The 57,671-nt window shown below is 70.4% G+C and carries 47 protein-coding genes (2 of these 47 running past the window's edge); 28 read left to right on the top strand and 19 right to left on the bottom strand.

Features of this window, described 5'->3' with window-relative positions; genetic code table 11:
- Window positions 1–706 carry the 3' portion of a carbon-nitrogen hydrolase family protein gene (locus D456_RS0105160; protein WP_017575094.1) on the top strand. 104 nt of this gene lie to the left of the window's left edge, so only the last 706 of its 810 coding nucleotides appear in the window; the start codon falls outside the window, past its left edge; it ends in the stop codon at window positions 704–706.
- Between the two features lie 33 nt (window positions 707–739).
- On the top strand, window positions 740–2,458 hold the full coding sequence (locus D456_RS0105155) for a flavin monoamine oxidase family protein (protein WP_017575093.1): 1,719 nt from the start codon (window positions 740–742) through the stop codon (window positions 2,456–2,458).
- 22 nt (window positions 2,459–2,480) lie between these two features.
- Here the strand turns inward: D456_RS0105155 and D456_RS0105150 are convergent, their stop codons facing one another.
- Together D456_RS0105150 and D456_RS0105145 are read right to left on the bottom strand one after the other, a co-directional pair.
- Window positions 2,481–3,194, bottom strand: a complete 714-nt coding sequence (locus D456_RS0105150; protein WP_017575092.1) for a haloacid dehalogenase type II — start codon at window positions 3,192–3,194, stop codon at window positions 2,481–2,483.
- Between the two features lie 96 nt (window positions 3,195–3,290).
- Entirely contained in the window at window positions 3,291–3,749 is a 459-nt protein-coding gene (locus D456_RS0105145; RefSeq protein ID WP_017575091.1) for an Lrp/AsnC family transcriptional regulator, read from the bottom strand.
- Window positions 3,750–3,888: 139 nt separating this feature from the next.
- Here D456_RS0105145 and D456_RS0105140 point away from each other — a divergent pair, with 139 nt between their 5' ends.
- Both D456_RS0105140 and D456_RS0105135 read left to right on the top strand, forming a co-directional pair.
- Window positions 3,889–5,508, top strand: a complete 1,620-nt coding sequence (locus D456_RS0105140) for an alpha/beta fold hydrolase (RefSeq protein WP_017575090.1) — start codon at window positions 3,889–3,891, stop codon at window positions 5,506–5,508.
- 93 nt (window positions 5,509–5,601) lie between these two features.
- A complete protein-coding gene (locus D456_RS0105135; RefSeq protein WP_017575089.1) occupies window positions 5,602–6,444 on the top strand; it encodes a GNAT family N-acetyltransferase in 843 nt (280 codons plus the stop codon).
- 767 nt (window positions 6,445–7,211) lie between these two features.
- On the opposite strand, the gene D456_RS0105125 is transcribed toward D456_RS0105135, so the two are convergent.
- A complete protein-coding gene (locus D456_RS0105125) occupies window positions 7,212–8,180 on the bottom strand; it encodes an ATP-binding protein (RefSeq protein ID WP_017575087.1) in 969 nt (322 codons plus the stop codon).
- A 292-nt stretch (window positions 8,181–8,472) separates the two neighbouring features.
- Here D456_RS0105125 and D456_RS0105120 point away from each other — a divergent pair, with 292 nt between their 5' ends.
- Window positions 8,473–8,970: an ATP-binding protein gene (locus tag D456_RS0105120; RefSeq protein ID WP_026115587.1), complete on the top strand. Its 498-nt coding sequence runs from the start codon at window positions 8,473–8,475 to the stop codon at window positions 8,968–8,970.
- A 48-nt stretch (window positions 8,971–9,018) separates the two neighbouring features.
- Here D456_RS0105120 and D456_RS0105115 read toward each other — a convergent pair whose 3' ends face one another.
- From D456_RS0105115 to hisS, 4 genes are all read right to left on the bottom strand, one after another.
- The gene (locus D456_RS0105115) at window positions 9,019–9,873 is read right to left on the bottom strand and encodes an AMP-binding protein (RefSeq protein ID WP_152442493.1); all 855 of its coding nucleotides are present in this window, start codon (window positions 9,871–9,873) and stop codon (window positions 9,019–9,021) included.
- Window positions 9,874–10,273: 400 nt separating this feature from the next.
- Complete coding sequence (locus D456_RS0105110; protein ID WP_193373806.1) at window positions 10,274–12,772, bottom strand: LuxR C-terminal-related transcriptional regulator; 2,499 nt, start codon at window positions 12,770–12,772, stop codon at window positions 10,274–10,276.
- A 152-nt stretch (window positions 12,773–12,924) separates the two neighbouring features.
- Window positions 12,925–15,384, bottom strand: a complete 2,460-nt coding sequence (locus D456_RS0105105; RefSeq protein WP_017575083.1) for an ATP-binding protein — start codon at window positions 15,382–15,384, stop codon at window positions 12,925–12,927.
- A 220-nt stretch (window positions 15,385–15,604) separates the two neighbouring features.
- Window positions 15,605–16,918 carry a histidine--tRNA ligase gene (gene hisS, locus D456_RS0105100; protein ID WP_017575082.1) on the bottom strand — a complete coding sequence of 438 codons (1,314 nt, stop codon included), beginning with the start codon at window positions 16,916–16,918 and terminating at the stop codon, window positions 15,605–15,607.
- 808 nt (window positions 16,919–17,726) lie between these two features.
- Here hisS and D456_RS0105095 point away from each other — a divergent pair.
- From D456_RS0105095 to D456_RS0105080, 4 genes are all read left to right on the top strand, one after another.
- On the top strand, window positions 17,727–18,344 hold the full coding sequence (locus D456_RS0105095; RefSeq protein ID WP_017575081.1) for a GTP-binding protein: 618 nt from the start codon (window positions 17,727–17,729) through the stop codon (window positions 18,342–18,344).
- A 117-nt stretch (window positions 18,345–18,461) separates the two neighbouring features.
- Complete coding sequence (gene secA2, locus D456_RS0105090; RefSeq protein WP_026115585.1) at window positions 18,462–20,891, top strand: accessory Sec system translocase SecA2; 2,430 nt, start codon at window positions 18,462–18,464, stop codon at window positions 20,889–20,891.
- 182 nt (window positions 20,892–21,073) lie between these two features.
- Window positions 21,074–21,343: a DUF6406 domain-containing protein gene (locus D456_RS0105085; RefSeq protein ID WP_017575079.1), complete on the top strand. Its 270-nt coding sequence runs from the start codon at window positions 21,074–21,076 to the stop codon at window positions 21,341–21,343.
- A gap of 417 nt (window positions 21,344–21,760) precedes the next feature.
- Complete coding sequence (locus D456_RS0105080) at window positions 21,761–22,060, top strand: Dabb family protein (protein WP_017575078.1); 300 nt, start codon at window positions 21,761–21,763, stop codon at window positions 22,058–22,060.
- 260 nt (window positions 22,061–22,320) lie between these two features.
- Here the strand turns inward: D456_RS0105080 and D456_RS0105075 are convergent, their stop codons facing one another.
- The 3 genes from D456_RS0105075 to D456_RS0105065 all read right to left on the bottom strand — a co-directional run bounded on the left by D456_RS0105075 (window position 22,321) and on the right by D456_RS0105065 (window position 25,424).
- Window positions 22,321–22,647 (bottom strand): hypothetical protein, encoded by a 327-nt coding sequence (locus tag D456_RS0105075; RefSeq protein ID WP_017575077.1) that lies wholly within the window; start codon window positions 22,645–22,647, stop codon window positions 22,321–22,323.
- Between the two features lie 926 nt (window positions 22,648–23,573).
- Complete coding sequence (locus D456_RS0105070; RefSeq protein ID WP_017575076.1) at window positions 23,574–24,431, bottom strand: spermidine synthase; 858 nt, start codon at window positions 24,429–24,431, stop codon at window positions 23,574–23,576.
- Window positions 24,432–24,545: 114 nt separating this feature from the next.
- Complete coding sequence (locus tag D456_RS0105065; RefSeq protein WP_017575075.1) at window positions 24,546–25,424, bottom strand: aldo/keto reductase; 879 nt, start codon at window positions 25,422–25,424, stop codon at window positions 24,546–24,548.
- A gap of 183 nt (window positions 25,425–25,607) precedes the next feature.
- Here D456_RS0105065 and D456_RS0105060 point away from each other — a divergent pair, with 183 nt between their 5' ends.
- Window positions 25,608–27,344 carry a proline--tRNA ligase gene (locus tag D456_RS0105060; protein WP_017575074.1) on the top strand — a complete coding sequence of 579 codons (1,737 nt, stop codon included), beginning with the start codon at window positions 25,608–25,610 and terminating at the stop codon, window positions 27,342–27,344.
- A 128-nt stretch (window positions 27,345–27,472) separates the two neighbouring features.
- On the opposite strand, the gene D456_RS0105055 is transcribed toward D456_RS0105060, so the two are convergent.
- Window positions 27,473–27,910 carry a ferritin-like domain-containing protein gene (locus D456_RS0105055; RefSeq protein WP_017575073.1) on the bottom strand — a complete coding sequence of 146 codons (438 nt, stop codon included), beginning with the start codon at window positions 27,908–27,910 and terminating at the stop codon, window positions 27,473–27,475.
- Window positions 27,911–27,947: 37 nt separating this feature from the next.
- Complete coding sequence (locus D456_RS0105050) at window positions 27,948–28,418, bottom strand: ferritin-like domain-containing protein (protein WP_017575072.1); 471 nt, start codon at window positions 28,416–28,418, stop codon at window positions 27,948–27,950.
- A 366-nt stretch (window positions 28,419–28,784) separates the two neighbouring features.
- Here D456_RS0105050 and rimP point away from each other — a divergent pair, with 366 nt between their 5' ends.
- The 7 genes from rimP (at window position 28,785) to truB (ending at window position 35,594) form a co-directional block, all read left to right on the top strand.
- Window positions 28,785–29,261 carry a ribosome maturation factor RimP gene (gene rimP / locus D456_RS0105045; RefSeq protein ID WP_017575071.1) on the top strand — a complete coding sequence of 159 codons (477 nt, stop codon included), beginning with the start codon at window positions 28,785–28,787 and terminating at the stop codon, window positions 29,259–29,261.
- A 24-nt stretch (window positions 29,262–29,285) separates the two neighbouring features.
- A complete protein-coding gene (gene nusA, locus D456_RS0105040) occupies window positions 29,286–30,299 on the top strand; it encodes a transcription termination factor NusA (protein WP_026115583.1) in 1,014 nt (337 codons plus the stop codon).
- A gap of 13 nt (window positions 30,300–30,312) precedes the next feature.
- A complete protein-coding gene (locus tag D456_RS23680; RefSeq protein ID WP_017575069.1) occupies window positions 30,313–30,615 on the top strand; it encodes a YlxR family protein in 303 nt (100 codons plus the stop codon).
- A gap of 240 nt (window positions 30,616–30,855) precedes the next feature.
- Window positions 30,856–33,813: a translation initiation factor IF-2 gene (infB, locus tag D456_RS25480; protein WP_026115581.1), complete on the top strand. Its 2,958-nt coding sequence runs from the start codon at window positions 30,856–30,858 to the stop codon at window positions 33,811–33,813.
- A gap of 112 nt (window positions 33,814–33,925) precedes the next feature.
- The gene (locus D456_RS0105025; protein WP_017575066.1) at window positions 33,926–34,231 is read left to right on the top strand and encodes a DUF503 domain-containing protein; all 306 of its coding nucleotides are present in this window, start codon (window positions 33,926–33,928) and stop codon (window positions 34,229–34,231) included.
- Window positions 34,224–34,658 carry a 30S ribosome-binding factor RbfA gene (gene rbfA / locus D456_RS0105020; protein WP_017575065.1) on the top strand — a complete coding sequence of 145 codons (435 nt, stop codon included), beginning with the start codon at window positions 34,224–34,226 and terminating at the stop codon, window positions 34,656–34,658. Before D456_RS0105025 ends, rbfA begins: the two co-directional genes overlap by 8 nt.
- Window positions 34,659–34,706: 48 nt before the next feature.
- Complete coding sequence (gene truB / locus D456_RS0105015) at window positions 34,707–35,594, top strand: tRNA pseudouridine(55) synthase TruB (protein ID WP_017575064.1); 888 nt, start codon at window positions 34,707–34,709, stop codon at window positions 35,592–35,594.
- Here truB and D456_RS0105010 read toward each other — a convergent pair whose 3' ends face one another.
- Window positions 35,595–36,008, bottom strand: a complete 414-nt coding sequence (locus tag D456_RS0105010; protein WP_017575063.1) for a type II toxin-antitoxin system VapC family toxin — start codon at window positions 36,006–36,008, stop codon at window positions 35,595–35,597.
- Window positions 36,005–36,301, bottom strand: coding sequence for a hypothetical protein (locus D456_RS0105005; RefSeq protein ID WP_017575062.1), 297 nt, complete (start codon window positions 36,299–36,301; stop codon window positions 36,005–36,007). The genes D456_RS0105010 and D456_RS0105005 overlap by 4 nt, the downstream gene beginning before the upstream one ends.
- 123 nt (window positions 36,302–36,424) lie before the next feature.
- Here D456_RS0105005 and D456_RS0105000 point away from each other — a divergent pair, with 123 nt between their 5' ends.
- From D456_RS0105000 to D456_RS0104985, 4 genes are all read left to right on the top strand, one after another.
- On the top strand, window positions 36,425–37,375 hold the full coding sequence (locus D456_RS0105000; RefSeq protein ID WP_017575061.1) for a bifunctional riboflavin kinase/FAD synthetase: 951 nt from the start codon (window positions 36,425–36,427) through the stop codon (window positions 37,373–37,375).
- Between the two features lie 231 nt (window positions 37,376–37,606).
- Window positions 37,607–37,876: a 30S ribosomal protein S15 gene (rpsO, locus tag D456_RS0104995; protein WP_017575060.1), complete on the top strand. Its 270-nt coding sequence runs from the start codon at window positions 37,607–37,609 to the stop codon at window positions 37,874–37,876.
- A gap of 331 nt (window positions 37,877–38,207) precedes the next feature.
- A complete protein-coding gene (locus D456_RS0104990) occupies window positions 38,208–40,520 on the top strand; it encodes a polyribonucleotide nucleotidyltransferase (RefSeq protein WP_017575059.1) in 2,313 nt (770 codons plus the stop codon).
- Window positions 40,521–40,689: 169 nt separating this feature from the next.
- The gene (locus D456_RS0104985) at window positions 40,690–42,024 is read left to right on the top strand and encodes a M16 family metallopeptidase (protein ID WP_017575058.1); all 1,335 of its coding nucleotides are present in this window, start codon (window positions 40,690–40,692) and stop codon (window positions 42,022–42,024) included.
- Between the two features lie 73 nt (window positions 42,025–42,097).
- Here D456_RS0104985 and D456_RS0104980 read toward each other — a convergent pair whose 3' ends face one another.
- Together D456_RS0104980 and D456_RS0104975 are read right to left on the bottom strand one after the other, a co-directional pair.
- On the bottom strand, window positions 42,098–42,583 hold the full coding sequence (locus D456_RS0104980; RefSeq protein ID WP_017575057.1) for an Hsp20/alpha crystallin family protein: 486 nt from the start codon (window positions 42,581–42,583) through the stop codon (window positions 42,098–42,100).
- 61 nt (window positions 42,584–42,644) lie between these two features.
- The gene (locus tag D456_RS0104975; protein WP_275040456.1) at window positions 42,645–44,231 is read right to left on the bottom strand and encodes a BCCT family transporter; all 1,587 of its coding nucleotides are present in this window, start codon (window positions 44,229–44,231) and stop codon (window positions 42,645–42,647) included.
- A gap of 524 nt (window positions 44,232–44,755) precedes the next feature.
- On the opposite strand from D456_RS0104975, the gene D456_RS0104970 reads away from it, so the two are divergent.
- The 4 genes from D456_RS0104970 (at window position 44,756) to D456_RS0104955 (ending at window position 49,384) form a co-directional block, all read left to right on the top strand.
- The gene (locus D456_RS0104970) at window positions 44,756–45,820 is read left to right on the top strand and encodes a polyprenyl synthetase family protein (protein ID WP_017575055.1); all 1,065 of its coding nucleotides are present in this window, start codon (window positions 44,756–44,758) and stop codon (window positions 45,818–45,820) included.
- Window positions 45,817–47,328 carry a phytoene desaturase family protein gene (gene crtI, locus D456_RS0104965; protein ID WP_017575054.1) on the top strand — a complete coding sequence of 504 codons (1,512 nt, stop codon included), beginning with the start codon at window positions 45,817–45,819 and terminating at the stop codon, window positions 47,326–47,328. The genes D456_RS0104970 and crtI overlap by 4 nt, the downstream gene beginning before the upstream one ends.
- On the top strand, window positions 47,325–48,272 hold the full coding sequence (locus D456_RS0104960; RefSeq protein WP_017575053.1) for a phytoene/squalene synthase family protein: 948 nt from the start codon (window positions 47,325–47,327) through the stop codon (window positions 48,270–48,272). Before crtI ends, D456_RS0104960 begins: the two co-directional genes overlap by 4 nt.
- Before the next feature lie 62 nt (window positions 48,273–48,334).
- Window positions 48,335–49,384 (top strand): DUF5914 domain-containing protein, encoded by a 1,050-nt coding sequence (locus D456_RS0104955; protein WP_017575052.1) that lies wholly within the window; start codon window positions 48,335–48,337, stop codon window positions 49,382–49,384.
- On the opposite strand, the gene D456_RS0104950 is transcribed toward D456_RS0104955, so the two are convergent.
- Window positions 49,306–50,802, bottom strand: coding sequence for an FAD-dependent oxidoreductase (locus D456_RS0104950; RefSeq protein WP_017575051.1), 1,497 nt, complete (start codon window positions 50,800–50,802; stop codon window positions 49,306–49,308). The two genes, D456_RS0104955 and D456_RS0104950, sit on opposite strands and share 79 nt — an antisense overlap.
- Window positions 50,803–50,885: 83 nt before the next feature.
- Complete coding sequence (locus D456_RS0104945) at window positions 50,886–51,674, bottom strand: class I SAM-dependent methyltransferase (protein ID WP_017575050.1); 789 nt, start codon at window positions 51,672–51,674, stop codon at window positions 50,886–50,888.
- A gap of 62 nt (window positions 51,675–51,736) precedes the next feature.
- On the opposite strand from D456_RS0104945, the gene D456_RS0104940 reads away from it, so the two are divergent.
- The 3 genes from D456_RS0104940 to D456_RS0104930 all read left to right on the top strand — a co-directional run bounded on the left by D456_RS0104940 (window position 51,737) and on the right by D456_RS0104930 (window position 56,950).
- Window positions 51,737–52,963 carry a lycopene cyclase family protein gene (locus tag D456_RS0104940; RefSeq protein ID WP_017575049.1) on the top strand — a complete coding sequence of 409 codons (1,227 nt, stop codon included), beginning with the start codon at window positions 51,737–51,739 and terminating at the stop codon, window positions 52,961–52,963.
- A 213-nt stretch (window positions 52,964–53,176) separates the two neighbouring features.
- Entirely contained in the window at window positions 53,177–54,784 is a 1,608-nt protein-coding gene (locus D456_RS0104935; RefSeq protein ID WP_040698691.1) for an SDR family oxidoreductase, read from the top strand.
- 48 nt (window positions 54,785–54,832) lie between these two features.
- Entirely contained in the window at window positions 54,833–56,950 is a 2,118-nt protein-coding gene (locus D456_RS0104930) for an MMPL family transporter (RefSeq protein ID WP_017575047.1), read from the top strand.
- On the opposite strand, the gene D456_RS0104925 is transcribed toward D456_RS0104930, so the two are convergent.
- On the bottom strand, window positions 56,920–57,671 hold the 3' portion of the coding sequence (locus tag D456_RS0104925; protein WP_017575046.1) for an aminotransferase class IV. The gene runs 40 nt beyond the window's last position; only the last 752 of its 792 coding nucleotides appear in the window; the start codon falls outside the window, past its right edge; it ends in the stop codon at window positions 56,920–56,922. The genes D456_RS0104930 and D456_RS0104925 overlap by 31 nt on opposite strands.

Below are 57,671 nucleotides of genomic sequence, written 5' to 3'. Positions count from 1 at the left end.
CGCCTCCGGGGCCCACCTGCTGATCACACCCGAGATGTCCATGACCGGCTACGCGCTCGCCCCCGACGCGATCGCCGACAGGGCCGAACCCGCCGACGGGCCCCTGAGCAGGGCGGTGGCCGGCATCGCCGCCCGCGCCGGGGTGGCGATCGTGCACGGTTTCCCCGAACGCGACGGGGAGCGCGTGTACAACAGCGTCCAACTCGTCGGCACCCACGGCACGGCCCTGGCCACCTACCGCAAGACCCACCTGTTCGGCGACCTCGACCACGGCGCCTTCGTGCCCGGTGAGGACCTGGTCGTCCAGACCGACCTGCACGGCCACCGCATCGGTCTCCTGATCTGTTACGACGTGGAGTTCCCCGAGACCGTGCGCGCCCATGCCCTGGCCGGGACCGAACTGCTCGTCGTGCCCACCGCGCTCATGGCGCCCGACACCGCCGTGGCGAGCGTGCTGGTCCCTGCCCGCGCCATGGAGAACCGGATCCATCTGGCCTACGTGAACCGGTGCGACGCCGAGTCCGGCCTCGACTACGTCGGCCTGAGCACCCTCGCAGGACCCGACGGCGCCGAACTCCTGCGTGCCGGGAGGCAGGAGGCGTTGCTGGTCGCCGACCTGGACGCAGGGGCGGCCCGCGCCCCCTCGGCGGAGCCGTCCTACCTGGACGACCGCCGCCCGGACCTGTACCAGTCGCTCAGCAGCTGAGCCCGCACCGCCCCTCACCCGGAGGAGGAGACCATGACCTCTGCCGTGCCCACGTCCGTCCCCGTCGGGAACGAGGCCGGGGGCAACGCCCCGCTCACCATGAACGGCCCCGACTTCCCGTTCGCCTACGACCGCTTCCTGTCCCACCCGGCCGGGCTCGGCCAGGTACCCGCGACCGAGCACGGCACCGAGATCGCCGTCATCGGCGGCGGGCTGGCCGGGATCGTCACCGCCTTCGAGCTCCTGCGGATGGGCCTGCGCCCCGTCGTGTACGAGGCCGACCGCATCGGCGGGCGCCTGCGCAGCGAGCACTTCCCGGGCGCCCCCGACGAGGTCGTCGCCGAGATGGGGGCGATGCGCTTCCCGCCGTCCTCGGCCGCCTTCCAGCACTACCTCGACACGGTCGGCCTGGAGACCGAGCCCTTCCCCAACCCCCTGTCGCCCGCAGCGCCCAGCACCGTGGTCGACCTCAAGGGGCGCTCGCACTACGCCACCGGCCTCGACGACCTGCCCGAGATCTACCGCGAGGTGGCCCGGGCCTGGGACGAGGCGCTGGAGGGCGTCGAGCACACCCGTATGCAGCAGGCCGTCCGGGACCGGGACACGGCCACCCAGAAGCAGATCTGGAACCGGGTCGTGGAACGCCTCGACGACCAGACCTTCTACGGTTTCCTCTGCCAGGCACCCGGATTCGCCTCCTCCTTCCGGCTGCGGGAGATCTTCGGCCAGGTCGGGTTCGGCACAGGCGGGTGGGACACCGACTTCCCGAACTCGATCCTGGAGATCCTGCGCATCACCTACACGGGCGCCGACGACGACCACCGCAGCGTCGTCGGCGGTGTCCAGCGCCTGCCCGAGCGGTTGTGGAGCCTGGCCCCCGACAAGACCGTGCACTGGGCCCCGGGCACCTCGCTCGAGACCCTGTACCCGGACGGCCCGCGCCCGGCGGTGACCGCGCTGCGCCGCACCCACGCCCAGGGGGACCCGTCCGGCAACATCACCGTCACCGACGCCTCCGGCTCCACCCGCACCTACCGCTCCGCCGTCTTCACCGCGCAGAGCTGGATGCTGCTCGCCAAGATCGAGGCCGACGAGGACCTGCTCCCCATCGACCACTGGAGCGCCGTCGAACGCACCCACTACATGGAGTCGGCCAAGCTCTTCGTCCCGGTCGACCGGGCGTTCTGGCGGGACAAGGACCCGGACACGGGCCGCGACACCATGAGTATGACCCTGACCGACCGGATGACCCGCGGCACCTACCTCCTGGAGGGCCCCGACCCGGACGGCCCGGCGGCGATCTGCCTGTCCTACACCTGGTGCGACGACTCCCTGAAATGGCTGCCGCTGTCGGCCGGGGAACGCCTGGAGGTCATGCTCTCCTCGCTGGCCAAGATCTACCCGGGCGTGGACATCCGGTCCCACATCACCGGGGACCCCGTCACCGTCTCGTGGGAGGACGAGCCCTACTTCCTGGGTGCGTTCAAGGCCAACCTCCCGGGCCACTACCGGTACCAGCGGCGCCTGTTCACCCACTTCGTCCAGCGCGACCTGGAACCGCGCCACCGCGGCCTGTTCCTGGCCGGGGACGACGTGTCGTGGACCGCCGGCTGGGCCGAGGGCGCCGTACAGACGGCGCTCAATGCGGTGTGGGGGGTGATGAACCACCTCGGCGGCTCCACCGATCCCGCCAACCCGGGGCCCGGCGACGAGTTCGACGCCCTCGCACCGGTGGCCCTGCCGGAGAACTGAGGCCATGAGTGGACCGGGGTCCTCAGCAACCCAGCCGACGGGCCAGTTCCGCAGCGGATGCGGCGGCGAGGCCGCACGTTGCGTCCGTGGACCGTTCGGTCCGCTCGCCGGGCCCGTACTCGTCCGGGCGTTCGAGGAAAGCTGTGCGCAGGCCCGCGGAGGCGGCCCCGGCGAGATCCCAGCCGTGGGCCGCCACGAGCAGGATCTCGCCCGGGTCCACCTCCAGCAGTTCGGCCGCTTTGGCGTAGGGCTCGGGGGCGGGCTTGTAGGTATGGGTGAACTCCGCCGAGATGATGCCGTCGAACGGGAGACCGGCCGCCTTGGCGAGGGACACCAGGAGTGCGAAGCTGCCGTTGGAGAGCGCGACAACGGTGGAGCGGCGCTTCAACCGGGTGATCAACTCAGCGCTGTCGGGCCAGGCGGGAAGCCGGTGCCAAGTTCCCACCAGCCGCCTCCGGTCGGACTCGTCGAGCCGGGACCCGATGCCGTGTTCGTCAAGCAGGGCGTCGAGAGATTCCCGGTGCAGAGTGTCCAGAGAGGCCCATGGGCGGTTCCCGTCGTTGACCCTCCGCAGAGCGGGCAAGTACCGGCCCCGCCACGCGACGGCGAACGCGGCCGGGTCGGTGTCAAGGTCCCGGCGTGCGAACGTCTCCCGTAGGTGCTCGGTGACGCCGGTGTGCCAGTCGACGATCGTCCCGAGGACATCGAAGGCCACGATGTCAGGTGCCTCGGCCATGGTTGCGCTTCCTCTTCAGCCGCTTGCGGGTCGTGGATGTGCTTACCCGCACGGCGGAATCCGCCTCTCCAGGAAGACGCTCTCAGGACGATCCGGTCAGTCGGCCGACCCCGACAGGACCGGCTGATCCACGAGCCGGGACAGCACCAGCGTGCTCTTGGTACGCACCACGAAGGGCTCGGCGCCGATGCGCTCGATGACGTCCTCCAGATGCTGGGTGTCGCGGGCGCGTACCTGCACGAGGGCGTCGGCCTCGCCGGTGACGGTGCACGCCGAGGTGATCTCGGGGTAACCGGTGAGACCGTCACGGATCTCGCCCGGTGAGGTGCGCGCCCGGCAGTACAGCTCGATGAAGGCCTCGGTGGTCCACCCGATGGCGTGGGGTTCGACGACGACGGTGAAGCCGCGTACGGCCCCGGACTCCATGAGGCGGTCGACGCGCCGTTTGACGGCGGAAGGGCTCAGGCCGACCTCGGCGCCGATCTCGGAGAAGCTCATCCGCGCGTCCGCGCCGAGTATCGCGATGATGCGCTCATCGACACGATCCAGCCGCATGCTGCCCCTTTTTCCCAGGCCTGCTGTGTTCCGGGGCCATGCTACCGGTGCCTGCCGTGCCGGGCCCCGTGTCGCTTCTGTTGATTACACACGGTAAGGGAAACAATGCTCGGGGCTTTCGAAGAGGGGGAGACGGCGAGTGCGTACACGAACCTGGGCGGCCGCCACGGCGGGGGCGCTCCTGACACCGGTGGTGACCGTGCTGCCCGTACAGACGGCCGATGCGGCACCCGCCTTCCGGAGCGACCACCGCGACCTCCGCTGGCAGGAGTGCGAGGACCTCCTGCCGGTGGGGGAGGAGACCCTCGAGTGCGCCACTCTCGTCCTGCCCTTGGACCACGACCGCGGGGGGAACACGGACGGGGAGACCGTCGAGCTCGCCCTCGCCCGTGCCTCCACCGGCGGTGAGGCCGAACGCACCCTCCTGGTCAACCCCGGCGGCCCCGGAAGTCCGGGCCGGGGCCTGGCCACCCGCACCCACCAGGGACTGCCCGAGGACCTGCGCAGGGACTACGCCGTTGTCGGCTTCGACCCGCGCGGGAGCGGTGCCTCCGTCCCCGCCGTCGAGTGCGATCCCTCGGCCTTCGAGTCCGTCCGGACCCCCTCGATACCCGAGACCCCCGGAGACACCGGTGCCCTCTGGCAGGAGGCCGAATCCTACGCCCAAGCGTGCGCCGACAACACCGGCCGTCTCCTGGACCACATGAGCACCGTCGACACCGCCCGTGACATGGACGCCCTGCGTGCCGCCCTCGGGCTGGAGAGCGTCGACTACCTCGGCTACTCCTACGGAACCTACCTCGGGGCCGTCTTCTCCTCCCTCTTCCCCGAGAGCGTCGACCGACTGGTGCTCGACAGCGTCGTCGACCCCGACACCCCCTGGTACGAGAGCAACCTCGCCCAGAGCCGCGCGATCGAGCGTGCCGCCGACAACTTCTTCGACTGGGTGGCTCGCCACGACGACACCTTCGGCCTCGGCAGCAGCGCGCAGGAGGTCGCCCGCGCCTACCACCGCCTGCGCGAGGAACTGCGCGAAGAACCACTGGAAGGCACCGTCGGCCCCACCGAACTGGAGAACCTCTCCGTCACCGTCGCCTACACCGACCGGGCCTGGCCCGTCGTGGGCGCCGCACTCGCCGACCGGATCGTCGACGGCGACCCCTCCGCGCTGGTCGCGCTCGACACCGAGACGGGGGAGGGGCCCGAGGACGACCGGAACCGCGGCGGCTACAACGCTGTCCAGTGCACCGACTCCCACTGGCCCTCCGGCCGCGAGGTCTGGGAGAGCGCCGGACGACAGGCCCACGGGGAAGCGCCGTTCATCGGGTGGAACAACATCTGGTACAACGCGGCGTGTGCGTCCTGGTCGGCCGACTCCGGTGAGTGGTACCAACTCGGTGACGGTCCCGGGCACGGACCCGCCTACGAGGGCGGGGCCCTGCTGGTGCACGCGACCGGTGACGGAGCCACCCCGCTCCACGGCGCCCAGAACCTGCGCGCCCACATGCCCGGCGCCTCGCTCACCGTCGAGAAGAGCGGCAGCACCCACGCCGTCTCCTTCGGCGGCAACCCCTGCGTCGACGGGATCGTCACCGGCTACCTGCGCGACGGTTCCCTGCCCGAACGCACCGGAGGCGAGTACGACGCCCTCTGCCAGGCCCCGCCCGCGCCCGAGCCCCGCAACACCCGGAGCGCAACGCAGGACCTGCCCGACCGGGCCGGGAGCCTCGGTCGCGGGCACCCTGACGGGGGTGAGTAACCGGTGGAATACGCTGTAACTGGTGCGAACTACGTAGACCGTTCGCACAGCGACAGCCGTCCGGCACCGCGGAAGGCACGAGCAGGAGAGGCGATGTTGCGGACCTCACCGGTACGGATCCTCGGCGAACACGACCGTGAAGCCGTCCGCGCGCTGCTCGACACCGACCCCGTCGGCAACGTCTTCGTCACCTCGCGTCTGATGACGACCGGCCTCGGACCCAACTCCGTCGGTACCGAGGTGTGGGGCCACGTCGAGGGCGGCCGCCTCACCGCCCTGTGCTACTCCGGGGCCAACCTCGTCCCCGTCAACGCCGGGCCCTCGGCCGTACGCAGCTTCGCCGACCACGCCAAGTGGCGCGGCCGCCGCTGTTCCTCCATCGTCGGACCGGTCGAGGCCGTCAGCGACTTCTGGAACCAGGTCACCCCCGCCTGGGGCCCGGCCCGCGCCATCCGTGCCAGCCAACCCGTACTGGAGATCGACCACGCTCCGGCCGTCCCCGCCGACCCGCTCGTGCGTCGCGTCCGGCCCTCCGAACTGGACACCATCGTTCCGGCCTGTGTCGCCATGTTCACCGAGGAGGTCGGGGTACCGCCGGACTCCGGCGACGGGGGCTCCCTCTACCGCGCCCGTGTGGCCGAACTCGTGCGCACCGGCCGCGCACTCGCCCGTATCGAGGACGGCCGGGTCGTGTTCAAGGCCGAGATCGGTGCCGTCACCCCCCACGCCTGCCAGATCCAGGGCGTGTGGGTCCACCCCGATCTGCGCGGGCGCGGCCACTCCAGCGCCGGCATGGCCGCCGTCGTCGAGTACGCCCTCGCCGAGATCGCACCCCGCGTCACGCTCTACGTCAACGATTTCAACCTCGCCGCCCGCGCCACCTACGAAAGGGTCGGGTTCCGCCAGGTCGGCGAGGTCATGTCCGTCCTGTTCTGAGCCGGCCACCCGCGTACCCGTCAGCAGTTCTCACCGAGCCGGGCGGAGTTGAACCTGGCGAAGGTGCTGTGTTCTCGACGCCCTCCCCGGGGTGAAACCCGGGGATTCCTACAGCCTCGGGCTGCAGGAACCGGCGCGCCTCGTGGCTGCCTGGCGGCGCGCCGGTGTGCGTGCTTTCTCACCACTGATGCCTCCTGCGGACTGGGGCGAGGCGGGGGCATCAGACATCAGACGTCATATGTCCAGGGTGCTGTTGTGCCGGCTCTCCTCGGGGCCTTCCCCGCACAAGGAGCGAACGTGTCCCACCTCGGTTCAACGGAACGCCGACAGTTCCTCCGGTCCGTCGGAGCTTCGGGGAGCGCCGTAGCGCCGGCCGGCGCCCTCGGTGCCTGCGGCGCGTCCGGAGGAGGAGGCCAGGGCCGGCAACTCATCGAGGCCGGGCTCTCCTGCATCTGGACCGCGCCCTGGCAGTCGCAGGGACCGGGGCCGAGGCCGTGGCCCCGGACGCGACCGGGGCAGTACCCTCGCCGGGACCGTGCGGGCCGTGCACGAGGAGACCGGAGCGCTGGGTGATCCCGGAGCAACGGGACGGTACCGGAAGGCCCCGAGCGCGGTGCGCCAACACGTGTCCGTGTGTGTACGGCGCCGCGCCCCGGGCCCGTTCCCGACCCGCTGTGGCGGGGCGGGGCCGTGTCCCGACCGGTGCCGCCGAGCGGCGGGAACGTGGTGTCCACCCCGTGGGCCACCACTCGGCGGCACCTCTGGGCTCACCCTGTCCGCCCTTCCAGCGCTGAAGGCCCCATGAGGAAATCCGGGTCGAGCTGGGCGGTCAGGTCGGCGCCCTTGGCGTCGTTGGCCCAGGCCCGGGCGTTGCGCAGGTGGAACTCGGCCGACTGCCGTGTGAAGCGTTCCCAGTCCTTGGGGGTGGCGTCGACCGTGTCGCGCATGCCCGCGAGGGTCTTGACGTTGTCCTCCTCCAAGGCGGACAGGTCGGGGAGGCGTCCTTTCTCCAGCGCGCGCACGAACCCTGACTGCGTCACGTACGCGTCCAGGGCCTGGCCCACGTGCTCGCGCAGGAACTCCACGTCCGACTCGTCCTGCACCTTGTTGCCGATGACGCGGATGCACACGCCGTGGTCGCGGGCGTGGTCGGCGTACTGGCGGTACACCCCGACGCCGCGCACGGTGGGTTCGGCGATCAGGAAGGTCACGTCGAACCTGGTGAAGAGCCCCGAGGCGAAGGAGTCGGCGCCCGCGGTCATGTCGACGACGACGTACTCGCCGGCCCCGTCGACCAGGTGGTTGAGGTACATCTCGGCGGCCCCGACCTTGGAGTGGTAGCAGGACACACCCAGGTCGTTCTCGGAGAAGGGGCCGGTGACCATGAGCGTGGCGCCGGCGGCAGGTGTGCCGAAGCGCGCGTGGACGGGGTTGTCGCCGTCCAGGGTCAGCAGGCGTGAGCCCCTCCCGGGAGGGGTGGTTTTGACCATGGCCCCGGCCGAGGTGATGCGCGGGTTGTCCCCGCGCAGGAGCTCCTTGATCTCGGCCAGGTTCGTGCCGAGCGGGCGCATGCGGCCGAGTTCGTCGGGGCCGAGCCCGAGGGCGTGGCCCAGATTCTGGTTGATGTCGGCGTCGATGGCCACGACCGGCAGCCCCTGTGCGGCCAGGTAGCGGGTGAACAGGGCGGACAGGGTGGTCTTGCCACTACCGCCCTTGCCCGCGAACGCGATCTTCATGGGGGTCCTTCCAGCGTCGAATACGAAAACGATTATCGTTCCTGTTGTCGACGCTGTCAGGGGAATCGGCCGATCGGGCGTGGATTAACAAGGTGTTACACATCACATGCGCAACCCTGGGGCCTAGGCTGGTTCCTTGGTGGACATCGGGGAGGACACGGAACGGGACTTTGTGGCCCGGGTCGGGTGGCGCCAACCCCGGTGTGCTGTGCTTGGGGCAGTAGACCCTTGTCTAGGGTGAGTGGCAGACGGCGCGACCCGCGCGCCCGACGCGGGTGATTGGAGTGACCGGATGGCTGAGGCGAGGCAACTCCGGGAATATGTGCCCGCGGACGGCACGGCAGGGGCCACGCCCACGATCGACACGGGCGACCTCACCGGTGGTTCCACCGACCACACGGTGTGGAGCTGCGCGGGCAACCTGACGGCCGTGCGCTCGATCCGTGCCCGGGTGCGCGAGTTCCTCGGCGGCATGGGCCACAGCGAGAGCTCCCTCGACGACTCGGAACTGGCCGTCAGCGAGGTGGCCACCAACGCCCTCCTGCACTCGCGCTCGGGGCAGAGCGGCGGGGTCATGACCCTGTTCATCCGCTCCGACGGTGCCCGTCTGCGTGTGGCAGTGGCCGACCAGGGCGAACGCGAGACCGACGCCGACGGCCACACCCGCGACGACAGCGGGGACTTCGGCCGCGGCAAGCTCATCGTCGACAGCTGCGCCACCCGCAGCGGCGAGTACGACAGCGACGCCACCCACGTGGCCTGGTTCGAGATCGACGACACCCGGGACTAGACCGGACGCGTCATCCGCGCCCCGGTGCCCGGGTGCACCCCTGCGCCCTCAGAAGGCCCCCGCACTGCTCTCCGGCGGGGCGACCCGTACCGGTGCGCCCCGCCCGCAGCGCACCGTCACACAACGCCCCTCCGGCGGCGGACAGTCGCTGCCGGCCACCACACACGCCCCCATCCACAGCGCCGACGCCACCAGCGCCGTACCGGTGGGTTCGTCCGCTCCGTCCTCCACCGCCACGACGTCCTCCGGGGCCAGCCCCAGGTGGTCGCGCAGATCGGTGAACCGGGCCAGTAGATCGTTGTGCGGGTACAGCGTCGTCAGCAAACCCTCGGGTGTGGTCTCGTAGCCGAGGACCCCGTTGTCGAACAGCCCCCGGGACGGGTTGTAACCGCTGCCGTCCGGGCTGGGAAGCAGGAGCTCCTCGAACGGGGTCGCCCCGCGCGAATCACCGAAGGAGATGATCTGGCGGACCCGGGAGCGTTCGGCCAACTCCTGTGCGGCTTCGGTGTGGTCCGCGTCAGCCAGGACCAGCCGTGCATCGGTCGCACCGAGCGCCGCCGCCTGGTCCTCCGTCGGCGTCGACGGGCACAGCGGCAGAGCACGCCCGCCCACGGCCATCACCGTGTACGTGGCCAGGAACCGCTCCGGGGAGACCGGGGCGAGTACCCCGACCACGTCCCCCAGGCACATGCCGCGGCGGCTGAGCCCGGCGGCAGCCTGTTCGATGGTCGCGGCGAAGGTCAGTCCGTCCACCCGGCGGTCCCGGCCGCGGATCGTCCCGCCGCGCGTCGGACGCAGACGCAGCCGCTCGCTCAGCCCGCCGGTGAGTGACCCGATCGGGGCATCCCTGCGCGGAAGATGCCGGCCCGGCCGGTCGGTTCCTGAAGACAGTCCTGCCCCCATGCGTTCCCCCACTCCGACTCTGTGACGGCGGGACCGCTACCGGGCTCGTCACGCCCCCTCCACGTGACGAGCCCGGTGGCATCGCGTCGACCGGTGCGGGACCGCCCCTCCCCGGACGCCTCCCGCGCCGACGCGTGATCCCACCGGACCCCGGGAAGTCACCCGGGTCGATGGGGCCGCCGTCCGCCCCGGGACCGGGGCGCGGCGGCCTGCCCGGGGCTCACGGACCCGTTTCCTGCTGCGGTGGATCCGGTGCCCCAGTGCTCAGCAGCCTAGCGTGCCGAAAGCCGGATGCACATGCATGGGACGGTGCATGTGCATATGTAGATTGAGAGAACATGCATTATCTACACCCCTGCACGCGTGTCGTTCGGCAACGGCCCTCCGACGGCCGGGCCCGCTAACGGTGCCGCCGGACCCACTCACCGATCCGCGTGCGGGAGGTGAACCCGGTCTTGCGGTTGATGTTGGCCACGTGCCGGGCGGCCGTCGAGGGAGAGATGAACAGCTCCTCGGCGATCTGCGGGTTGGTGAACCCACGGCTCACCAGGTCCGCGACCTCGACCTCCCGCTTGGTCAGGCACTTCTCGGGCGGCTCCGACCCGGGCTCGGGGGTACCGGGATCCGGTTCCGGCTCAGGGTCCCGCAGGCGCCGCTGCGAAACGGGCTTGCGCGCCTCGTCGATCAGGTACTCGGCCTCCGTGACCGCATCGGCCAGCTCGAGCCGGGCACCCTGCTCCCACCAGCGCACCAACCGTCCGTGATCCCCGGCCTCCTGCCCGGCGTCACCGAAGGGCCACGGTGCCGGGTTCGTGGGCAGGTCCAGCCGCTCGCGCACCGACGCCGCCGCACCCGCCAGGCGGCAGGCGGGCTCACGCAGACCTTGGCCGAAGGCCACCCGGGCGATCGAGATCAGCGCCTGGGCCGCCGCCCAGCGCTGCCCCGTGGACAGGCTCAACAGCAGGCCCTCGGACAGGTAGTCGTAGGCCTGCCCGGTGTGGCCCTGCGCCTGCGCGATCCGACCGATCCCCGTCAAACACAGCGCCTCCTGGCCCGACGCACCGATCAGCCTCTGGGTGTCCAGGGCCTCCCGATAACAGCGGTCCGCGGTCATGAGGTCGGAGGCCTCCTCGGCCGCACGGGCCTGGCCGATGAGGGTGATCCCGACACCCCAGCGGTGGTCCATGCTCCGCAAGAGGTCCAGCGCAGCGTTGTAGTGCTGATCGGCGGTCGGGAAATCGCCCTGCTGCGCCACCAGCGCGGCACGGGTACCCAGGCAGATCGCCTCGCCCCACAGATCGCCGGTCTCCCGGCTCAAGCGCAGCGCCTCCTCGACCCGTACCGACGCACTGTCGGTCCGCCGCTCGCGCACCTCCACCAGGGAGAGCAGGTTCAAGGCCGTGCGCACGTACCGGTCCTCGCCGGACTCCCGGGCCAGACGCAGGCCCTCCCCACCCAACGCGAGCGCATGGGCGTGGTCGCGCTGCACCCGCGCGAGCTGGGCACGGGCCACGTACGCCCGCGCCAGAGAGGGGGCCTTGGCGGCCTCCTCCGTCGCCAGGAGCCGGTCCATCCAGTGCGCGCCCTCGGCGTAGCTGTTGTGGCTCACCCAGTGCGAGACCAGATCCACACACAGGCGCAGCCCGTGTTCGGCGTCCCCTGTGTCCAGCGAGTGGCTGACCAGAGCTCTCAAGGTGTCGTACTCGGTCAGTACCCGCTGGCGGCCGGCGTCCCGTTCCGTCCACGGCATGGCACGGCTGGACTCCAGCTGCCGACCCAGGTGCTCGACCATCTCCAGCATCCGGTCCGTGAGCCGGCGCTGCATGAGCTCGCTCTCCCCGGCCTCGGCCAGACGCCCGGCGGCGAACGTACGCACAGCATCCGGCAGGCAGTACCGGACCCGGTTCTCCACCTCGCCCGTGACCGTGATCAGCGCACGGTTGTGCAACGACGTGAGCAGGTCCAGGATCTCGCCCTCGGGCAGGCTCTCGTCGGCGCACACCCGCTCGGCCAGTTCCAGGTCCCAGCCGCGGAAGACCGACAGACGGCGCAGCAGTACACGCTCGCGCTCGGACAGCCCCAGGTACGCGTACTCCAGGACCAGCGGCAGGACCTGGCTGCGCGAGACCGCCTGTCCGGGACCGGGGCGGGCCGAGGGCGACGACAGGTGTGCGCGCAGCTTCATCGCCAGGGTGCTGGGGCCGACCTCGGGTGCACAGGTACCCATGACCTCCACCCCCAGCGGGACCCCGCCCGCCATGTCGCACAGCAGCGCGATCTCCTCCAGCTCGTCCGCGGTGGCGGAGAAGCGCGGGTCGCGGGTGCGGGCGCGGTCCAGGAACAGGCGCACCGCCTCGGACTCGGCCGGGTCCGGCGGGGGCGCGTTGCGGGAGGCGGCAGGCAGCGCCATCGGCGGGACCCTCCACACGGTGCCACCGGGCAGCCGGATCGGGGCCTCGCTGGTCAGTAACAACGACACCTGCGGGCACGAGGCCAGCAGCTCCTTGCCGACCTCGTCGACCGCCGCCTCGATGTGCCCGCACCCGTCCAGGACCAACAGCAGGCGGCGATGGCGCAACGCCTGGGACACCGTGTTCGACAACGGTCGCCCGGCTTCCTCGACCACACCCACGGCCGCCGCGATACGCGCGAAGACGTCGATGGGCGTGCGGGTGTCACTGAGATCGGCGAACCACACGCCGTCGGGAAAGGACACAGTGGACTGTTCCGCCACGCGCAGAGCCAGCCGGGTCTTGCCCATGCCGTCGGGGCCGCAGAGGGTGACGGAACGGCTGGAGCCGAGGAGGCGGAGCAGGTCGCTCAAATCCCGCTCGCGACCGACGAAACCCGTATTGGGCCTCGGAAGGTTGTGTCGCGCCGGGGCGGTCAGAGGTGCCATGGCCTTCACAAGTAGTCAGGGGCAGGACCGGGCCTCACATGCAGGGGTGGTCGAACGAGGCGAGGTCCGATCATGTCGGGACGGAGGAGGTGCGTGGGATTCCTGTCTTAGCGGGTGCACGCGCACTGTGCAAGTGCTTCAGTGCGTTGTGATCACGGTGCGCCGGTCTCGCCCTGCGAGGCCCAGCCGGTCAGCTGCCTCCTGGAGGAGATCGAGAGTTTGCGGAAGATGTTGGCGATGTGGCGCGCCGCAGTGGCCTGACTGATGCTCAACCGGGCAGCGATCTCCCGGTTGGACAGACCCTGTCCCGCCAACTCCGCGATCTCGCGTTCGCGCCGGGTGAGTTCCTCGGGCTGCGGGGCCTCCTCCCGGGTGGGGAAGGCGAGCGCCCGGTCGCGCACCTGTTCCAGAGGCAGAGCACGCCAGGCCCCCCATGCCTCCGCAGCACGTGCGGGGCCGACGGAACGCTCGATGGCCGAGCGCAGCCGCACCGTCTCGGCCGACGGGCGCTGCAAGGATTCGCGCAGGCCGGCGGCGGTTCCCACCAGGGCGGCCGCCCGCTCGGCCTCCCCCTCGGCCAGAGCCAGCTCCGCCAGGGCCTCCAGAGCCCGGGCCACGGCGATGCGCTGCCCCGAAGCGAAACTCACCCGCAGTGACGTCGACAGGGGCTCGCGCGCCTCCATCGGGCGGCCCTCCGAGAGATGGAGACGGCCCAGGGCACGCGAGCACCGGGCCGTGGCCGGGTTGGCCTGCAGGTGGGTGAAGACCTCCAGGGCCTCCTCCATGAGGGCGCGCGCCGGCGCGAACTCGCGCCGCTCGGCCGCGAGCACACCGAGCAGGTGCAGGCCCCGGGCCCGGCTCCACTGGTCACCGAGTTCCTCGGCGCGCACGGTGCGGCGCTTGAGGTGGAGCAGGGCCGTGTCGCCGTCGCCGCGCCGACGGGCCAGGAGCGCCGAGACCTCGAGGACGGCACCCTCCGTGACCGGGTCCTGGGCACGCTCGGCCCACGACCAGGCCGCGGAGGCCTGGCGCTCGCTCTCCTCGAGATCGCCTCCTGTGCGCAGACCCAACTGCGCCAGGATCGTCAGGGCCGTGGCCATCGCCTCCGGGGCACGGCAGGCACGGGCGGCCTCGAGCGCGAGGCGTGCGCGCGTGGCGACCTCCGGTGCCGGATCCAGGTCCAGCCGGAGCTCGGCGTCCAGGGCCAGGCCCAGCGCTCGTAAGGGCGGGTCCTGCCCGTCCGGGTCGGTCTCCAGGGTCCGCTCCAGGCGCCAGCTGCCTTCGGAGGCCAGACCGCGCACGTTCCAGTGGGTGCGCAGTCCCGTGCACAAGCGCAGGGCGTCGTCCACGCGGCCGTGCGCGAGGGCCCACATGATGAGTCGGCCGTAGTTGTCACGGTGGTGGTCGTGCAGGCGCAGGCTGCCTACCCGCTCCCGCCAGGACAGGGGGCCGCGCGCACGCTCGAGCAGCTGTTCGGTCCGCCCGACACAGAAGTCGAGGAAACGTCCCCAGTAGTGGTCCACGCAGCCCTCGGCGGCCAGTTGCTCGGCGGCGTAGGCACGCACGGTCTCGGGCAGGCGGTAGTGGGTGAGCCCGTCCAGTTCCACGTCCATGACGATGAGGGACTTGTCCAGGAGGGAGAAATGCAGCGAGAGCACGTCGGTGGGGTCGACGCCCTCGCCGGAGCACACCTCCTCGGCGGCCTCCAGGTACCAGGTACTGAAGACCGACAGCCGGTGCAGGAGCAGACGTTCGGGTTCGCTGAGCAGTTCGTGGCTCCAGGACAGGACCGCACGCAGAGTGCGTTGGCGGGCAGGCAGGGCGTCGGAGCCGTCACTGGTCAGGAGCTGGAAACGGTCGTCCAGGCGGCGCAGGATCTGCTGCACCGACAGCACGCGTACCCGGGCGGCGGCCAGTTCGATGGCCAGGGGCATGCCGTCGAGCATCCGGCAGATCTCCGCGACGTAACCGGAGTTCTCCCGTGTCATCTCGAAGCCCGAACGTGCCGCGTGGGCGCGGGTGACGAACAGGCGTACGGACTCGTAGCGCTGGATGTCGCGGCGGGGGAGCGGGGCCGGCGAGGACGCGTACGGGTCGGTGGGCGTGGGGCGCGCGGGGAGGGAGAGCGGGGGGACCCGCCAGATGTTCTCCTCGGGCACGTGCAAGGGCTGGCGGCTGGTGACGAGGATGCGTACACGCGGGCAGTCGCGCAGGATCGCCTGGCACAGCTGCGCCATCGGCCCGACGGCGTACTCGCAGGTGTCGAGCAGCAGGAGCATGTTCTGCGTACGCAGGGCCGTGATGATCGACTCGGTGGTCGTACGGGCGTCGTCCTCCACGGCCTGGAGCCCGTTGGCGACCGTGCGCAGGGCCTGGCCGTGGTGGGTGGACTCGCTGAGATCGATGTAGCGGATGCCGTTGGGGAATCGTCGGAGCAGGCGTTCACCCACGTGCAGAGCCAGGCGTGTCTTACCGATCCCGCCGGTGCCGGTGAGCGTGACCAGCCGTGCCGTGCCCAGGAGCCGGCACAGGTCGACGATGTCGCGTTCACGTCCGACGAAGCGGAGGAACTCACCGGTGGAGAGCGGCAGGTTGTGGCGGGGGTGGGACATGGCCTCGTTCACTTGGATGCCGGTGCGGGCAACCCCGTCGTGAGCGTGCGGCGGAGGCCGGGACGGGGAGGTTCCTGGGGAACAGTGTCCCACCCGAGGGGTGTGTTGTCTCGGGAATGGCCGGTTCCGGCAGTCCGGTACCCGGTTCCCATGGTCCGGGCGGACGTGGTGCCGCCCCGGCCGCAGAGCCGGGGCGGCACCACACGGAGGCGGCCCGGGGTCAGGCCCCGGGGGACCAGGTCGCGGGGTCGGCGGGCCCCTGCTCGCCGGCGGCCATGTCCTTGACCTCGTGGGAGCCCTCGTCGTCGAAGGGCGGGAACCACACGAACGGGATCCCCTTCTTCGACGCGTACTGGATCTGCTTGCCCACCTTCGCGGTGGAGTGGAAGACCTCGGTGTCGAACCCGCGTGCGCGCAGGGCCTCACCGGTGCGCAGCGCGTCCGCGCGCCGCTCCGCGCCGGGGACCACGACCAGCACGTCGGTGGGGCACTTGGGCCCCTCCTCGATCCTGCCCTCGGCCACGAGCTTGGCGAAGATCCGGGTGAGGCCGATGGAAATACCGACACCGGGAAGCTTGCGGCGGATGAACTGGCCGGCGAGGTCCTCGTACCGGCCGCCCGCGCAGATGCTGCCGTAGCCGGGGTCGTCGTCGAAGGAGGCCTCGTACACGGTGCCGGTGTAGTAGTCCAGCCCCCGGGCGATCGACAGGTCGGCGACCACGCCGGGCACGTCGGCCAGATCCTCCAGGACGAAGGTCAGTTCCTGGAGCCCTTCTTCCAGCAGGTCCGAGGTCACCCCGAGTTCGCGCACCCGGTCGGCCACGTCGGTGCCGGTGCTCTTGATGCGGGCCAGGCGCAGGCAGGCGTCGGCCTGTTCCCCGGACAGCCCCTCCGACAGCAGGATCCCGCGGACCCCTTCGTCGCCGACCTTGTGCAGTTTGTCGACGGCGCGGATGACCGCGATCGGCTCCTCGATGCCCAGCCCTTCGTAGAAACCCTGCAGCACCTTGCGGTTGTTGAGGCTGAGGGTCCAGGCCGGGATGTCCAGCGGCGCCAGCACCCGGTGCACGATGCGCGGCAGCTCGGCGTCGAAGTGCAGCGGCACCGAGTCCACGTTGATGACGTCGATGTCGCACTGTGTGAACTCGCGGAAACGGCCCTCCTGCGGGCGTTCACCCCGCCACACGCGTTGCATCTGGTAGCGCTTGAACGGGAACGTGAGTTCGTTGAAGTGCTGCGCGACGTAGCGCGCGAACGGCACCGTCAGGTCGAAGTGCAGCCCCAGCTTGGCGTCGGAGTCGTCCTCGGCGTCCGCCTGGAGCCGGTGCAGCGTGTAGACCTCCTGGGAGGTCTCGCCCTTGGCCATGAGCACGTCCAGGTTCTCCACCGACGGTGTCTCCACCGAGGCGAAACCGAAGGACTCGAAGCCCGCGCGGATATGGTCCAGCCAGCGCTGCTCCACGGCCCGGACCTGAGGGGTCCATTCGGGAAAACCGCTGATCGGGGTGGGGCGGACGACGCGCTGATCGGACATGGGTGGTTCTCGGCTCCCTCGGGCGGAGTACGGAATTCGGTCGCTCCCCGCCCGGGCACGACCACGGCGCGGACCGGCGCCGAACAGGACGGGGAGGGTCTCCATCCTAGGGCCTGTTCGGTGGGGTCCTCCGTGGCTCCGGTCGGCGCTGTGCAGTGGGGCCCGCGTCGGGGACGGCCGGTTCGGCGACCGCCGAACAGGGGCCGGTGGTCCGATACGAACCCCACCGGCCCACATGGACGGGAGTGGACCGGTGGGGTCCGATCGACGGCTCTCGTACCCGGTGCCGACGCCGAAGAGCGAGACGTCGGTACCCCGGGGCGCGCGAGTGCGCCGTCAGGGCCCCGCGCCGTTCGCGTCCTCGTGCCAGGAGTCCGTACTCGGTCGAAGCGGGTGCCCTGCCTCCACCGTAGACTTCTGTGCCCTCGGCGGACAGGGATCGGCGCGACCGAAAGCGGCCGAAAACGGTCACTCACAATGTCGTAAAGTCGTCCTCTGCGGGTAGTGTTCTGTGCTTATCTGGTCACGGTGCGTCCCGAAGTGGTGTAAATCCCACCATTCGGCTTCCCGGGCACTCCCTCATCCTTCCGTGCCTGGTCGCCGCGTCGTATCGCCCGGTCCGCGCCCCGAACCGATCCCTGGCCCAGGGGCCCGGCTCCGGCAATCGCCCTCCCGCTCCGCCTTCCGGTGTTAGGTTCCAGAAGCGGCCGCTCCCGGGGTGGTTCGGCACCGGGGGCCGCCGTGCCCCTCCCGACCGGGCCGAGTGAGAGCACGCCGACCGGGCCCGGCCTTCCCGCTAGGACTTACTGTGATCGATCCAGTCAACAGCACGAACAATCCTCAGGCGCCCTCCGAACTGTCCACCAAGATCATCATCGCCGGCGGGTTCGGGGTCGGGAAGACCACGTTCGTCGGTGCCGTCTCGGAGATCCCTCCGGTCCGCACCGAGGCCGCGGTGACCGCGGCCAGTACCGGTGTCGACGACCTCAGCCACACGCCCGACAAGACGAGCACCACCGTGGCGATGGACTTCGGGCGCATCTCCCTGGAGACCGACCTCACCCTCTTCCTGTTCGGCACCCCCGGCCAGCAGCGCTTCTGGTTCATGTGGGACGACCTGGTACGCGGCGCGCTCGGCGCCGTCGTGCTCGCCGACGTACGCCGCCTCGAGGACACCTTCCAGGCCCTCGACTACTTCGAGCGCCAGCAACGGATGCCGTTCGTGGTGGCGGTCAACGCGTTCGACCCCGACCCGCTCTACGGCACCGAAGAACTGCGCGACGCCCTGGACCTTCCGGGAGAGGTGCCGATCGTGCACTGCGACGCGCGGGACAAGGCCTCCGTCGTCCGGGTCCTGGTCACACTGGTCAAGCACGCCATGGCCATGGAGGCCCGTCAACGAGGGGGGAGCCGCGTCGCCCAGTGACCCCCTCCCGCAAGGGCGTACGGCGGGAGCCCGACGGGTGCCCGCCGCGTGTGCCTGTGGACGCCACAGGAACGAAAGGGTTGTGTCCGGCGTTACTCTGGCGTGGTGTTCGGACGAATGGCGGAAAGCGTCCGCCGCCTCCTGGGCAAGCCCGGAGCGGTGGACCTGCGGCCCTATACCAAGCTCCTGTCGGCGATCGAGGCCGAGGAGGATGGTCTTCGTGAGCTCAGTGACGCCGAGCTGAACGAGAAGGCCATCGAACTCGGCAACGCGGAACTCCCCTATGAACGCGGCGACCTCGTCCTGCTGTGCGCGGTCGGCCGAGAGGCCGCCCGGCGCACCCTGGACGAGCGCCCCTACGACGTCCAGTTGCTCGGCGTCATGGCGCTGCTCGACGGGCACGTGGCCGAGATGGCCACAGGTGAGGGCAAGACGCTCTCCGGCGCCCTGGCTGCGGCCGGGTTCGCGCTGCGCGGTCAGCGTGTGCACCTGCTGAGCGTCAACGACTACCTGGCCAAACGCGACGCGGAGTGGATGCGCCCCCTCTATCAGCTGCTCGGCCTGACGGTCGGGTGGATCAACGAGGACTCCACCCCCGACGAGCGCCGGGAGGCCTACTCCCAGGACATCACCTACGCAGCCGTGAGCGAACTCGGTTTCGACGTGCTGCGCGACCGTATGGTCACCGATGTCGCCGACCGTGTGGTGCCCCCGCCCGCGGTCGCCATCATCGACGAGGCCGACTCCGTACTGGTCGATGAGGCGCGCGTGCCGCTGGTCCTGGCCGGGGCCGCCGAGAGCGCCGCGGCCGACATGGAGATGGCCGACCTCGTGCGCACCCTCAAACCCCGTATCGACTACGAGGTCGACGCAGAGGGACGCAACGTCCAGCTCACGGACACCGGGATCGACCGGGTCGAGAAGGCCCTGGGAGGTGTCGACCTCTACGCGGAGGACGAGGAGTCCCGGCTGCCCGAGGTCAACCTCGCCCTGCACGCACAGGTGCTGCTCCAGCGCGACGTCCACTACGTCGTGCGCGACGGCGAGCTGCGCATCATCAACGAGTCGCGCGGACGTATCGCCATGCTCCAGCGTTGGCCCGACGGCCTCCAGGCCGCCGTGGAGGCGAAGGAGAAGGTCGACGTCAGTGAGACCGGCGAGGTCCTCGACTCGATCACGGTGCAGTCGCTGATCCTGCGCTACCCGACCCTGGCCGGTATGACCGGTACGGCGATGGCCGTGGCCGAACAGCTGCGCGAGTTCTACGAGCTCGAGGTCGCGGTCGTGCCCTCCAACAAGCCGGACATCCGCGAGGACCGCGGTACCCGTCTGTACGCCACGCGGGAGGAGAAGGAGGACGCGCTCGTCGCCGAGGTCGAGAAGGTGCACGACACCGGACGACCGGTCCTCATCGGCACCCAGGACGTGGCCGAGTCCGAGATCCTGGCCGAGCGCCTGCGCAAGGCCGGCCTGGAGTGCGTGGTCCTCAACGCCAAGAACGACGCCGACGAGGCATCGATCATCGCCGAGGCCGGAACCCATGGTGCCATCACGGTCTCGACCCAGATGGCCGGCCGCGGTACCGACATCCGCCTGGGCGGCAGCGACATGTCCGACCGCGACCGTGTGGTGGAGAGCGGCGGCCTGTTCGTCATGGGCTTCGGCCGTTACCCCAGCAGCCGCCTGGACGGCCAGCTGCGCGGACGGGCCGGTCGCCAGGGCGACCCCGGCGACTCCCTGTTCTTCGTCAGCATGGACGACGACCTGCTCGTCAACAACGCCCCGGAGACCACCGGGTACAAGGCTGGCGACGACGGTGAGATCACCGGGCAGAACTGGCTGGCCATGGTCGACCACGCCCAGCGTGTGGCCGAAGGGCAGTTGCTGGAGGTGCACCGCAACACCTGGCGCTACAACCAGCTCATCGACGTGCAGCGCGAAGTGGTGCTGGAACACCGCGAGCTCGTGCTCACCGGTGACGAGGGCGACCGGCACATCCGCAAGGACAGTCCGACCCGCCACACCGAGCTGACCGACGAGCTCGCACGGGCACTGGCCGCCATCGGGGCCGGGGCCGGGGCCGGGACGGGCGCCGGGAACGACGCGGAGGAGAGCTCCGAGGAGGAAGGCGCCGAGGGGGAGGGCCCCGAGGCCACCGAGGAGCACGAGGAACAGGCCCGGGAACAGGTGGCCCGAGCCGCCCGCCTCATCACCCTGTACCATCTCGACCGCGGCTGGACCGACCACAACGCGTTCCTTTCGGAGCTGCGCGAGGGTATCCATCTGCGGTTCCTGGGCCGGCGCGACCCGCTGGACGAGTTCAACCGCGAGGCGGTGCCGGTCTTCAAGGGCTTCCTCGACGAGGCGCGCACGCGGGCGGCCGAGACCTTCGGTGAACTCCAGGTACGTGACGGCGCGATCGACGTCGGCGCTGTCGGGGTCAAGCGCCCGTCCATGACGTGGACCTACATGGTGCACGACCACCCGTTCAGTTCACCGATCGAGACTCTCGCCGGAAAACTCAAGGGAAACAAGAGTACAGGCTGAGGCGATTGATCGCCATTGTGAAATGTGCGCGGTCCAGGACTTTGGTCCTGGCCGCGCATTATTTTTGTCGGGTCGTTCGGAAGTCGAAGGGTTTGGCTGCCGAGTCACCGGTGCAATGGTTGTATCGGCGTTACGATGGCTACGTTTTCCTTTGACGGCGACTGTATAAGGGTGAATGCACGGTGGTTCATGAAGTAGGTGCACAGGAGAAGATCACGTACGGGCGGAACGACCGGTTCCACGGAGGTCCGGTCGGTGGCGGCCACTTCTGGGTGGACGACGGCGGGCTGCCCGTGGCGAAGATCGGGGGCCCGAAGGAGTGGCGCCCCCGCCCCATGATCGATGTCCGGGAGGGCGACACCTTCAGTGTCGGCGGGCAGGTCTGGAGAGTGACCGAGATCGTCGGGGCGGACACCCCGGAGGCCCATCTTCTCGCCACGAGGGTGAGCTGATCGGCTCCCCGGATTCCATCGGGGCTTTCCGGGCGCGTCGGTGATTGCAACCCCCGGCAACCTTTGTTCGGCGTGCTCGTTTTTGTATTTTCCCTGCGTGGGCCCCCGCCCTTCCGGTGCCGGATGAGGGTGGGGTCCGCTGTTGTTGTGCACGGCCCACCCCGGGAAAGCGTTTCTTTGATCGAGACGCTCCGGTTACCGATTCAGGGGTGCCCGCGTTACCACCGGGTCGTTAGCGTCGAATGTGTTGCACGTGCACCGGGCCGTTGGGGAGGGGAACGCTTCCGCGCCGAACGCCCGGGCTGCTGCGTGCGCCCCCTCGAGGTCGGACCCAGGGGCTGTCCCCCGCCTCTGGGCCCGACCACCGCATGCGCGGCCGCCGTGGGCCCCACCTCCGCCGACCAGTAGCGTCGTGCCATGACTCTTCGACACATCGCGCTCTTCCGCTGGAAGGACGGCGTCACCGATGCCCGGCTCGCCGAGGTCGAGCGGCTCCTCGGGGCCCTGCCCGACGCCGTCCCCCAGCTCCGCTCCTACACCTTCGGCCGGGACGCCGGCATCAGCGACGGGGCCTTCGACTTCGCCGTGGTCGCCGACGTCGATGACGAGGACGGCTTCATCGCCTACCGCGACCACCCCGATCACCAGGCTGCGCTGGCGGTGATCCGACCGTTGCTGGCCGACCGCGCCGCACTCCAGTACCCGCTACCCGAGTAGATCGTGTTTCAGTGGTGGCCTGAGCTTTCAGTGTCCCGCTCAGGTGGGGTAACTGAATCGTAAAGAGCCTTGCGGTAGAACGCGTTCCACAAATATGCTCCCACTATGCCTGATCCGGTGAAGGCGCCCGACGGTTCGGCTGCCGGGTGACCACGGACGCCAGGTGAGAGAAGAACGCCGCCCGCCCGAGCCGGATCGCGCCCCGGCTCCGGGCGGGCGGTGTGCTGCCCGGGGTCAGAGCGTCCGGTAGCAGCCGATCCTCAGGCGAGCAGCCGGGAGATCTCCACGAAGCTCGCGCACGGCCAGGGATGGGCACAGCTCGCGCAGGACTCCTCGCCGTCGGGATGGTGCAGACGCACCAGGTGCGCACACACGGCAGCCAGGGCCGATACCTCCTCGCGCGCGTGCGCGTAGAAGGCGACGTCGTTGATGCGGGACAGTGCGCTGGACGAGGTGGGTGCGGGCAACCCGACCGTGTCGGGTTCCCAGGGGACCGCCCTGTCGCAGCGCTCCTGGATACCCTGGACGCACCGGAGCAGCCTCGTGTGTTCGGACAGTCGCGCGGTGGAGTGGGCACTCGACGGCATCGCTGATCTCCCCCAATGGGTGGATACGCAGCACGTGACCACATAGCGTATACCCATCGTTGCACAATGTCGCGACACACGAAGGCCGTGGTGAAAAGGCGGGCTGCCCCCAAGGGGAGGGGCAGCCCGCGCGGAGGGGGAGAGGGCCTGTGGCCCCGGGGCTCCGAGGGCCCCGGGACAGTGCCCTTCGGGGGTCTCTAGCTGCAGTTGCCGCCGCAGCTGCAGGAACTGCCGCTCTGGCAGCCGCAGCCACAGCTCGATCCGCAGTTGCAGCTGCTCATCGCCGGGGGAGTGGTCAGGTGGGGCACAGTCCCTCCTCAGGGATCGACGCGACGCCCGCCTGCGATCGGCGCCGGGGACCTCCCGGGGGAGCGGCGCGACGGGCGATTTCCCGAACGATGACCTGCCCGCCTCCCGGCTTTCCCAATCCAGGGGATGCGCCTTACCCCACAGTTACTGTCCGTGATCAATAAGTGTGCGGTTCTCATGACCCACGTGAACTGGGGATTCTTTGCTCCGGCCACACGCGGGGAAAATTTCCGCACCCGCAGAATGCCGGGCCATTCGGTGGAATCAAACCTGTTCCAGAAGCATGACCGGAACAGTTGGGCCGAACGCCGACCGCGCAAAGGTACCGGTCATGGTTGTTGTGACTGCCGAAAGCAGGTCCGCGACCAGGGCCGTCGGCATCCCGTACCCTCAGGGGCGGCCGGGCCGCCTGCGCGTGCAGGGCCGGCACAGAGGTCCGGGGCGCCCGGGCTGGGGGACCGGGCGCCCGGTACCAATGGGGGTGGCGCGCACGGAGACCACCGTAGAGCTTCCCGGGGCCACTCGGTGGAGAATGTCCACTTTCGGCCACGAGCGTCTGTCCGGCCTGTCCCACGCCCGCCCCTCGGCCCCCTCCGAGCGGACCGTCCGGCGCCTACTCAGAAAAGGCCCTCGGGCGGCTCGGGGGAGTCCTCGGCGTCGGCGTCGTGCACAGGGAGGACCCCGTCCGTGAACCGGTCGAGTTCCTCCCCGGCCAGCATGCGTGCCATCTCCAGGTCGCGGTGGGCCAGGCGTCCGAGCTCCTCCTCCGGCAACGGGCGGTGCCCGGCCACCAGTACGAGGTTGCCGAACCGGCGCCCGCGCAGGATCCCCGGCTCGGCGGTCAGCACCACGTACGGCAGCACCGACCGCAGCGTCGCCACCTGCCTGCGTGTGTGCCGCAGCGCGTAACCGTCCCCGATGTTGACCACCAGGAAGCCCCCGGGACGCAGCACCCGGGCCGCCTCCGCGTAGTACTCGACGGACGTCAACGAGGCCGGGGTCCGCGCCCCCGAGAACACGTCGCTGACCAACAGGTCGGTGCTGTCGGTGTGCCGGGCACCGATCCACTCCCGCGCGTGCCCGATCCCCACACGCAGCTGCGCACGCCGGTCCCAGGGCAGGTGGCGGCGCACGAGCTCCACCAGCGCCGCGTCGGAGTCCACCGCACGTTGGCGCGAACCCCGGCGCGTGTGGGCCACGTACCGGGCCAACGACAGCGCGCCCGCGCCCAGGTGCAGCGCGTCGATCGGTTCGTGCGCGGGCGCCACCAGGTCGGAGGCGTGTGCGATCCGGCGCATGTACGAGAAATCCAGGTAGGAGGGGTCCGCCAGGTCCACGTGCGACTGGGGCGTGCCCTCCACGACCAGGAACCAGGAATCGGCCCGGTCGGCGTCGGCCAACAGCTCGACACCCGGTACCCGTGCCTCGGTGAGTACGTCGTCACCGCGCTCACGTGCCCCGCGCCGTCGTCCCATGCCACTGCTCCCGTCCGTTCGACCGCACCAAGACTAGGCCGCTGACAGGGGTCGAAGGGTGAGGAGCGTGGCCCTGACCGGTCGACGGGGCCGGTCCGCGCCGGTACGCACCGTTCAGGAGAGTGCCGCGGGCTGTTCGGCGTCGACGAGCGCGAAGTCCTCCTCCGACAGTTCCAGATCGGCGGCCGCGGCGCTCGAGCGCACACTCTCAGGGCGCGAGGCCCCCGGGATCGGCACCATGACCGGGGACTTGGCCAGCATCCACGCCAGGCACACCTGGTGGGAGGAGGCACCCACACGTTCCCCGACCTCGGCGAGGACCGGATGCCGTTCGCTCAACCCGCCGGCGCTCTTGCGGCCGCCGAACGGGCTCCACGGCAGGAACGCGATCCCCCGCTCGGCGCAGAGCTCCAGCTCCGGTTCCGAGGAACGGAAATCGGGGGAGAACTCGTTCTGCACCGCCGCCAGGCGTCCGCCCAGCACGTGGTCGGCCGCCACGATCCGGGCCGGGTCGGCGTTGGAGATCCCGACCATCGCGACCTTGCCCTCGTCCAGGAGCTCGGCGAATGCTCCGAGCGTGTCCTCGTAGGGCACGGCCGGGTCGGGTCGGTGGTGCTGGTACAGGTCGATCCTCTCCACGCCGAGTCGGCGCAGGGAGTCCTCGCACGCCTTCCTGATGTACTCGGGGCGTCCGTTCAGCCCCCACCCGCCGTCGGCGTCCCGTGTGTGGCCGCCCTTGGTGGCCACCATCACGTCCGAGGCGTCCCCCGGGCGGTCGCGCAGGGCCTCGGCGACCAGGAGCTCGTTGTGCCCCGTGCCGGAACCGTCCGGATGGTAGGCGTCGGCGGTGTCGATCAGACGCACACCGGCGTCGAGGGCCGCGTGCACCGTCGCCACGGCAAGACCCGGATCCGGCATCCCGGTCCGTGACAACGGCATCGCGCCCAGACCGACCGCACTGACCGCCCGTCCACCGATGGTCCTGGTACGCATGGCTCACTGCCTTTCCGAGAGAGTGGGGAACGTCCGTGCGCGGGGCAACCGTGCCGGGGAGGGCCCTACCCCGCACGAACTCTGGGCGAACGCCCCCCCCGACAGCCGTTAGCCTGGGATTCCCCGAGAAACCGATCGCGCCCTGACGGGCGCATGCACCGAGGAGTGGCCGTGCTACTGCGGATGTCGACCCTGTTCCTGCGCACCCTGCGCGAGGACCCGGCGGACGCCGAGGTACCGAGCCACAAGCTCATGGTGCGCGGAGGCTACGTACGCCGAGCTGCACCCGGCATCTACTCGTGGCTGCCGCTGGGCAAGATCGTCCTGGACAACGTCGCCGACATCGTCCGGGAGGAGATGAACGCGATCGACGCCCAGGAACTCCTCCTGCCGGCGCTGCTGCCCCGCGAGTACTACGAGACCACGGGCCGCTGGGACGACTACGGCGACACCCTGTTCCGCCTCCAGGACCGCAAGGGCGCCGACTACCTGCTCGGGCCCACGCACGAGGAGATCTTCGCCCACCTGGTCAAGGGCGAGTACACCTCCTACAAGGACTTCCCGGTCTGGCTGTACCAGATCAAGGAGAAGTTCCGCGACGAGGCCCGGCCCCGCGCCGGTGTGCTGCGCGGGCGCGAGTTCCACATGAAGGACGCCTACTCCTTCGACATCGACGACGAAGGGCTGTCCTCCTCCTACGAACGTTTCCGCGCCGCCTACGTGAGGATCTTCGAGCGCCTGGGCCTGGAGTACGTCATCGTCTCGGCCACCGCCGGCGCCATGGGCGGTTCGAAGTCCGAGGAGTTCCTGGCCGTGGCCCCCTCGGGCGAGGACACCTTCGTGCGCAGCACCGAAACGGACTACGCAGCCAACGTCGAGGCCGTGGAGGTGCCCGCACCGCAGGCGCTGCCGCTCGACGGGCTTCCCGAGGCCACCGAGCACCACACCCCCGACACCGCCACGATCCAGACCCTCGTGGACTTCCTCAACGCCGCCGACCTGGGCCGTGACTTCAGCGAGGCCGACACCCTCAAGAACGTGCTGGTCAAGACGCGCGAACCCGGTTCCGAGGAGTGGCAGCTCCTCGCCGTCGGTGTGCCCGGCGACCGGGAGGTCGACATGAAGCGTCTGGAGGCGGCCCTGGAACCGGCCGAGGTCGCCGTCCTGGACGAGAAGGACTTCCAGGAGAGCCCGTTCCTGGTCAAGGGCTACATCGGCCCGCGCTCCCTGCTCGACAACAAGGTGCGCTACCTCGTCGACCCGCGCATCGTGACCGGTACCCGTTGGGTCACGGGCGCCGACCGCCCCGAGCACCATGTGATCGACCTCACCGTGGGGCGGGACTTCACCCCGGACGGGACCATCGACGTGGCCGAGGTGCGGGACGGCGATCCCTCGCCCGACGGGCGGGGCACGCTCTACACCGCGCGCGGTATCGAGATCGGCCACGTCTTCCAGCTCGGCCGCAAGTACACCGACGCGGTCGAGCTCGACGCGCTCGGTCCCGACGGTAAGCCCAAGCGCGTGACCATGGGTTCCTACGGCATCGGCGTCTCGCGTGTGGTCGCCTCCATCGTGGAGCAGTCCCACGACGACAAGGGGATCGTGTGGCCCCGCGCCGTCGCCCCCGCCGACGTGCACGTGGTCGGCACCGGCAAGGGCGACCAGATCGAGGAGGCCCTGCGTATCTCCGGGGAACTCGAACAGCGCGGGCTGCGGGTGCTGGTCGACGACCGCAAGGGTGTGTCCCCGGGGGTGAAGTTCACCGACGCCGAGCTCCTGGGCGTGCCCACGACCGTCATCGTGGGCCGCGGCCTCAAGGACGGCGTCGTGGAGCTGCGCGACCGTGCCGACGGCGGCCGTGAGGAGGTCGCCCTCGAGGAGATCGTCGAGCGCACCGTTCGAGCCTGCGGGGCCTGACCCCGCCGGGGCCCGGCCGGTACGGGCCCCGCAGCCTCCTCCGCGCCGGAGGTTCCGTCCCGGGACGGAACCCTGCGTCCGGGCCGAAAGGCGCCCGGACGCTCGGTGCGCGATCCCCTCCCGGGGCCTCAGCTGCCTTCGAAACCGGGCAGGGAGTCCAGCTCGCCGCCCCACTCCAGGGCCCGCACAGTGGCCTCCTGCAGGAGGCGTGTCCCCGTCGTGCGCAGGTCCGTGTCGTCGGCCGCCGTCAACCACAGGGCGGCCCGCGCGCACGTGTTCTCCACCCCGACCACGAAGTCGTCGATGCTCCGGCCGTCCTTGTCGGAGGGCAACGGGTACGTGGGTCGTACCGCTGGGGGAGAACCGTCCCGGTCGAGCATCGCCTCCCGCAGCTCGGCGCGCGTGCTCTTGTGCTCGCCGGCCAGCGCGAGACCCCGGGAGCGCCGGTCCTCGTCACCGGCAGAACCGCCCACGAACTCGTACGCGTACACCGCGGCGTACTCGGCCCGCAGCGCCTCCGCCAGTACCGACACCGCGTCACCGGCGGTCTCGGACTCCTCGCTCATCCGTCACCGCTCCTCACCGTTCGTGCTCCGTTGGTGCTCACACCTCGTCGAGAAGGTACGTGTGCCCCGCCTCGCACGCCCCGATCGAACCGATCAGCTGTGCCAGGCCCCGGTCGGTGACGGCCGCCGCTTGGTCGGGCCGCGCCCCCGCGGCCGCGGCCTCCATGGCCCGGAGCGCTGCCGTCGACGGAGCCTCGGCCAGGTCGGGGTCCTCCTCCGGGGGGACCGGCCCGGGCGAACCCTCCTCGGCCGGCGGGGTGGGCTCGGCTCCTTCGGGCAGGGCGTCCGTCAACGCGTCCAGGTGGGCGCGGTGGTCCTCCGAGAGCCGGTCCAACAGGTCCGAGGGGCCGGAACCGTCCGCCAGGGCCTTCTCGTACCGCACGAGCAAGCGTTCCTTCTCCCGCAGGAGTGAACGCAACACGTGCTCGTCCGGGGTCGTCCCCGAGGGATACCAGTCCACGGTGCCGCACCCCGTGACGGCCGCGGCCGACGCACCGGCCACCACCATCCCCAGGAGCGCACGTCTGCTGACACCAGCCGCTACCCGGACCACTCGGACTCCTCCCCGTCGTTCTCGCTCCATCTTTCCACGCCCAGTACCGGACCGGGACAGCGCGATCCCCGGCACACGGGCGATCGGGTCCGCCCGGGGCACGTGTCGACGCGCCCCGGCCACGGACCGCGACCTGGCAGCTCTCAGGAGTGGATACCCTGTGCAGCACAGCCGCCGTCGCACGCGATGCGCGGCAGGTTCGCGTTCCCCCCGGGAAGCGGGCCGATTCGTCGCAGACTACGTACAGAGCTGGACCGCCCCGGTCACAGGCCACCAGGCCTCGCGGGCGGAATTTCGCCGTTGTGAGGGGCAGAACACGACATGGGAGCGCAGGAGCGTGACGAGCGCATCGTCGAGCTGCTGGAGCCGGTCCTGGCACAGGCCGGGCTGGACCTCGAAGAAATCGAGCTGACCCCGGCCGGTAAACGCCGGATCCTGCGTGTGACCGTGGACTCCGACGAAGGGGTCGGTCTGGACGCCATCGGTGAGGTCTCGCAGGAGGCCTCCACGGCCCTGGACGCCTCCGACGTCATGGGGAAGACGCCCTACGTCCTGGAGATCACCTCGCCCGGAGCCGAGCGCTCGCTGACGCAACCCAGGCACTGGCGCCGTTCCCGGGGCCGGATGGTCAAGGTCCACCTCACCGAGGGAGGGCCGGTCACCGGCCGTGTCGTCGACTCCGACGAACAGGGCGCCACCCTGAAGGTCAAGGGTCAGCCCCGGACCTACGCCTACGCCGACATCGCCAAGGCCAAGGTCCAGGTGGAATTCCGTCGCGACGACGACGCGGCGGGCTAGAGGGGGAGCCCCGTGGACATTGACATGAGCGTCCTTCGCAGCTTGGAGCGCGAGAAGGACATCGCGGTCGAGCTGGTGGCCAAAGCCATCGAGGACGCGTTGCTGATCGCTTACCACCGCGAGGAGGGCACCGACAGGCGCGCCCGTGTGGAACTGAACCGGTCCAGCGGGCACGTGACCGTGTGGGTGTCCGAGACGGGGGAAGGGGGCGAGGTCGTCGGTGAGTACGACGGCACCCCCACCGGGTTCGGGCGCATCGCGACCTCCACCGCCAAACAGGTCATCCTCCAGCGCCTGCGTGACGCCGAGGACGAACTGACCCTGGGCGAGTTCGCCGGCCGCGAGAACGACATCGTCTCCGGGATCATCCAGCAGGGCAAGGATCCCCGCAACGTTCTGGTCGACCTCGGCAAGGTCGAGGCGGTGCTGCCCCCGCAGGAGCAGGTCCCCACGGAGGAGTACGTCCACGGGGAACGGCTGCGCGCCTACGTGGTGCAGGTCCGCAAGGGCCACCGCGGCCCGTCGGTCACGCTGTCGCGCACCCACCCCAACCTGGTGCGCAAGCTCTTCGAGCTGGAGGTCCCCGAGATCGCCGACGGCACGGTCCAGATCTCCTCGATCGCCCGCGAGGCCGGGCACCGTACCAAGATGGCGGTGCACTCCAACCGGGGCGGTGTCAACGCCAAGGGTGCCTGCATCGGTCCGCTCGGCAGCCGTGTCCGCAACGTCATGGCGGAGCTGCACGGCGAGAAGATCGACATCGTCGACTCCTCGGAGGACCCCGCGGAGCTCGTCGCCAACGCCCTGTCGCCGGCGCGGGTGAACTCGGTGGAGATCCTCGACCTGGCCGCGCGTGTGGCCCGTGTCGTCGTGCCCGACTACCAGCAGTCCCTCGCCATCGGCAAGGAGGGACAGAACGCCCGACTGGCCGCGCGTCTCACCGGGTGGCGTATCGACATCCGTTCGGATGCCGAGCCCGAGGGCGAGGGCGTGGGCGAGATCGCTGACCCCTCCGACGTACCGCCCTCGGCGGGCTGATCGGATCGCACCCATGCCCGAACACGATATGGTGGGTGGAGACGGTCCCGAGCGCCCCGTGCGTACGTGCGTCGGGTGCCGCACCCGTGCCGCGAAGGCAGATCTGGTGCGGCTCGTCAACGACCACGGTCGCGTCACGCCCGACATCCGGGGAGGACTGCCCGGGCGCGGCGCTCACCTGCATCGGGACCGGCGCTGTCTGGAACTGGCGCAACGCCGTCGAGCCTGGTCGCGGGCCTTCCGCACCGGGGTCCCCCGGGGAGTCGGCGCGTGGGACGACTCACGCGTGGCGGCTCTCTTCGGCCCGGACCCGTAGACTCACCGGATCACGAATCCGGTTAGGGTTGGAATGTCTGGGCCGGTCTCAGGGTTGTCATGACCGAGGCCGGCGAAACGGTGCTGCGTGGGCATGCAGAACCGGCCCATTGTTGTGTAGCGATGAGGAAGCAGGTCGAGATTGCGATGAGCGCCTGATGAGTACGCAGCGATGAGTAGTAACTCAAGCTAACGACGGTCCGGTACGTGCCCAGCCCCGGACCGAAGCTGAAGGAGAGTAGTGGCGAAGGTCCGGGTATACGAACTCGCCAAGGAGTTCGGCGTAGAGAGCAAGGTCGTCCTGGCCAAGCTCAATGACATGGGCGAATTCGTCCGTTCGGCATCCTCCACGATAGAGGCTCCGGTCGTACGACGCCTGAAGGAAGCCTTCAACGAATCCGGTAACGGCGGCGGCAACGGCGACAGCGATGCCGAAGCCAAGAAGAAGCCTGCCCCGAAGCCGGGTCCCAAGCCCGCTCCGCAGGGTGAGGTGTCCAAGCCTGGCCCGAAGCCGGGTCCCAAGCCCGCTCCGCAGGGTGAGGCGCCCAAGCCTGGCCCGAAGCCGGGTCCCAAGCCCGCTCCGCAGGGTGAGGCGTCCAAGCCTGCCCCGAAGCCGGGTCCCAAGCCCGCTCCGCAGGGTGAGGCGCCCAAGCCCGGTCCGAAGCCGGGTCCCAAGCCTGCATCGCAGGGTGAGGCTCCCAAGCCCGGTCCGAAGCCGGGCCCGCAGGGCGGCCGTCCCCAGAGCGGTGAGCAGCGCGGCCGCGGCCCGAAGCCGGGCCCGCGCCCGAGCGGTCCCCGTCCGGGCAACAACCCGTTCGCGTCCAACGCCACCGGCATGGGCACCAACAAGCCTGCCCCGAAGCCGGGCCCGCGCTCCGGCGGTGCCCCGAAGCCGGGCCCGCAGGGCGGCGGCGAACGCGCCCCGCGTCCCGGTGGCGGCGCCCCGAAGCCGGGTCCGCGTCCCGGGCCCCGTCCCGGTCCGCCCGCCGGCGGCTCCGGCGGCTCCGGTGGCTCCGGCGGCTCCGGTGGCTCCGCGCGTCCCGGTGGCGCTCCGAAGCCGGGTCCGCGTCCGGGCGCTCCGCGCCCCAGCCCGATGAACATGCCGGCATCGCGCCCGACCCCGCCCCCGGGCGGTGGCCGCGGTGGCGGTGGCGGCCGCCCGGGTGGCGGTGGCGGCCGCGGTCGTCCCGGTGCACCTGCAGGCCCGCGTCCGGGCGGTGGTCGTCCCGGCGGCTTCGGCGGTCGTCCCGGCGGTCGTGGCCGCGGCGGCGGTACCGCTGGTGCGTTCGGTCGTCCCGGTGGCCGTCCGGGCCGTTCCCGCAAGTCCAAGAAGCAGCGTCGTCAAGAGTTCCACGACTTCCAGGCCCCGTCCTTCGGTGGCGTGAAGATCCCCAGTGGGAACAACCAGACGATCCGTCTGTCGCGCGGCGCCTCTCTCTCGGACTTCGGTGACAAGATCGACGTCAACCCGGCGTCGCTGGTCCAGGTCATGATGCACCTGGGCGAGATGGCCACCGCGACCCAGTCCCTGCCGGACGAGGCCCTCGTCCTGCTCGGTGAAGAGCTCAAGTACAAGGTCGAGGTCGTCAGTCCCGAGGACGAGGACCGCGAGCTCCTGGAGTCCTTCTCCATCGACTTCGGTGAGAACAGGGGCAGTGACGAGGACCTGCGTCCGCGTCCGCCGGTGGTCACCGTCATGGGTCACGTCGACCACGGTAAGACCCGGCTGCTGGACACCATCCGAAAGGCCAACGTCGTCAGCGGCGAGGCCGGCGGGATCACTCAGCACATCGGTGCCTACCAGGTCGCCACGGAGGTCGACGAGGAGGAGCGCAGGCTCACCTTCATCGACACTCCTGGTCACGAGGCGTTCACCGCCATGCGTGCCCGTGGTGCCAAGGCCACCGACATCGCCGTGCTGGTCGTGGCCGCCGACGACGGGGTCAAGCCGCAGACGGCCGAGGCCATCGACCACGCCAAGGCGGCAGAAGTGCCGATCGTGGTCGCGGTCAACAAGATCGACGTCGAGGGTGCCGACCCGCAGAAGGTCCGTGCCCAGATGACCGAGTACGGCCTGGTCGCCGAGGAGTACGGCGGCGACGTGCAGTTCGTCGACATCTCGGCCCTCAAGGGCGATAACATCGACGCCCTGCTGGAGTCGGTCGTGCTGACCTCCGACGCGGCGCTCGACCTCAAGGCGAACCCGGGGATGGAGGCCCAGGGACTGGCCATCGAGGCCTACCTCGACCGCGGCCGGGGTTCCATGGCCACCGTCCTGGTGCAGCGCGGAACGCTCAACGTCGGTGACTCCATCGTCTGCGGCGACGCGCACGGCCGTGTGCGTGCCATGCTCAACGAGCACGGCCAGAACGTGGAGAGCGCAGAGCCGTCCCGCCCGGTGCAGGTCCTGGGTCTGACCAACGTGCCCAGCGCCGGCGACAACTTCCTGGTGGTCAAGGACGACCGGGTCGCGCGGCAGATCGCGCAGCAGCGTGAGGCGCGCGAGCGTTTCGCCCAGCAGGCGCGTTCGGCCCGTCGGGTCACCCTCGACACCTGGCAGGAGCACCTCAAGGAGGGCGAGCGTTCCGAGCTCCTCCTGCTCATCAAGGGTGACACCTCCGGTTCGGTCGAGGCTCTCGAGGAGTCGCTGCTCAAGATCGACGCCGGTGGTGACGAGGTCAGTATCCGCGTCATCGGTCGCGGTGTCGGTGCGATCACGCAGAACGACATCAACCTGGCGACGTCCGCAGATGCGATCATCGTCGGCTTCAACGTTCGGCCCGAGGGCAAGAACAGCGAGCTGGCCGACCGCATGGGTGTGGACATCCGGTACTACTCGATCATCTACCAGGCCATCGACGAGGTCGAGGCCGCCGTCAAGGGTCTCCTCAAGCCCATCTACGAGGAGGTCCAGCTCGGCAGCGCCGAGATCCGCGAGGTCTTCAAGGTGCCGAAGATCGGCAACATCGCCGGTTCGATCGTCCGCAACGGTCTGATCCGCCGCAACGCCAAGGCACGCCTCATCCGCGAGGGTGTCGTCATCTCCGAGAACCTCAACGTGGAATCCCTGCGCAGGTTCAAGGACGACGCCACCGAGGTCCGCGAGGGCTTCGAGTGCGGTATCGGTGTCGGCTACAACGACCTCAGGGTCGAGGACGTCATCGAGACCTACGAGATGAAGGAGAAGCCCCGCGACTGATCGGAGCAGGGTGTACTCCGGGCTCGCGCGGAGCCCGAATCCGTGAGGGGCCCCGGCCGGCACACGGCCGGGGCCCCGCCTTTGACGGTTCACACACACCACGGGTGATCACTTGTACGTTGGGGCGCTGACGCTGGACCTCCTCCTTGGTGACGTCCATTCGCTCAAACAGAAACGTTCGCTGGTCCGCCCGGTCCTGTCCGAACTGCGCCGGAAGTTCTCGGTGTCGGTCTCGGAGGTGGGTGATCAGGACCTGTACCGGCGGGCCAAGATCGGTGTGGCGGTGGTGGCACCGTCGGCCGCCCACACCAGGAACCAGATGGACAGTTGCGAACGCTTCGTCGCGGACCGTCCCGAACTGGAGCTGCTGTCCGCCAGGCAGCGGCTCTTCAACGAAGAGGAAGAAGACGATGGTTGACGCCGCACGCGCGCGCCGGATCGCCGACCGCATCCAGCGCATCGTCGCCGAGATGCTGGACCGGCGCATCAAGGACCCGCGCCTGGGTTTTGTCACCGTGACCGATGCGCGCATCACCGCTGACCTGCGGGATGCCACGGTGTACTACACGGTGTTCGGCAGTACCGAGGAGCAGGCCGCCTCCGCCGCTGCCATGGAGAGCGCCAAGGGCGTGATCCGCAGTGAGGTGGGCCGCCAGACCGGGATCCGCCACACCCCTTCCCTGACCTTCGTCGTCGACGAGGTGCAGGAGAATGCCCAGCACATCGAGCAGCTGCTGGCCCAGGCACGCCGCGAGGACGAGGAGAAGGCCGAGCGGGCCGCCGGGGCCACCCCGGTGGGCGAGGCAGACCCGTACAAGGCCCCCCGCGAGCCCGAGGACGAGTAGAACCGGCGGCGGCCCCGTGCCGCCGCCCCTTCTTCGATGAGGAGCACCATGGCCGACAGCGGTGTCGTGGTCGTCGACAAGCCCGCCGACTGGACCTCGCACGACGTGGTCGCCCGCACCCGCCGCCTGGCGCGCACGCGCCGGGTCGGACACGCGGGGACGCTGGACCCGATGGCGACCGGGGTACTGGTGCTGGGGATCGAGAAGGGCACCAAGCTCCTCGGACACCTGACCCTCACCGAGAAGACCTATGAGGGGACCTTCCGCCTGGGGCTGGCCACCAACACCGACGACGCCGAGGGCGAGGCCGGGGAACGCCGCGACGCCTCAGCCGTGACCGAGGATGCTGTGCGGGCTGCCGCCGCCGACCTGACCGGGACCATCCAGCAGGTCCCACCGCAGGTCAGCGCGATCAAGGTGGACGGGAAGCGGGCCTACAAGTCCGCCCGTGAGGGCAAGGAGGCCGCCCTGAAGGCCCGTGAGACCACCGTGTCGGAGTTCGAGATCACCGGGGTGCGCCGTGTCGATGACCCCGGCGGCGTCTTCGTCGACGTCGATGCTGTGGTGACCTGCTCCAGCGGCACATACATCCGCTCCCTGGCCCGCGACATGGGCGAGGCCCTGGGGGTGGGCGGGCACCTGAGCGCCCTGCGCCGTACACGTGTGGGCCCCTACGACCTGTCGCAGGCACGTACCCTCGACGAACTCGCCGAGGAGTTCACGCAGCTGCCCCTGGCCCGGTCCGTGGCCGCCGCGTTCCCCGTGCGGACCATGGACGAGGGCGAGACAGCGCGGATCCGGCACGGGAACCGGATCGGCCCCAGCTCGCTCGGCGACGGCCCGATCGGGTTGTTCGCCCCCGACGGCACCGTGGTCGCCCTGGGGGAGAACCGCCCGGGGCACATGAAACCCGTCGTGGTCTTCGACCCGGCGTGATCAGAGCTTGACCACACCCGCTCCTCCCGCACAGAGCGTTTTGAGGCCGTCGGGGTCGGAGGTCAGTACGACCGTCGGTCCGTCCGCGGCGAGAGCGGTGGCACACAGGATCGCGTCGATCGCGTGTCGGTGCCCGTGTAGCCGGTTCCGGGCGAGGAGCGCGCTCGCCGAGCGTGCGATCTCTTCGGTCACCGGTGAGACGACGATACGCGGGAGCGTCCACTCCAGTGCTGGGTGGTTGATCTTCGGGTGTATGACTTCCACGAGGGTGGCCGCGCTGGTCAGCACTGTGATGTCGCCTGAAAGCGCTGTGGAGAGCCAGTCTGTGACCGTGCGTTCGCGCCGTACCGCTCGGGAAAGGCCCTCACTGTCCAGGACGATGGTCCTGACCAGAGGCTCGGGGGTAGGGCTCACGCTGCATCCTCTTGTCCCGTGCTCCGATGTTTGTTCGTCTTCGACGGGGTGACGCCCTGTTCCTCCAACGCCCGGCGCATCTCATCGCGGACCTCGCTCTTACGGCCGTCGTTGACCTGCCCGTTCTCGGCCTCGAGGACCTCCACGAGTTCGGCCAGCCGATCATGCTGCAATTGCCGTCTCACAGCCTGGGTCACATAGGCCGAAAGCCCCGCGCCCCCGCTCTGTGTGCGCGCGTCCTCGGCGAGGTTCTCGGGCAGGGTCACGGAATATTTCTTGGTGGTGTCAACCATGCTACTTATGCTACTGAGTATGCCACCTTCTGGCCATCCCTTGCGGACATGTGTGCAGGGCGGGGATGCGGGCGTGGCACGCTTGGGGGACGACCTTCACGCAAAAGAGCAAGGGGACCGAACGTGCGCCGATGGGACGGGCTGGAGAGTATCCCCTCCGGGTGGGAACGCTCGGTGGTGGCCGTGGGTGTCTTCGACGGGGTACACCACGGGCACCGCGCCATCGTCGGGGCCGCGGCCGAACTCGGGCGCGGACTCGGTGTGCCCGTGGTCGCGGTGACCTTCGAGCCGCACCCGCAGGCCGTCCTGCACGGCACGGGGCCGTCCGTGCTCACCCCGGTGGACCGGCGTGTGGAACTGCTCGGCCGGAGCGGGGCCGACGCCGTGGTGGTCCTGCCCTTCACCGAGGAGCTGGCCGCACTCCCCCCTGAGGAGTTCGCCCGGCGCGTGCTCGTGGACCACCTGCACGCGGCGGCCGTCGTCGTGGGCGAGGACTTCCGGTTCGGCCACCGTGCCGCGGGCACCGTCGCCCTGCTCCACGCGCTGGGTGGGGAACACGGCTTCACCGCCCGCGGGGTGCCCCTGCTCTCCGACGACGGGGGCCCGGTCACCTCCACACGTGTGCGCGGGCTCCTGGCCGAGGGCGACGTGGCCGGCGCCGCCGAACTCCTGGGCCGTCCCCACCGGGTCGAGGGCCAGGTCGTGCACGGGGCCGCGCGCGGGCGCGAGCTGCTCGGGTTCCCCACCGCGAACATGGACCTGGCGCCCGGCTCCGCCGTCCCCGGCGACGGGGTCTACGCCGGATGGATGAGCCGTCCGGACGCCGCTCCGGGGGAGGAGTCCCGGTGGCCCGCCGCGATCTCGGTCGGTACGAACCCGACCTTCGACGGAGCCGAACGCACCGTCGAGGCCTACGCGCTCGACCGTGACGACCTGGATCTCTACGGCCTGCCCATGGCTGTCGAATTCACCGTGCACATCCGTGGCCAGGAGCGTTTCGACTCCGTGGACGAGCTCGTCCGGGCCATGAACCGCGACGTCGACCGTTGCCGGAAGGTTCTCGCCGAGGGGTGAGGCCCGTCGCACCAGTGCACTGGGCGCGAGCACTGCCCCCGCTGCGGTAAGGTCGAGACGTTCACGTGTGCCCCCATGGCGTGCTCCGCCGGGGAGCGGATCAACCGGACCGATCGGCGCCGGGCCGCACGCACACGCGACGGTGACTGTTCGTACGCGCGGTCGCCGTGTCCGGATCCGGGGCTCTGGCCCCGGAGTCTTCCCGCGTACCGAATCACGAGAAGGAGCGACGTGTCGATCGACGCCGCCACCAAGCAGCAGATCATCAAGGAGTACGGCATCACCGAAGGTGACACCGGCTCCCCCGAGGTCCAGATCGCGGTGATGACTCACCGGATCACCCAGCTCACCGAGCACCTCAAGACCCACAAGCAGGATCACCACAGCCGCCGTGGCCTGCTCCTCATGGTCGGCCGCCGCAAACGTCTGCTCAAGTACGTCGCGGAGCAGGACATCACCCGTTACCGCTCGCTCATCGAGCGCCTGGGCCTGCGCCGGTAGGACGTGACCACCAGGGGTTGGGATCAGAACCGGCCCCTGGTGTGTTGTGGGAGGGAGTGGCCGTGGCCACTCCCTCTTTGTTAGTAAGGTGTTGCAAGACCCACCACGGTGGGTCGCGTCGACCCGCACACGACGCTGAACACGCCCGTGATCTGCTTCCTCGGCCGCAGAGTCGAGGCCGGTCCTCGGTAGTGGTCCCCGGCGCAGGACGCCGAGGACTTCGATCGATGACCGGTCGTCATCAACTCCGGGGCACGGACACGGGCACCGACCCGAGATGTCGGCGGGCACCATGCCCGTCCGGCACGAAACGTGTAGTAGGAGGTCGCCCATGGAGGGCGTTTACTCAACCGAAGCCGTGATCGACAACGGCAGCTTCGGTACCCGCACCATCCGCTTCGAGACCGGGCGCCTGGCCCGCCAGGCCGCCGGTTCGGCCACGGTCTACCTGGACGACGACACCGTCGTCCTGTCGGCCACGACCGCTTCGAAGCGCCCCAAGGACAACCTCGACTTCTTCCCCCTGACGGTGGACGTCGAGGAGCGCATGTACGCCGCGGGCCGCATCCCCGGCTCCTTCTTCCGGCGTGAGGGCCGGCCCTCCGAGGACGCCGTCCTCACCTGCCGCCTCATCGACCGGCCGCTGCGCCCCTCCTTCAAGAAGGGACTGCGCAACGAGATCCAGGTCGTGGAGACGGTCCTGGCCCTGCACCCCGAGCACCTCTACGACGTCGTGGCCATCAACGCCGCCTCGATGTCGACGCAGCTCTCCGGGATCCCCTTCTCCGGACCGATCGGCGGCGTGCGCGTCGCCCTCGTCGACGGGCAGTGGGTGGGTTTCCCGACCCACACCGAGCTGCAGAACGCCACCTTCGACATGGTCGTGGCCGGCCGGGTGCTCGAGGACGGCGACGTCGCCATCATGATGGTCGAGGCCGAGTCCACCCCGCAGACCCTGCAGCTGGTCTCCGACGGCGCGGTGGGCCCCAACGAGCAGACCATCGGAGAGGGCCTGGAAGCCGCCAAGCCCTTCATCAAGGTCCTGTGCAAGGCCCAGGCCGCGGTGGCCGAGCAGGCCGCCCGGGAGACCGACGAGTTCCCGATCTTCCTGGACCACGAGGACGACGTGTACGAGGCCGTGGAGGCCTCCGTCCGCGAGGACCTGTCCAAGGCGCTCACCATCGCCGACAAGCAGGAGCGCGAGAACCAGCTCGACGAGGTCAAGAACGAGGTCGCCGAGCGGCTCGCCGAGCAGTTCGAGGGGCGCGAGAAGGAGATCGGCGCCGCCTTCCGTTCGTTGAGCAAGCAGCTCATGCGCGAGCGCGTGCTGCGCGACCAGGTCCGTATCGACGGCCGCGGCCCCAAGGACATCCGCCAGCTCAGCGCCGAGGTCGGCGTGCTGCCGCGGGTGCACGGCTCCTCCCTCTTCGAGCGGGGTGAGACCCAGATCATGGGTGTCACCACCCTGAACATGCTGCGCATGGAGCAGACGGTTGACACGCTCAACCCGGACAAGACCAAGCGCTACATGCACAACTACAACTTCCCGCCCTACTCCACCGGTGAGACCGGCCGGGTGGGATCGCCCAAGCGGCGCGAGATCGGGCACGGCGCCCTCGCCGAGCGCGCCCTGCTGCCGGTCCTGCCCTCGCGCGAGGAGTTCCCCTACGCGATCCGCCAGGTCTCCGAGGCGCTGGGCTCCAACGGCTCCACGTCGATGGGCTCGGTCTGCGCCTCCACCATGTCCCTGATGGCGGCCGGCGTGCCGCTGAAGGAGATGGTCTCGGGCATCGCGATGGGCCTGATCAGCGAGGGCGACCAGTTCGTCACGCTGACCGACATCCTCGGCGCCGAGGACGCCTTCGGCGACATGGACTTCAAGGTCGCCGGTACCCGCGAGCTCATCACCGCACTGCAGCTGGACACCAAGCTCGACGGCATCCCCGCCGAGCAGCTGAGCCTGGCCCTGCAGCAGGCCCGTGGCGCCCGCCTGGCCATCCTCGACGTCATGCAGGAGGCCATCGAGCGTCCGGCCGAGATGAGCCCGCACGCCCCGCGCATCCTGACCGTCCAGGTCCCGACCGAGAAGATCGGCGAGGTCATCGGCCCCAAGGGCAAGATGATCAACTCGATCCAGGACGACACCGGCGCCGACATCACCATCGAGGACGACGGCACGATCTACATCGGTGCCACCGACGGCCCCTCCGCCGAGGCCGCACGGGACACCATCAACCAGATCGCCAACCCGACGATGCCCGAGGTCGGCGACCGTTACCTGGGCACGGTCGTCAAGACGACCACGTTCGGTGCGTTCGTCTCGCTGCTGCCCGGCAAGGACGGTCTGCTGCACATCTCGCAGATCCGTAAGCTGCACGGCGGCCAGCGCATCGAGAACCTCGACGACGTCATCGGCATCGGCGAGAAGATCCAGGTCGAGATCCGTGAGATCGACGACCGCGGCAAGCTGTCGCTGGTCCCGGTCGAGGTCGTGGAGTCCGAGGCCGTCAAGGCCGACGACGGTCCCGCCGACAACGGCAAGGGCGAGGACAGCAGCAAGGACGAGACCAAGGACAACGGCAAGGACGAGGCCGCCCCGCGCCGCCGTCGCCGCCGCAGCGCGAGCCGCTCCGAGAACACCTGATCGGACGGCACGACGCCACGGGGGCGGCCGTATCCTGCACGGGTACGGCCGCCCCCGACACGTGTTTTCGACGGTCCTGTGGTCCGACGGGGCCACGCCACGGGCCACCGGGCCACACGGGTCCCGGAGGACCCCGCACGATTCCCCCGCGAGACGAAGAAGAGGTTTCATGAGCTCTGTGCCCATCGCAGCCGAACAGGAGCCGGGTTCGACCGTGACCCTGATGGAGCCCACGGGCGGCTCCGGACTGGTCCGGCGGACCGTGCTGCCCGGCGGCCTGCGTGTGCTCTCCGAGAGCGTGCCCGGCGTCCGGTCGGCGGCGTTCGGGATCTCGGCGACCACGGGCTCGCGTGACGAGGACGCCGCACACGCGGGTTCGGCGCACTTCCTGGAGCACCTGCTCTTCAAGGGCACCCCGCGGCGCTCCCCGCTCGACATCGCTGCCGAGCTCGACAGTGTGGGCGCCGACCACAACGCCTACACCACCAAGGAGCACACCTGCTACTACGCGAAGGTACTCGACCGCGACCTGCCCCTGGCCGTCGACGTCATCGGTGACATGGTCGCCAACTCCACCCTCGACCCGGAGGAGGTGGAGACCGAGCGCGGGGTGATCCTCGAGGAGATCGCCATGTACGAGGACGAGCCCGCCGACCTGGTCGACGACGTCTTCGCCGAGAAGTTCTACGGCACCTCCCCGTTGGCCCGTCCGATCCTCGGCACCATCGACACCATCCGGGCCCTGCCGCGCGAACGCATCATGGAGCAGTACCGGGACGCCTACGTGCCCGGCGAGCTCGTCGTCACCGCCGCCGGCAGCCTGGACCACGCCGAACTCGTCGAGCGGGTACGGGAGATGTTCGCCGACCGGCTCGCCGCCGCCGGGGACGCCCGGCCCTCCCGCCCGCGCCCGTCCGAACCCTCCGTCCCCGTGCACGGGGGGACCGTCCTGCGTTCCCGTGACACGGAGCAGGCGCACCTGTTGATGGGGATGGAGGGGATGACCCGGCTCGACCCGCGCTGGTACGCCCTGAGGCTTCTCAGCGCCGCACTGGGCGGCGGAATGTCCTCGAGGCTGTTCCAGGAAGTGCGGGAGAAGCGTGGTCTGGCCTACGCGGTCCAGGCCTTCCACATGTCCTACGCCGACACCGGGTCGTTCCAGATCTACGCCGGCTGCCTGCCCGACAAGATCGACGAGGTCATCGGGGTGTGCCGTGAGGAGCTCGGGAAGGTGGCCTCCTCCGGCCTGACCTCCGAGGAGCTCAGCCGTGCCAAGGGCCAGATCCGCGGTGCGATGGTGCTCGGCAGCGAGGGCACCAACGCGCGTATGGGGCGCATCCTCTCGCACGAGCTCAACCAGCCCCGCCACTACTCGGTCGACGAGGACCTGGCCCGTCTGGACTCGGTCACCGAGGCCGACGTCGCCGAGGTCGCCGCCGACCTGCTCAACCGTCCGCGGGCCCTCGCCGTCATCGGCCCCTACGACGAGGGACGTGAGTTCTGACCGGACCGGCACACGAGAACGGTGCCCGGACCGATCCGAGGATCGGTCCGGGCACCGTCGTGTGCGGAGGCCCTCAGAGGCGCTGGCCCCGGGGGCGCCCGCGCTTCTTGATCGTGATCTCCTGCGGGCCGCCGGTGTGGGCTGCACCGTGCACGACGACCTCCAGGAGACCGTCCCCGTAGGCGGCCTCGATGTCGTCCTCCTCGATGCCCTCCGGCAGGCTGATCTCCCGCCGGAACGAGCCCATGAACCGCTCGGAGGTGTAGTACTGCGCGCTCTCGTCCTCCTCGCGGTGCCGCTCACCGCTGATGACCAGGACACCGTTCGCGAGGCTGACCGCGACGTCCTTGTCGTAGGTGCCGGGCAGTTCGCACCGGACGATCAGGTCGGTGCCCTTGGCGAGGATGTCCGTCGCCGGGCTCCAGGCATCGGCGAACCCGCGTTCGCGCTCACCCGCCTGTGTCGTCTCGATCGCGGAGATCGAGTCGGACATCCGGTTCATCTCGGTGATCATGTCCGCCACCCCGTGGAAGGGGTTGCTGAACTTTCTCCGTGCCATTGTTCCCTCCTTTCCTCAGAGGCCGCTGTGCGCCGGTCGTGTGCGGGTTCCGTTCGGAATATCAGTCCCCGACCGACTTACCGCTCAATCGGTCCTCGGCCCGGCTGCGTTTGGGGGCGCCGGGCCGGGATTCGGATCCCAACCCCTTGAACAGGCCCGCGAGCATCAGGATGAGGACGATGGCGAAGGGCAGTCCGGTGGTCACCGATGCTGCCTGGAGCGCGGACAATGCGTCCTCGCCACCCAATGTCAACAGGATGAGTGTGACGGCTCCCAGGGCCACTGCCCAGAACCCGCGCTGGATCCTGGAGGCGTTGCGGGAGCCCCCGTTGGTGAGCATGTCCACCACCAACGAGCCGGAGTCCGCGGAGGTGATGAAGAAGATCGCGACGATGACGATGAGGAAAGCAGCTGCCAAGGTGGCCACCACGCCGCCGATCGGCAGGAGGTCCAGCAGGTGGAAGGCTGCCTCGGCCTCGTCGCCCCCGGCAAAACCACCGCCCTCGAAGAGCTCGTAGTAGAGGCCGGAACCACCGAACACGCCGAACCACAGGATGCCGACGGCGGTGGGCGCGAAGAGCGCACCGATGATGAACTCGCGGATGGTGCGGCCGTAGGAGATGCGGGCCAGGAAGATCCCCACGAAGGGCGCCCAGGAGATCCACCAACCCCAGTAGAAGATGGTCCAGGCCTGTGTCCATTCGGCGGCCAGGGCATCGGATGCGGGGTTCGGGAAGGACAGGCTCCACGGCACCACGTTCGCCAGGTACTCGCCCGCACCGGTGGTCATGGTGCTGATGATCCACAACTTCGGGCCGACCGCGAAGACGAAGACCAGGAAGATGAACGCCAGCCACAGGTTGATCACCGAGAGGCGGCGCAGGCCCTTGTCGATGCCCGAGAGCACGCTGAAGAGCGCAACGGCGGTGATGACGATGATGATGAGCGTCTGCACGGCATTGTTGATCGGGATCCCGAAGACCGAGTTCAGGCCACCGTTGATCTGCAGTGTGCCCAGACCGAGCGAGGTCGCCATGCCGAAGATGGTGCCGAAGACGGCCAGGATGTCGACCAGGTTGCCGGGCCAGCCGAAGGCACGGTCACCGATGAGCGGGTACAGCGCCGAGGCGGGGCGCAGCGGCAGCCCCTTGCGGTAGGCGAAGTATCCGAGGGAGACACCGAGCGCGATGTAGACGGCCCAGGGGTGCAGGCCCCAGTGGAAGAAAGTCAGGGCCACTGATTCGGTGGCCCCCTCGGGTGGGGGCGTTTCGCCCTCGGGAACCACGAGGTCGGCCGAACGGGGGCCGTGCAGGTGCTCGATCGGCTCGGCGACCCCCCAGAACACCAGGCCGATTCCCATGCCGGTGGTGAACAGCATGGCGAACCAGGCAAGTGTGCCGAACGCGGGCCGTGAGTCGTCGGGCCCCAGTCGGATCCTCCCGTAGCGGCTGAACATGAGGAAGATCGCCGTGCCGACGAAGAAGGTCGTGGACAGGACGTAGACCCAGCCGAGCTTCTCGCCCAGCCAGGTCCGGGTGCTCTCAGTGGCCTCCAGCATGGGGTCGGTGAAAACCACGCCCAGGACGATGAAGGCGAGGATCACGATCCCCGAGATGCCGAAGACCGCTGGGTTCGTTTTTTCTCTTATGTAGGTACGCAGGGATGAGATGGTGGCTCCTTCCCAGCCCCGATCGGTGTTGTGGATCCCTTGAACGGGTGGTCTGGTTACGGGCCGGCCTGCTGCCGGCAGAGCTTATGGTCCGCAGGGATGTTAGATCTCCTGCGCTCAGACGTAAAGCGCGAGGTAGAGCGTGGAGTGTTCGGAATTTGTCCGACATGACGCCTGGTCAGTAGCCATTCACCTCCTGAGGTGTCAAGGGGACTCCGTCCCCGAACCCTGGCCGGTCGGCGCCCTGGCCGGCCGGCCAACAGGATCGAGCGGCTGTGCGCTGGAGAAAAGGGTGCACACACCCTCCGCGGAGGCCGTGGAAACGGGCATCCCCTCGCCGCCTCGGCGCGGACTTGGACACTGCCGTGGTTCGCAGCACGCTTTTACGTACGGCGGGTGCGATAGTTCGACTCACGGGGAACCTCCGGGGAAGCACCCGGGTGGCGAGTTTGGGGGTGCTCATCGTGAAGGCCATGGGAAAGAGCCCCGGAGCGTCACGGCCAGTGCACCGCGAGGAGACCCGGGCGGCCGTGGACCGCCTCCTGGGACGCACCCTCGACGAACTCGTCTCGGCGGTGCGCGGCCTGGACGCCGACTGCGCCGCCGACCTGGTCGTCCCGCTGGCCGACTTCGCACGCGGGGGCGGACGACGCATGCGCTCGGTCCTGGCCTGGTGGGGATGGACGGTCGGCGGCGGCGCCGCCGAGGGCCACCTCGGCGGCGCCGCCCTGCGCGCATGCGCGGCACTGGAACTGCTCCACTGTTTCGCGTTGATCCACGACGACATCATGGACCGGGCCGAGCACCGGCGCGGCGCCCCCTCGTGCCACGTGGCCCATGCGCGGGCCCATCGCGACCGCGGCCTCCTCGGGGACCCCGACCGGCACGGGATCTCCATGGCGGTCCTCGCCGGCGACCTGGCCCTGGTGCGGGCCGACGACCTGGTGGCCGAAGCCCTGGAAGAGCTGCCTGGCGCCCGTGAGGCCCGCGGTGTCTGGCGGCAGATGCGCACCGAGATGGTCGTGGGACAGTTCCTCGACCTGAACGCGCAAGCACAGGGCTCGCGGAACGCTGAGGCCGCGCTGCGGATCGACCGGCTCAAGACCGCTTCCTACACCGTCGAACGCCCCCTGCATCTGGGTGCGGCCATGGCGGGAGCCCCCGATGGGACCGTTGCCGCCCTGCGCTCCTACGGAGCTGTCGTGGGTGTGGCCTTCCAACTGCGCGACGACCTGCGCGACGTCTTCGGCACCACCGGCACCACCGGACGGCCCGGCGGTGAGGATCTGCGCGAGGGCAAGACCACCCTGCTCCTGGCGATGGGGACCGAACTCGCCGAACGCCAGGGTGACCGCCGTGCCATCGAGACCCTGCGGGCGGTCGGTCACGAGGGTGCCCCGGTCGCAGAGGCCGCCCGTGCCCTGGAACGGGTGGGCGCACGCGAACACGTGGAGCACAGATGCGCCGAGCTCGCCGGATCCGGGATCGCACACCTGGACCGCATCGGCCTGCCACCGGCCGTCCGGGCGGGACTGGACGAGTTCGCCCGTGCAGCGGGAACGCCGTGAACTGCGGACGCCCCGCCACGGGGACGGCCGGCCGCCGCGCACGGGTCGCCGTGGTGGGTGCGGGGCTGTCCGGCCTGGCCTGCGCGCTCCACCTGTCCGGAGCCGGCTACGAGGTCGACGTGGTCGAACGCCAGGACCATCCCGGAGGCAGGGCCGGGCGCTTGGACATGGACGGCTTCCGTGTGGACACCGGACCGACGGTCCTCACCATGCCCGAACTGCTGGACGAGGCCTTCCGGGCGGTCGGGGACTCGGTGCACGACAGGCTGGAACTGATCCCGTTGCACCCCGCCTACCGGGCTTTCTACGCCGACGGCTCATCGATCGACGTCCACACCGACCGCACACGGATGGCTGCCGAGGTGGCCCGGACCTCAGGGGTCGAGGAAGCCGTCGGTTACCTGCGTCTGAGGGACCGGCTGACCCGGCTGTACGGCATCGAGATGCGCTCGTTCATCGACGCCCAGTTCGATTCACCGCTGGACCTGCTGGGCCCCGACCTGGTGCGCCTGGCCGCGATGGGCGGATTCGGCCGATGGGCCCCGGCAGTCGGCCGACATCTGCGGGACGAGCGGCTGCGCCGCCTCTTCTCCTTCCAGGCCCTCTACGCCGGTGTGCCGCCCCAGCGCGCCCTGGCCGCCTACGCCGTGATCGCCTACATGGACACCGTCGCGGGCGTGTACTTCCCCGAGGGCGGGCTCCGGGCCGTCGGAGCAGCCATGGCCTCGGCCGCCGCGGAGGCGGGCGCGCGTGTGCACCTGGGCACGTCCGTGCGGCGGCTGGAGAGGCACGGCGACCGGATCGCCGCGCTGCACACCGACCGCGGCGAACGCCTGCCGTGCGATCACGTCGTCCTCACCAACGACCTGCCCGACGCGTACCGCATGCTGGGCCACCGGCCGCGCCGCCCGGTCCCGCACCGCTACGCACCCTCGGCCGTGGTGCTGCACCTGGGGACCGACCGCACCTGGGACCGACTCGCGCACCACACGATCCTGTTCGGGCACCACTGGGAACGCACCTTCACCGAGATCGTCGACGGCGGAACCACCATGAGCGACCCCTCACTGCTGGTCACCCGGCCGACCCTCACCGATCCCACGCTCGCACCACCCGGACGGCACCTGCACTACGTCCTCGCACCCGCCCCGAACCTGCGTGCCGGACGCATCGACTGGGACCGGGAGGGGCCGCGCTACCGGGACCGCATCGTGGCCACACTCGAGAAGAGGGGACTGGAGGGGCTGGATTCCTCCGTGTGCGCCGAACGGCTGGTCACCCCGGCCGACTGGGAACGTCAGGGCATGGCGTACGGGACACCGTTCTCGCTCGCACACACCTTCGCCCAGACCGGCCCCTTCCGTCCACGCAACACTGTCCGAGGCACGCGCAACGCGGTTCTTGCGGGCTGCGGTACCACACCGGGCGTCGGGCTGCCCACCGTGCTCGTCTCCGGGAAACTCGCGGCACACCGCATCCTCGAACGGTCGGAACGGGGCAGAGGATGAGGGACACAGCGAGGGCCGAGCTCGACGCGGCCGGGATCGGGCCGGGCCCGCTCCGGGACGACTACCTGCTCTGCCGTGGCCTGCACGCGCACCACGGGCGGACCTACTTCACGGCCACACGTGTGCTGCCTCCGGCCCGGCGCCCCTCCGTCCACGTGCTCTACGGGTTCGCTCGCCGGGTGGACGACATCGTCGACGAACCCGGGGCCGGCACGAGCACCGCGGACCAACACGCCCGCCTGGACACGATCGAGGAGGACCTTCGGCGTGCCCTGGAAGGGGAAGAACCACGGGAGGCGGTGCACCGGGCGCTCGCGCACACCGTCGGCCGCCACGCGCTACCGGGCTCGTACTTCCGGGCCTTCATGCGCTCGATGCGTATGGACCTCACCGTCACCGACTACGCCGACCTGGGGCACCTGCGCGAGTACATGTACGGTTCGGCGGCCGTCATCGGCCTGCAGGTCCTCCCGGTCCTGGGAACGGTGGTCCCACGGGAGCAGGCGGCCCCGCACGCGGCGGCCCTCGGCGAGGCCTTCCAACTCACCAACTTCCTCCGGGACGTCGCCGAGGACCTACGGCGGGGCCGGGTCTATCTGCCACAGGACGTGCTGGAGGCGTACGGGGCCGACCGGTCCTTGCTCGAACACTGCGCCCGGACCGGCACCAACGACCGGCGTGTGCGCGCCGTCCTGGCCGAGATGACCGAGGTCAACCACCGGCTCTACGACCTGGCGGAACCGGGTATCGCGATGCTCGACCCGGTAGCCAGGCCGTGTGTCGCCACGGCTTTCCGTCTGTACCGGGCGATCCTGGAGGAGATCCGGATCGCAGAACACGACGTGTGGCGGATCCGCCACGGCGTCTCCGACGCACGCAAGACGGCCGCCGCTGGGCCCGCCCTGGTGCGGGCCCTCTGGGCACGCGCGTTCTCGCGCCCCTGACGTCTCCGCCCCCGGCCCCGCCACCACGCCGACAGGGCCCGCGACCGCTCCGAGGAGCCGCCATGACACTGCCCGACCCGACCCCGCGCCGTTACCCGCTGCGCCGCCTGTCTCCGGAGACCTGGACCGACCAGCGACCGACCTGGCGGGAGGCAGCGCCCGCCCGTATCGGCGCCGCACTCGACCACGCCACCGCGCTGCCCTCGGGCAACTGGTACGTCCTCGCCGCGAGCGAGGAGGTCCGCTCCGACCGTCCCTTCGGCCGCCTCGTGGCGGGCAACGAGGTCGTGGCCTGGCGTACCGCCGACGGCGGCGCCCATGCCGGACCGGGGGCCTGCCCCCATCTGGGGGCCCCGCTGTGCAGGGGTGCGGTCAGCTCCGGGCGGGTGGTGTGCCGCTGGCACGGCCTCTCCCTCGGACCCGAGGGGTTCCCGGGCTGGAGCCCCTACCCCGTGCACGATGACGGGATCCTGCTCTGGGTGCGCCTGGACCACCTGGGCGGTGAGGAACCCCTGGACGCACCCGTGCTCGCCCAACGCCCTCCGGCCGAGCACAGTATCGCCGCGGTCGAGAGCGTGGCAGGAAAGTGCGAACCTCGGGACGTCGTGGCCAACCGCCTCGATCCCTGGCACGGCTCCTGGTTCCACCCCTACAGTTTCGTGGCCCTACGGGTGGAGGAGGTGTCCGGGCAGAGCGTCCCCGACCCCACACGGATGGTCGTCCAGGTCGGATTCAAGGTGATGGGCCGGTGGGGTGTACCCGTCCGGGCCGAGTTCAGCTGCCCGGAGCCGCGTACGGTCGTCATGCGCATCATCGAGGGCGAAGGGTCCGGAAGCGTGGTCGAGACCCATGCCACGCCCCTGGGCACGGACGCCTACGGTGTACCACGCACCGCGGTCGTGGAGGCCACCGTCGCCACCTCCGAACGGACCGGCTTCGCGCTCGCCCGCCGGGCCGCGGGGGCCGTACGCCCCCTGATGCGGATGGCGTCCCGGCGGCTGTGGCGGGACGACCTCGCCTACGCCGAGCGGCGTCACCTGCTCCGGTCGTCCGCGCGCCGGCCGGAACCGGAACCACGCGAGGCCCGCGCCAGGACACGCAAGGGCGCGTGACGGCCGCGGCGGGGCACACTCCACACGGGGTGGCCCCGCTGCCCCCAGCCGCTCAGGAGGGTGTTGGCCGCCAGGATCCCGCTGGTGGCCGCGCGCTCCATGAGTGCCACGGGCAGGTCCACACGTACGTGGTCACCGGCCATGACGAGGCCCGGCTCGGACGTGGTGATCCCGCACCGGCGCCCGTGCCCGCCCGGGGGGAAGAGAGGGCAGTCGGCCCGCAACTCGTGGCGCGCGTCCACGGATCGGGCCCCGTGCAACTCCGGGTAAACGGACACGGCCTGGTGCCAGAGGGAGTCCCGTTCGGTCTGCTCCGAGCACCCCTCCGGCAGGGCGTAGGCATGCAGCTCGACCACCGAGCCGCCCGTGTGCGCGGCCCACTGCGCGGCCTCGTCCTCGTAACGGTCGAGGACACTGATGTTGTCCAGAGTAGGGTGCCCGCCGGTCCCGAGGAAGGCCTGCCGGTGCCGCCGCACGGGACGGTCGAGCCAGTAACGCGAGACGAGGAAGGGCGGGGCGGTGCGTACACCCGCCACCCGTTCGCGCCATGCGGGGTCACCCAGCTCCGGGGAACGTTCCACGAGAGCGGGGAGCGAGGCCGGGTCGGTGGCCAGCACGACACCGTCGAAGGCCTCCTCCCGGAGGTTTCCCCCACGCTCCCACGCCACCGAGTACCCCGGGCCTCCGCGCGGCCCGACCCCGCACACGGACGTTCCCGTGTACACCGCCGCACCCAGCCCCGACAGGTGGGCCTCCCACGGGTCCCACAGGGCCCGGGGGAAGGGCGACCGTGGCACGTCGAAACACAGTCCCTCGGACGAACCGAGGAAGTACAGGTGGAACATCACGGCCATCTCCGCGGCCGAGAGCTGCTCGGGGGCGGAGAAGAAACTCCGGCTGAAGACCTCGAAGGCCAGATGCCGGGCATCCTCGGGGAAACGGATCAGCTCCAAGAGTTCCCGTGCGCTGCGGTGGCCGATCCGCTCGTGCACCTCGGGCAACTGCACGTCCAACAGCTGCAGCGCTGCCGGCACGTTGACGCCGGCCAGCTGCCGAGCCGGGAAGCTCCGGCTCGTGGCGGCCAGGGCGAAGGCGTTCCACGGGGGAGTGGTGGGCAGCCCCGAGAAGCGGTCGGAGTGGCCGGCCCGATGGACCAACGGGTAGTCCTCCAGTTGCACGAACGAGGACAGGCCGGGATCAACACGCCGCAGCAGTGCTCGCAGGTTGTAGTACTGGCGGAAGAAGGCGTGGAACCCACGGCTCATCGTGGCTGTGCTCCCGTCCGCCAAGGTCGTCTCCCAACCGCGCAACCGGCCGCCGAGGCCCGATTCGCGTTCGAGGACCACGACCTCGACACGGCGTTCGGCCAGACAGGTCGCCGCGGCCAGGCCGGCCACACCACCACCCACCACGGCCACCCGCGGTACCCGCGTCGGACGTGGCCCGCTCGGCGCCGGGGCAGGGATCCGGTGCGCCCTCGTGTCCCGCGTCTCGGGCCCGCTCACACCCGTCCTCCCCCCGCCGCTCCGGCCTTCCCCGCGGATCCGGGCGGCCGGCGTCCGGTGAACGTGTGAGTGATGCCGTACTGCCACCCGGGGAGCGGGGCCGACCGCACCATGTCCAGGCCGCTGCGCCGCATACGGTCGAGCAACCCCTCGCGGCCGTCGAACTCCCGCACGCTCCGCCACAAGTACCGGAAGAGGTCCGAACGTCCTGTCAGCGCCCGGCCGGCGGGGATCACCACTCCCCAGCACACCGCGGACCACACCCACCCGGCCGGGACCGAGTCCGCGACGGAGTACTCGTGCAGGACCAGCCGTCCGCCCGGGCGCAGCACGGAACCGACCGCCGACAGGAACGTGTCCGGGTCGGGCACGTTGCGGATCAGGTAGGCAGCAAAGACCGCGTCCGCCGGTCCGCCCAGGTGCTCCTCCACCCATGCCGGGGTGAGGTCCTGCGCCGAGGCGTACCGGAAGCGGACCTCCTCGGGCCACCGCTTGGCCCGCGCCGCTTCGAGCATCCCCTGGGAGGAGTCCACACCCAGAATCCTGGCCCGCGGCGCCGCGTGCAGGAGTGCGGCCGTGGAGGCCCCCGTCCCGCACCCCAGGTCCAGCACCGACAGCCCGCGCCCCGCCTCCGTCAGGGCCAGCCGCCGTGCGGAGACGCGCAGATCGCGGTGGTACCCGGGGTTGGCGGCGACCAGGCGGTCGTATGCGGAAGCGGCGTGGTCGAACTCCTCGGTGACCGTGCCGAGCTTCATGCTGCTCGTACGTTCGGACAAGGACGTCATGATCCTCCCGGGACCTCGCGTCGCACCTGCGCTCCCCGGGCTGCTGCGCCATGCTGGGAGGCATGCCCGACTACGACCTGGTCATCGTCGGTGCGGGGGCTGCGGGCCTCAGCTTGGCCCATCGTGTGAGCGGAATCAACGAACGACGGGCGCGTCCTCTACGCAGCGCACTGGTCGAACCGCCACCGGGCCCCCGTACCCCGCCGCCACGCACATGGTGTTTCTGGGAAACCGACGGCGGCCCCTGGGACCACCTGCTGACCGCCCGGTGGGACGACCTGTCGGTGATCGCCCCGGACGGGACCGAACACCGGTCGTCCGCTGCCCCGTACGTCTACAAGATGCTCCGCTCGACGGACATGCAGGCCCACGTCCGGGACCAGAGCGACCGCGGCCGCGACGATCTCCGGCTCACGGTCGGGTCCGTGTCCGACGGCCCCGACCACGCCACCGTCACGGCCCGGACACCGCAGGGGCGGACGGTGCACCTCACGACGCGCTGGGTCTTCGACTCACGGCCGACCGCGCCGTCGGAGCGCGGGCGCACACGGCTCCTCCAACACTTCCGGGGCTGGTTCGTACGTGCCCGTCCCGGAACCTTCGACCCGGCCTCGGCCGTGCTCATGGACCTGCGCCCGCCCCAGCCGCGGCGCGGGGTCGCCTTCGGGTACGTCCTGCCCCTCTCGGACCGCGAGGCCCTCGTGGAGTACACCGGGTTCGGACGCGAGGCACTGAGCACGCAGGAGTACGAACGCGCCCTCACCGACTACTGCGCCCTCACCGGGTTGGGCGAGGTGGAGGTGCTGGCCTCCGAACAGGGGGCGATCCCCATGACCGACGCCCCGTTCCCGCCCCGGGCCGGGCGCAGGGTCTTCCGTATCGGTACGGCGGGCGGCGCCACGCGTCCCTCCACCGGTTACACCTTCAGCGGGGTGTGCCGCCAGACGGCCGTCGTGGCACGGGCCCTCGAGAACGGGGGAGTGCCGGTCCCGCCAGTGCCGCACCGGCCCCGCCACCTGGCCATGGACGCGGTCATGCTCAGGGCGCTCGACCGCGGACGGGTACGCGGTGACGACTTCTTCGCCCGGCTGTTCGCCGCCAACCGGCTCGCCGACGTCCTGGCCTTCCTCGACGGGGGAGGGCACTTCGGACGCGAGGTGCTCATGGGGCTGTCGACTCCGGTGGCGGCCATGTCGCACACGGTTCTCGAACACACCTGGCACGGCCTCTGCACGAGACTGCGGGTCCTCGCCCGCGACGGTCGCCCTTCCGGCGGGACACCGCGGTGAGGGTGGCCGGCCCCGCCGGGCCGGGGTGTCCACGATGTTGGGGAGACTGCGCGTGGACTCCGGTTTTGTCTTCGCTCCACCGGTCATGACCTCCGGTGTGTACGGGCGCTGACCCGGGCCCCGCAGAGGGAGGCTCCTCTTGCAGGTCCCGCGGGCAACGCCGCGAACGGCGCGGGCAGGGGGCCGGCGCCACACATCCGCGGGGGCACACGGATGAACACTCACGAGCAGGTGCGGGAACGCCCGGTACTGGTCACCGGCGCCACAGGTTACATCGGCGGACGCCTGGTGCCGCAGCTGTTGGAGGCCGGACACCGGGTGCGCTGTCTGGCACGCTCGCCCGACAAACTCCGGGACCTTCCCTGGCGCGACCGGGTGGAGGTCGTCCGGGGCGACGTCATCAGCGGTGACGGCCTTCCCGAGGCGCTCGACGGGGTGGGGACCGCCTACTACCTCGTGCACTCCATGGGCGGCGGCACCGACTTCCGCAGTACCGACCTGCAAGGTGCGCACACCTTCGCCCGAGCCGCCGCCGACGCGGGGGCCGGGCGCATCGTCTACCTGGGCGGGCTGGTCTCGAGCAGGGGCGAACTGTCACCGCACATGGCTTCGCGTGCCGAGGTCGCACGGGTCTTCCTGGAGGGGCCCGTGCCGGCCGTGGTGCTGCGGGCCGCCGTCATCATCGGGTCGGGTTCGGCCTCCTTCGAGATGCTGCGGTACCTGACCGAACGGCTGCCGGCCATGACCACACCACGCTGGGTGCACAGCCGGGTCCAACCCATCGCCGTGCGCGACGTCCTGCGGTTGCTCGTACGCGCCGACGACCTGCCGGAAGGGACCAACGCGACCTTCGACACCGGCGGGCCCGAGGTGCTCACCTACGCCGACATGGTGCGCCGCTACGCCGGTGAGGCCGGTCTGCGGCCTCGGTTGATCCTGCCGGTGCCCGTGCTCTCACCCGGCCTGTCGAGTCTGTGGGTCGGCCTGGTCACCCCGGTGCCGCCGGCTGTGGCGCGCCCCCTCGTGGAGTCACTGCGCCACGACGCGGTCGTGTCCGGGGCCGGACACGAGGAACGGGAGGGAGACCGCACCGGGGCCGACAGGGGCGACCGTGCCCGGGACGACATCGTCGCCGGCGGCCGCATCGGTTTCGACGAAGCCGTCGGCCTCGCTCTGCGCCGCACCGAACAGGCCCAGGTGGACACCCGTTGGTCCTCGGCCACGTGGCCCACCGCACCCTCCGACCCGTTGCCGACCGACCCTGCCTGGACCGGAGGCAGCGAGTACACCGACGAGCGCTCGTGCCCCGTGGCCGCACGACCGGAGGAACTGTGGAGCGTCGTCGAGAGCATCGGCGGCCGCAACGGCTGGTACTCCTGGCCACTGGCCTGGGCCGCCCGCGGCTGGATCGACCTGGCCGTGGGCGGGGTCGGCGCACGACGCGGACGCCGCGACCCCTGGCGTCTGCGCGTGGGCGACTCCGTGGACTTCTGGCGTGTCGAGGAGATCGTGCCCGGCGAGCTCCTGCGGCTCCGCGCCGAGATGCGCCTGCCCGGGCGGGCCTGGCTCGAGCTGTGGGCGGACCCCGCGCCCGGGGCCGAGGGTGAAGAACCTCGCACGTCGGTCTACCGACAGCGCGCGCTCTTCCGTCCCAAGGGGCTCGCGGGGCACTTGTACTGGGCCTTCGTCACTCCTTTCCACGGGATCGTCTTCGGATCCATGGTGCGTCGGATCGCAGCACGGGCCGAACACGAACGCCGCGAGCGCCTCCGGGCCCGGGCAGCGAACAGGAAACGGACAGAACCTCGGCGCCGACTCTGATATTTTCTCGAAAAGCAAGATATTTGTTTTCCGAGGAAAGGGCGAGCGGTGCGCTCCAGAACATGGATCGGGACTGCCCTCCTGATCGTCCTCGTGTGGGTGGCCGGCGCCGGCCCCCTCGGTGCCTTCCTGGGCAAACTCGGCGAGGTCCAGACCAACGACCCGTCGGCCTTCCTTCCCGTGGACTCCGAGTCCACGGAGGTCGACGAGGCCGCCGCAGGGTTCGAGCAGGAGGAGACCACCCCCGCGCTCGTCGCGTTCTCCGCCGACAGTGAACTCACCGGCACCGACCTGGCCGACATCGGGTCCCTCGGCGACGAACTCACCGACTCCTCCTGGACCGGTGGACCGGTCGCCGGCCCCCTGCCCGGGACCGAGGACCCCTCCGTGGCACAACTGGTCGTACCCCTGGACAACGCTCTGGACGAGCAAGAGACCGTCGAGGAACTGCGTTCCTGGCTGGGCAACAACACCCCGGACGGGCTGGAAGCCGAAGTGACCGGACCCGCCGGTTTCGCCGCCGACCTCGTCGCGGCCTTCGGCGGCATCGACACCACGCTCCTGCTCGTGGCGGTGGGCGCCGTTCTCGTCATCCTCATCGCCGTCTACCGGTCACCGGTCCTGCCGCTCCTGGTGATCCTGACCTCCCTGCTCGCGCTCGGGCTGTCCGGTGCCCTCGTCTACTTCGCCGCGTCCCAGGACTGGGTCAGCCTCAACGGGCAGAGCCAAGGCATCCTGTTCATCCTCGTGGTGGGCGCCTGTACCGACTACGCCCTGCTGCTGGTGGCCCGCTACCGGGAAGAACTCTCCGCGGGCCGGCCCGTGCCGAACGCCGTCCTGGCGTCTGTGCGCGGTGGCCTCGGCCCGGTCATGGCCTCCGGCGGAACCGTGATCCTCGGTGTGCTGTGCCTGCTGGCCGCGGAGCTGACCTCCACCCGCAGTCTCGGCCCGGTCGTGGCGATCGGTGTCGCGGCCGCCCTGCTGGCCGCTCTGACCTTCCTGCCGGCCGTGCTCGCCGTGTTCGGACGCGTCGCCTTCTGGCCGTTCCCGCCCCGGCCCGCACCCGAGTCCGAGAGGACCGCCGGCCGGAGCCTGACCGCGGACCACCCCCTGTGGAGCCGCATCAGCGCCTTCGTCTCCCGCCGCCCCCGCACCACCTGGCTGGCCACCACCGTCCTGCTGGCCGCGGCGGCGGTCTTCGCTCCCCAGTTCAGCGCCGAGGGAACCGGCCAGGACGAGGTCTTCCGTACCGAGGTCGAGTCGGTCAGCGGTCAGGCGACCCTCGACCGCGGTTTCGGGGACGACGCCTCCTCCTCGCCGGCGCTCGTGCTCGCCGACGCCGGCCACGTCGACGATGTGGTCTCCGCGGCCGTGTCCACCCCCGGTGTGGACACGGCCGAACCCGTTGTGGAGGAAGGCGGATCCGGACCCCTGGTGGTGGAGGGCCGGGTCCTGGTCGAGGCCGGCCTGCAAGCGCCCGCCGAGTCCTCCGAGGCCGTGGACACCGTTCGCGGCCTGCGTGCCGAGGTCCGCAACGTCGACGGCGCCGACGCGCTGGTCGGCGGCATCAGCGCCACCGACCTGGACACCCTGGAGACCGCCCAGCGCGACTTCACCGTCGTGGTCCCGCTGGTGCTGTTCACCGTCTTCCTCGTGCTGATCCCGCTGCTGCGGTCATTGGTCGCCCCTCTGCTGCTCATGGCCGCGAACGTGCTGTCCTTCGCCACGGCTCTGGGCGTGGGAACGCTCGTGTTCGACCACGTACTGGAACTTCCCGGGGCCGACCCCGTGGTGCCGCTGTTCGCCTTCGTCTTCCTGGTGGCCCTCGGCATCGATTACAGCATCTTCCTCATGTCCCGGGCCCGGGAGGAGACCCTGGTCCACGGACACCGCGAAGGTGTGTTGCGAGCGCTCACGGTCACCGGCGGGGTCATCACCTCGGCCGGGGTGGTGCTGGCGGCCACGTTCGCGGCACTGGCCGTGATCCCGCTGCTGTTCCTCCTCCAGCTCGCCTTCCTCGTGGCCTTCGGCGTGCTGGTGGACGCACTCCTGGTGCGCACCCTGTTGGTCCCGGCCCTGTCACTGGACGTGGGACCGCGCATGTGGTGGCCGGGACGGTCCGGACGGCCCCGGCATCACAGCGGATCGCCCGGCAACGCCTCGTAGGCAGCAGCGATCTTGCGGACCAGCCCCGACTGCGGCAACTGCGCCCCGTCCACCGACGCCACCGCCCGCACACCCGTGGTGGCGTTGGTGACGAAGGCGCCCGCCATCCGGGTACTCACCGCGGTCGCGATCGGCCGGGTCCGCACCGGCACCCCCAGGGAATCGGCCGCATGCTCCACCAACCGGGCCGTGACCCCGGGCAGGGCCGGGGCCTGCGGCCACACCACACCCTCGCCGTCCAGGAAACCGATGTTCCACGTCGGGCCCTCCGAGACCCGGCCGTCCACCCCGGAGAACAAGGCGTCGTCGAACCCGTCCATCTGCGCCGACCGCCGCTGGCGCAACGATCCGAACAGCGCCGTGCTCTTCACCTGGGGGGTGTCTCGCGAGTACAGGCGCGTACCCAGACGCACCGGCGGCGGGGGCACGGTCGGGTCCGGGGCCGGACGGGTCGTGACCAGGATCTGCGGGAGCGGCCGCGAACCCGGGCGCCCCAGGTCCAACTGCGGGTCGAACACGGTGATGCGCACGACCGAGGGCGCCGTGCGCTCACGCGCCGCCCGGCGGGCCAGCTCGCGCACGCGCGGCAGGTCCAGGTCCGTGCCGAACAACGCGTGGCAGTCCCGGTGCAACCTGTCCAAGTGCCATTGCAGTCCCCGGACCCGGAGGCGGTCGACGAGCATGGTCGTGAAGTGTCCGTAGCCGTACAGGGCCAGACTCG

This window comes from Nocardiopsis kunsanensis DSM 44524 (assembly GCF_000340965.1).
Classification (GTDB): domain Bacteria; phylum Actinomycetota; class Actinomycetes; order Streptosporangiales; family Streptosporangiaceae; genus Nocardiopsis; species Nocardiopsis kunsanensis.
Note: the sequence above shows the minus strand (reverse complement) of the source record. Positions and strands in the feature narration are given on the sequence as shown.

Bases quoted from the DNA above. Each gene is read 5' to 3' on its own strand.
- D456_RS0105155 (WP_017575093.1), top strand. From the start codon at position 740: ATGACCTCTGCCGTGCCCACGTCCGTCCCCGTCGGGAACGAGGCCGGG.
- D456_RS0105150 (WP_017575092.1), bottom strand. From the start codon at position 3,194: ATGGCCGAGGCACCTGACATCGTGGCCTTCGATGTCCTCGGGACGATC.
- D456_RS0105145 (WP_017575091.1), bottom strand. From the start codon at position 3,749: ATGCGGCTGGATCGTGTCGATGAGCGCATCATCGCGATACTCGGCGCG.
- D456_RS0105135 (WP_017575089.1), top strand. From the start codon at position 5,602: ATGTTGCGGACCTCACCGGTACGGATCCTCGGCGAACACGACCGTGAA.
- D456_RS0105125 (WP_017575087.1), bottom strand. From the start codon at position 8,180: ATGAAGATCGCGTTCGCGGGCAAGGGCGGTAGTGGCAAGACCACCCTG.
- D456_RS0105120 (WP_026115587.1), top strand. From the start codon at position 8,473: ATGGCTGAGGCGAGGCAACTCCGGGAATATGTGCCCGCGGACGGCACG.
- D456_RS0105115 (WP_152442493.1), bottom strand. From the start codon at position 9,873: ATGGGGGCAGGACTGTCTTCAGGAACCGACCGGCCGGGCCGGCATCTT.
- D456_RS0105110 (WP_193373806.1), bottom strand. From the start codon at position 12,772: ATGGCACCTCTGACCGCCCCGGCGCGACACAACCTTCCGAGGCCCAAT.
- D456_RS0105105 (WP_017575083.1), bottom strand. From the start codon at position 15,384: ATGTCCCACCCCCGCCACAACCTGCCGCTCTCCACCGGTGAGTTCCTC.
- hisS (WP_017575082.1), bottom strand. From the start codon at position 16,918: ATGTCCGATCAGCGCGTCGTCCGCCCCACCCCGATCAGCGGTTTTCCC.
- secA2 (WP_026115585.1), top strand. From the start codon at position 18,462: ATGGCGGAAAGCGTCCGCCGCCTCCTGGGCAAGCCCGGAGCGGTGGAC.
- D456_RS0105080 (WP_017575078.1), top strand. From the start codon at position 21,761: ATGACTCTTCGACACATCGCGCTCTTCCGCTGGAAGGACGGCGTCACC.
- D456_RS0105075 (WP_017575077.1), bottom strand. From the start codon at position 22,647: ATGCCGTCGAGTGCCCACTCCACCGCGCGACTGTCCGAACACACGAGG.
- D456_RS0105070 (WP_017575076.1), bottom strand. From the start codon at position 24,431: ATGGGACGACGGCGCGGGGCACGTGAGCGCGGTGACGACGTACTCACC.
- D456_RS0105065 (WP_017575075.1), bottom strand. From the start codon at position 25,424: ATGCGTACCAGGACCATCGGTGGACGGGCGGTCAGTGCGGTCGGTCTG.
- D456_RS0105060 (WP_017575074.1), top strand. From the start codon at position 25,608: ATGTCGACCCTGTTCCTGCGCACCCTGCGCGAGGACCCGGCGGACGCC.
- D456_RS0105055 (WP_017575073.1), bottom strand. From the start codon at position 27,910: ATGAGCGAGGAGTCCGAGACCGCCGGTGACGCGGTGTCGGTACTGGCG.
- D456_RS0105050 (WP_017575072.1), bottom strand. From the start codon at position 28,418: ATGGTGGTGGCCGGTGCGTCGGCCGCGGCCGTCACGGGGTGCGGCACC.
- rimP (WP_017575071.1), top strand. From the start codon at position 28,785: ATGGGAGCGCAGGAGCGTGACGAGCGCATCGTCGAGCTGCTGGAGCCG.
- nusA (WP_026115583.1), top strand. From the start codon at position 29,286: ATGAGCGTCCTTCGCAGCTTGGAGCGCGAGAAGGACATCGCGGTCGAG.
- D456_RS23680 (WP_017575069.1), top strand. From the start codon at position 30,313: ATGCCCGAACACGATATGGTGGGTGGAGACGGTCCCGAGCGCCCCGTG.
- rbfA (WP_017575065.1), top strand. From the start codon at position 34,224: ATGGTTGACGCCGCACGCGCGCGCCGGATCGCCGACCGCATCCAGCGC.
- truB (WP_017575064.1), top strand. From the start codon at position 34,707: ATGGCCGACAGCGGTGTCGTGGTCGTCGACAAGCCCGCCGACTGGACC.
- D456_RS0105005 (WP_017575062.1), bottom strand. From the start codon at position 36,301: ATGGTTGACACCACCAAGAAATATTCCGTGACCCTGCCCGAGAACCTC.
- D456_RS0104990 (WP_017575059.1), top strand. From the start codon at position 38,208: ATGGAGGGCGTTTACTCAACCGAAGCCGTGATCGACAACGGCAGCTTC.
- D456_RS0104985 (WP_017575058.1), top strand. From the start codon at position 40,690: ATGAGCTCTGTGCCCATCGCAGCCGAACAGGAGCCGGGTTCGACCGTG.
- D456_RS0104980 (WP_017575057.1), bottom strand. From the start codon at position 42,583: ATGGCACGGAGAAAGTTCAGCAACCCCTTCCACGGGGTGGCGGACATG.
- D456_RS0104960 (WP_017575053.1), top strand. From the start codon at position 47,325: ATGAGGGACACAGCGAGGGCCGAGCTCGACGCGGCCGGGATCGGGCCG.
- D456_RS0104955 (WP_017575052.1), top strand. From the start codon at position 48,335: ATGACACTGCCCGACCCGACCCCGCGCCGTTACCCGCTGCGCCGCCTG.
- D456_RS0104945 (WP_017575050.1), bottom strand. From the start codon at position 51,674: ATGACGTCCTTGTCCGAACGTACGAGCAGCATGAAGCTCGGCACGGTC.
- D456_RS0104940 (WP_017575049.1), top strand. From the start codon at position 51,737: ATGCCCGACTACGACCTGGTCATCGTCGGTGCGGGGGCTGCGGGCCTC.
- D456_RS0104935 (WP_040698691.1), top strand. From the start codon at position 53,177: ATGAACACTCACGAGCAGGTGCGGGAACGCCCGGTACTGGTCACCGGC.